This window comes from Kitasatospora sp. NPDC048296 (genome assembly GCF_043201815.1).
Taxonomy (GTDB): domain Bacteria; phylum Actinomycetota; class Actinomycetes; order Streptomycetales; family Streptomycetaceae; genus Kitasatospora.
Map to the genome: position 1 here is coordinate 1 of NZ_JBICZB010000025.1, position 56,592 is coordinate 56,592.

Here is a 56,592-nt window from a genome sequence, read left to right on the forward strand (position 1 = left end):
GGGGGGCGGGCGCGGGCGGGGGGGGGGGCGGCCCCCGGGAAGACGTCCGGGGCGCCCCCCCCCCCCCCCCCCCCCCCCCCCCCCCCCCCCCCCCCCCCCCCCCCCCCCCGTCCGGTGTTCGAGCGGGCCCGCGTGCAAGCACGCGGGCCCGCTCGTCGTTTATGTTGATCACTCACCGGACCTGTTGCGCTATCCGTCCAGCATCCGTTTCGGGCGGCCCGGCCGACTCGGCCGGGCCGCCCGTGAGTTGTTGTGTTTGTGGGCGGGGTAGCCAGCATTTGGGCGGGCCCGTGTTCTGGACACGGGCCCGCCCTCGGAAGATCTCCATCTGCGGTGATTCTGGACATTCATTCGGCCTGCTACGTCTGTCCCTGGGGGACCTGCCATGCGGTCGCTGAGTCCGGGCGAGGTCATCCGAGTACGGGGTGACGCTCTCAGGGAGGGCAGCTTGGGGCGGGCTCGTGTCTTCTGGCACGAGCCCGCCCGTAAGAGGTTCGTTCAGCGGATCTTGCCGCTGAATGTTGCCGCGGAGCGGGCCGCAGGGCCTACCGCGAGGCGGCGCGTTGGAGGGCGCTGGCGAGGAGGGCCAGGTCGGTGGGGCCGTTGCCGAGTTCGCGGACCGGGCGGCGGGCCGGCGGGGCGCCGAGTTGGAGGGGGTCTATCGCGACGACGGTGGGCCGCAGGGTCGCCGTGCGGGGGATGCGGCCGCTGATCCGGGCGGTCTGGAAGGCGGTGACGCCGCCGTCGGGGCGGCGCAGGTAGCCGCGGCCGGGAGTGTCCTCCGGGAGGGCGGCCGCGTCGCCGAGGTGGATCAGCAGGTCGGAGTCGGCCGGGTCGTCGGTGCGCAGGGCGATCCGGAGCAGGGCGGCCTCGTCGACCTCGGTGCCGGCGCTCTCCTCCGGACGGCCGGTGGCGACCGCGAGGTGGATGCCGAGCGGGCCGCCGCGCCGGGCGACGGCGGCGAGCGCGCGGGCCAGCGGGCGGCCGGCCGGGGAGGTGGGGGAGAGCAGGGCCTCGTAGTCGTCGACGACGACGACCAGCCGGGCCGGGGCGGGGTCGGCGGGGGAGGCGGCCGGCCGGGCGTCGGAGGAGCTGCGCGGCTGGATGATCCGCGGGCCGCCGGTCGAGGCGGCGCCGACCGTGGCGGGCACCGGGACCTGCGGGCGGTCCGCGGACAGGCGCTGGCCGTCGAGGCCGTGCCCGTCCAGGCTGTGGCCGTCCAAGATGCGCGCCGCGTGCCAGGAGGCGAAGTCCAGCCCGTCGAACAGCCGCTCCCGCAGGGCGAGTTCGTCCTCCAGGGCCTCGGCCGCGAGCAGTGCGGCGCGCGGGTCGGCGGCGGCGTTGACCCGCCCGATGACGTGCGGCAGCTCGGTGCAGCCGTCCAGGCCGTCCTGCCCGTCCGAGCCGGCCCGGCCCTCGATGAGGGTGACGGTCAGCCGCTCGGGCCGTTCGGAGACGGCGAGCGAGGCGACCAGGGTGCGCAGCAGCTCGGTCTTGCCGGAGCCCCGCGCGCCGCCGATCAGCAGGTGCGGGCCGCCCGGGTCGGGGGAGGGGAGGGCGAGTTCGGGGTCGGCCAGGTCGAGGGTGCACAGCTCGTCCCGGGTGGTGCCGAGCAGCGCGGTGGCCGCGCCGATGCCGCCGGCGTGGGCGGCCCAACGGGCGGACAGCTTGGCCGGGGTGACGGTGTCGAGCTGGAGCAGGTCGAGCAGCCGCAGCGCGTCCGGCAGCGGCCCGCGGGCGGCCGGGGTGGCCTCGCGCAGCGGGGCGAGGACGCGGGCCAGCCGTTCGGCCCAGGCGTCGGAGACGGCGTCCAGCGAGACCTCGTGCAGGGTCTCCCGGCCGCGGGCCACCGGGCGGTCGATGGACAGGTGGGTGCCGACCTCGCCGGTGATCAGCGCGGTGGCACCGAGGCCGCGGGGGAGCAGCTCGGGCTGCTCGGCGAGGCAGATCGGGAAGATGCCGACCGCCGGGCCCTGGCGCAGCAGCAGGTCGAGCGCGTGCCGGGCGTCCTCGGTGGCCGGGCGGCCGTCCACCACGACCACGGTGGCCGGGTGGCCGCCGAGGCCGGTGGGGCCGCTGAGCCGGGCGGTGAGTTCGGTCAGCCGGGCGGTGGCCTGTTCGTCGTCGAGGCCGAGCAGCAGTCGGCAGTCCTGGCCCTCGGCGGGGCGCAGGTGGGGCAGCCACAGGGCCCAGGCCCAGGTGTCGACGCGGTCCTCGGGGCTGCGGGCCGGGTCGGCGTCGACCACGACCAGGCTCAGCCCGGTCGGCGGGTGCAGGGCGGCGAGCTGGGCGACGACGGCGCGGGTGAGCGCGTCCAGGCGTTCGCGCGGGCCGCTGAGGCCGAGGCTGCCGGCGGTCTGCAGGTCGAGGGTGACCGGGACGGCGGGCAGCATGGTGCCGGGCGTGGTGCCGGGGCCGCCGGGGCGGTCGGCGGTGCCCAGCCGCAGGGTGAGCGCGTCGGGGTGGCCGGGGCCGCGCTCCCAGAGCCGGGGGCCGGGGCCGACGGCGTTGAGCAGCACGGTGGCGAGGTCGGGCCAGCGCTCGCGCTGGGCGGCGGCCTGGCGCAGCCGCACCGCGGCGTGGTGGCGCTCGGCGCTCTCCTCGGGCGGTTCGGCGGTGCGGCCGGACAGCAGTGAGAGCAGGCCGAGGCCGCGCCCGTGGGTGGGCTCGGGGGCGGCGGGCGGCTCGATGACGGGCGGCGCGGGCCGGACCGGGCCGGGGGCGGCGAGCTGGAGGTGGCCGTTGCCGTCGGGCAGGGCGGCGCGGGCGGGCTCCCCGGTCGGTTCGAAGACCTGCAGGGTGGATTCGCCGATCCTCAGCAGGGCGCCGCTCTCCAGCGGGACGGCGGCCTCGGCCGGGCCGGGCGGGACGAGTCGGCCGTCCAGGGTGGTGCCGTTGGTGGAGCCGAGGTCGCGGACGGCGATCCGGCCGTCCTCGCCGAGGTGCAGGGCGAGGTGCAGCCGGGAGACGTCCGGGTCGTCGAGCGGGACGTCGACCTCGCCGGAGCGGCCGATCCGGATCTCCCGGCCGTGCAGGCGGTGGACGCCGCCGGCGTCGGGGCCGCCGACGATCCGCAGCTCGGCGGCGGCGGTGGTGTCGCCGGGGTCGTCGGCGGTCGGGTCGGGCTCGTTGAGGCTGAGGACGGCGCCGTCGAGCAGCGGCGGGTGGCCGAGCAGGGTGTGTTCGTCCACCCGGTGCGCCCCGGCGTACAGGTGCACATGGGTCGCGGCGCGTGGCCCGCGCACGCCCACGGCGCCCGCGAGCGCGCCCGCGATGGCGCCGAGTGCGGTGCCGACGGGCGCGGTGACCAGCACGTCCACGTAGGGGATGGCGGCGCCGGCGGCGGTCGGTCCGCTGCGCGGTCGGAGGACGGTCAGCCGGATCTGCATCTCGCCCGCGGGTCCCTTCTGCTGGTGTGATGCCTGGTACCGCTGCCCGGTGTCGTCGCGGTCGCACCGGGCGGTCGCGGCGACCCATTGGGCCACACGAGTGGCGAGTGTCCATCCTGCCATCCGGCGTGGACAGTCCGCGCACCGTACCGGATTTGACGATCTTGCGATCATCGCCATGGTGGAGGCGACGGGGAGTCAGGTCAACCGCCGCCGTGACGGCTCCGCGGCGGGCCCCGGCGAGCGGCTCCGGCCGGTCCCCCGGGATGCGTCGGGGCAGTCCCCTAGGGGATGTCCCCCAACCCTGCTCGGATGGTCCGCCGGTCACCTCAGAAACCTGAACGGACACCGTTAGAGTGGCCGCAAACACGGGCCCGGCAGGCTCACCGCACCGGCGGAGGAGCGCCCCGCGCGGGCGGCACGGCGAGGAGTGCGACAGGTGCGGCCAGTCGGCAGCAAGTATGTGCTTGAGGAGACCCTGGGGCGGGGTGCCACCGGGACCGTCTGGCGCGGCCTGGTGCGACCGGACGTCCAGGTGCCCGGCAGTGAGCCCGGGCAGCAGGTGGCGATCAAGGTGCTGCGCGAGGAGCTGGCGGCCGACCCGGACGTCGTGATGCGCTTCCTGCGCGAGCGCTCGCTGCTGCTGCGGCTGACCCACCCGAACATCGTCCGGGTCCGCGACCTGGTGGTCGAGGGCGATCTGCTGGCCCTGGTGATGGACCTGGTGGAGGGCCCCGACCTGGCCCGCTACCTGCGCGCCAACGGCCCGTTCAGCCCGATCGCGGGTGCCCTGCTGATGGCCCAGGTCGCGGACGCGCTGGCGGCCAGCCACGCGGACGGGATCGTCCACCGCGACCTCAAGCCGGCCAACGTGCTGCTCGCCTCCGTCCTGGTGGACGGCACCGAGCAGATGCACCCGATGCTGACCGACTTCGGCATCGCCCGGCTCGCCGACTCCCCGGGTGTCACCCGTACCCACGAGTTCGTCGGCACCCCCGCGTACGTCGCACCGGAGTCCGCCGAGGGCCGCGCGCAGACCTCCGCGGTGGACGTCTACGGCGCCGGGATCATGCTGTACGAGCTGGTCACCTGCCGCCAGCCGTTCCAGGGCGACAGCGCCCTGGCCGTCCTCCAGGCCCACCTGGCGCAGGAGCCGCAGCGGCCCAGCACCATGCCCGAGCCGCTCTGGACGGTGATCGAGCGCTGCCTGCGCAAGGACCCGGCCCAGCGGCCGAGCGCCACCTCGCTGGCCCGCGCGCTGCGGGTGGTCGCGGCCGGGGTCGGCGTGCACGCCTCCCCGGCGGCGGTGGACGAGGCGCTGGCGGTCGCCGCCCTGCTGCTGCCCGACCCGCAGCCGACCACCGTCCCCGGCACCCTGTCGGCCGTCCCGACCGGACCGGGCGGGACGGGTGCCGAGGACCGCACCCAGGTGCTGCCGCCGCCCCCGGGCGGCCCGCAGTACGACCCGGCCGCGGCGACCCGGGTGATGGGCACCCAGCCGCCGCCCGCGCCCCCGTACGGCGGCCAGGACCGCACCCAGGTGATGCCGCCCACCGCCGTGCCCCCGCCCCCGCCCGGGGCGCCCGCAGGGCCGCAGGAGGAGGCGCCGCACCCGTGGCAGACCCAGCTGCGCGCGGCGCGCGACCGCAACCAGCAGACCCAGGTCGGCTACTTCGGCCCGGAGGACTTCGAGGACCCGCAGGTCGCCCCGCCGCCCTACCAGGCCGGCCAGGGCGCGCCCGGCTACCAGCCGCAGCCGCCGGCCGGCTACCGCCCGGACCAGCGCCGCCAGGGCCCGCCGCCCGGCTACTCCCAGCGCCCGCCGGTCGCCCCGCCGCCCTACCAGGGCGGTCCGGTCGGCCAGGGAGGCCAGGGCGGCCAGCGGGGCCAGGGCGCCCCGGGCGCGCAGGGCGGCTACCGGCAGCCCCCGGCGGGCTACGGCCAGCCGCAGGGCGCCTACCCGCCCCCGCCCGCCCCGGTGCCGCGCCGGGCCGAGCCGCCCGCGCCGCAGCACCGGGAGCCGCCGCAGCGCCGGGAGGAGCCGCCCGCGCCGCCCCGCCGTGAGCCCGCCCCGCCGCGCGAGCGGCGTCCGCGCAGCCGCAACCGGATGTACATCCCGGGGCTCGGCTGCCTCAAGGGCTGCCTGATGGTGCTGCTGGTGCTGGGCCTGGCCGGCCTGGCGTTGTGGAAGTTCACCCCGCTGCCGCACTACTGGGACAACGTCGTGGGCTGGTGGGACTCGGCACGGGACTGGGTGAGCAGCGTCTTCGGCAAATAGGCGCGGATCGCCTCCGGGGCAGCAGGATTGACGCTTTGTCGACAATTCGCGAGATTTCTCGCCCCGGAGTCCCGCCCGGGGGCGGTCAGGCGGCCCGCGCAGGGGGTCGGGGCGCGTAGGTTGGTCGCTGTTGTCCCGCCCCACCGAGCGCGCCCGGACCCCCGGAGCGCTCCCGCGCCGCCCACGGAGCAGCATTGGCACGCAAGATCGGCAGCCGGTACACCGTCCACCAGGTGATCGGCCGGGGTTCGGCCGGGACGGTCTGGCTCGGTGAGGGGCCGGACGGCCCGGTGGCGGTCAAGCTGCTGCGCGAGGACCTCGCCGCGGACCAGGTGCTGGTCGGCCGCTTCGTCCAGGAGCGCACCGCGCTGACCAGCCTCGACCACCCCCGGGTGGTCGGCGTGCGCGACATGGTGGTGGACGGCAGTGACCTCGCCCTGGTGATGGAGCTGGTCCAGGGCACCGACCTGCGCTCCCGGCTGGAGCGCGACGGCGCCCTCCCGCCGCAGACCGCCGCCTCGATCATCGCCGACGTCGCCGACGGCCTGGCCGCCGCGCACGCGGCCGGGATCGTCCACCGCGACGTCAAGCCGGAGAACGTCCTGCTCGACCTCGCGGCCGCCCCCGGCCCCGGCGGCGCCCCGCGCGCCAAGCTCACCGACTTCGGCGTGGCCCGCCTGGTCGACGCCCCGCGCCGCACCCGGGCCACCCGGATCATCGGCACCCCCGACTACCTCGCCCCCGAGATCATCGAGGGCCTGGAGCCGCGCGCCGCCGTCGACATCTACGCCCTCGCCACCGTGCTGTACGAGCTGCTGGCCGGCTCCACCCCGTTCGGCGGCGGCCACACCGGCGCGGTGCTGCGCCGGCACGTCACCGAGCAGGTGCCGCCGATCCCCGGCCTGCCGGACGGCCTGTGGCGGATCATCTCCGAGTGCCTGGCCAAGGCCCCGGCCTCCCGGCTGCGCGCCGCCGAGCTGGCGGCCCGGCTGCGCGAGCAGCTGCCCTCGCTGGCCGGACTGCCGGTGCTGGCGGTGCCCTCCCAGGGCCGCGCCCCGGCCGAGGAGCAGCTGAGCCCCGGCGAGGCCGTCTACGCCGAGGTCGACGCCGGTCCGGGCATCCACAAGCGCCGCCGCGGCCCGGCCGTCCCGCTGGTGCCCGGCGTCGCCCCGGACTCCACCCGGGACACCCACACCAGCCTGCGCCGCCCCTCGGCCGAGGAGCTGGCCGCGTACGCCGCCGAGTCCCGCGCCCAGCGCGCCGCCCCCGGCCACCGCCGGGACCGTCAGGCCCTGCTGCGCCGCCGCCGGCTGCTGGCCGTGCTGCTGGCCACCGTGCTGCTGCTGGCGGGCGCCGCCGCGGCCTGGACGGCCTTCGCGGCCACCGGGCCGGACCGCGGCCACCCGGCCCGACCGGCCGTGCACAGCACCGCCCCGCGGGCGCCGTAGCGCGCCCCTGGACGGGGGTGTCGTCATGACCACTCCCGGAACCATTACCCTGGGGGGCGTGGCAGCCGTCGATCCTTCCGAAGAGCTCAAGAACCTCGATACGACCATGGGGTCGATCGAGGCCGTCCTCGACCTGGACAAGATCCGGGCCGACATCGCGGTCCTGGAGGAGGAGGCAGCCGCCCCCACCCTGTGGGACGACGTCGCGAACGCGCAGAAGGTGACCAGCCGGCTCTCCTTCCTCCAGGGCGAACTGCGCCGGGTCGAGGGCCTGCGCAGCCGAATCGACGACCTGGGCGTGCTGTTCGAGCTGGCCGAGGCCGAGGACGACGCGGACACCCGCGCCGAGGCCGAGGCCGAGCTCGTCTCGCTCCAGAAGGCGGTCGAGGAGCTGGAGGTCCGCACCCTCCTGTCGGGCGAGTACGACGCCCGCGAGGCGCTGATCAACATCCGTGCCGAGGCCGGTGGCGTGGACGCCGCCGACTTCGCCGAGCAGCTGATGCGCATGTACCTGCGCTGGGCCGAGCGGCACGGGTACCCCACCGAGGTGTACGACACCTCGTACGCCGAAGAGGCCGGCATCAAGTCCGCGACCTTCACCGTGAAGGCGCCGTACGCCTACGGCACCCTCTCGGTCGAGCAGGGCACCCACCGCCTGGTCCGCATCTCGCCGTTCGACAACCAGGGGCGCCGGCAGACCTCCTTCGCCGGTGTCGAGGTGCTCCCGGTCGTCGAGCAGTCCGACCACGTGGACATCGACGAGGGCGAGCTGCGGGTGGACGTCTACCGCGCCTCCGGCCCCGGCGGCCAGGGCGTCAACACCACCGACTCGGCGGTGCGCATCACCCACATCCCGACCGGCATCGTGGTCTCCTGTCAGAACGAGCGCTCGCAGATCCAGAACAAGGCGTCCGCGATGAACGTCCTCCAGGCCAAGCTGTTGGAGCGGCGCCGCCAGGAGGAGAAGGCGGCGATGGACGCGCTCAAGGACAGCGGCAGCTCCTGGGGCAACCAGATGCGTTCCTACGTGCTGCACCCGTACCAGATGGTCAAGGACGTCCGCACCGCGTTCGAGGCCGGCAACCCGCAGGCCGTGCTGGACGGCGACATCGACGGCTTCATCGAGGCCGGGATCCGCTGGAGGAAGCAGCGCGAGACCGCCAACGAGGCGTGAGGATTTCGGCCTCGATGAAGATCGAGCACAGCATCGAGGCCGGGATCCGCTGGCGCGAGCAGCGCGAGGCCGGCGCCGAGTAAGCGCCGGACACCACCCGGACACGGAGAAGGCCCCCGACCGCAGCGGTCGGGGGCCTTCTCCGTACGTCGTGCCTCGTCGGTCCTCAGGCCAGCGCCTGCCGCGCGATCAGCGCCACCGCGAGCAGACCGGCCAGCAGGGCCAGCAGCATCGCGGGGGAGAGCGCGGCGAACGGCCCCTGCTGCTCCTGCAGTCGGGCCCGGTTGGCGCGGCACACCGGGCAACGCCCCTCGCTGACGCGGCCGTTGCAGTTGGCGCACACCAGATGGTCGCAGGTCATGCGATCTCCTCCTCGCTGCTACAGCCAACGCGCCGGACGGGGCTTTGGTTCCTTTTCCTGCCCTGTACGGGGGAGCGGCCGAACACGGTCGCCACCTCCACTCTGCCAGGTTCTGGCGGTTCCGGCTCCCGGGCTGTGAGATGGCTCGCAATATTCAGGGCATAACCAGACATTCTCCCCCAGATTTCGACCGCTGCCCTGGGCCGCCCCTGCGGGCCGGCCGCCGATTCGCGTATGGTCCCAGACCGGGAGCGGCTCTCCGCGCTCCCATCGCCCGCCCCAGGACCGGGCCTCCGGGGCGGACCGACCAAGGACTGGCGCCGCCTAGGATGGCCTCCGTGATGCAGCCGTGATCAGATTCGACAACGTCTCCAAGACCTATCCCAAGCAGAACCGTCCCGCCCTGGACAACGTCTCGCTGGAGATCGAGAAGGGTGAGTTCGTCTTCCTGGTCGGCTCGTCCGGCTCGGGGAAGTCCACCTTCCTGCGCCTGTGCCTGCGCGAGGAGCGCCCCAGCACCGGTGCGGTGCACGTGCTGGGCAAGGACCTCGGCAAGCTGTCCAACTGGAAGGTGCCGCACATGCGCCGCCAGCTGGGCACCGTCTTCCAGGACTTCCGTCTGCTGCCGAACAAGACGGTCTCGCAGAACGTCGCCTTCGCCCTGGAGGTGATCGGCAAGCCCAAGAGCGCCATCAACAAGGTGGTGCCCGAGGTGCTCGAGCTGGTCGGCCTCGGCGGCAAGGAGGACCGCATGCCGGGCGAGCTGTCCGGTGGTGAGCAGCAGCGCGTGGCGATCGCCCGTGCCTTCGTGAACCGCCCGATGCTGCTCATCGCGGACGAGCCCACCGGTAACCTCGACCCGCAGAACTCGGTCGGCATCATGAAGCTGCTCGACCGGATCAACCGCACCGGCACCACGGTGCTGATGGCCACCCACGACCAGGCCATCGTCGACCAGATGCGCAAGCGAGTCATCGAACTCGACAAGGGGCTGCTCGTCCGCGACCAGGCCCGCGGCGTCTACGGCTACCAGCACTGACCCACCAGCGCTGACCCGTAGGGCCGCCGGCCCGAACAGCCAGACCGAGCAGTACCGACCCTGGAGTTGTTTCCGCATGCGTGCCCAGTTCGTCCTGTCGGAGATCGGTGTGGGTCTCCGACGCAACCTGACCATGACCATCGCGGTCGTGGTCAGTGTCGCGCTCTCCCTCGCCCTCGCCGGTTCCTCGCTCCTGGTCCGCGACCAGGTGAACTCCATGAAGGGGTACTGGTACGACAAGGTCGAGGTGAGCATCTACTTCTGCACCAAGGCGGACGCCCGCAACTCGCCGCAGTGCGACAAGGGGGCGGCCACCGACCAGCAGGTCCAGGACATCAAGGACCAGCTGGACAAGATGAGTTCGGTGGTGCAGTCCTCCACCTACGAGAGCTCCGCCGACGCGTACAAGCACTGGAAGGAGATGAACCCGGACAACCCGCTCATCTCCGTCCTGGGCGCGGACGCCATGCCGCAGTCCTGGCGGGTCAAGCTCAACGACCCGACCAAGTACGACGTCATCCAGAGCGCCTTCGCCGGCAAGCCCGGCGTCAAGTCGGTCGAGGACCAGCGGAAGATCCTGGAGAACCTCTTCGGCCTGCTCAACGGTCTCCAGACGGCGGCCTTCGTGATCATGGTGCTGATGCTCTTCGTCGCCTTGCTGCTGATCGTCAACACCGTCCGGGTGTCGGCGTTCAGCAGGCGGCGCGAGACCGGCATCATGCGCCTGGTCGGTGCTTCGAACTTCTACGTCCAGATGCCGTTCATCGCCGAGGCCGCGTTCGCGGCGCTGCTCGGTGCGGTGATGGCCTCGGGCCTGCTGCTCGGCGGGCACTTCTTCGTCCAGCACTGGCTGGCCGACCGGGTGCAGTTCATCCACTTCATCGGCCTGAGCTCGGTGCTCGCGGTGATCCCGCTGCTGATCGTGGTGGGTATGGGCATGGCCGGCATCGCGGCGTTCTTCACGCTGCGCAAGTACCTCAAGGTCTGATCCCCACCGGATGCTTCGGCCCCGGACGGCACTGCGCCGTCCGGGGCCGTCGCCGTTCCACGGTCCGCCGTTCCGGCCCGCCGCGCGCGATGCGGTGTCTACACTCCGGTGCCATGCTGCAAACTCCGCGCAGGGCACGTCAGGTGGCCACCCTCAGCCTGGTGTTCGGCGCCGTGCTGATCGCCGGTGCCGCCACCGGCGCCTGGGGCGACCCGAGCGCGCCGCCCCCGCACCGCGCCTCCGCCGACCTCGCCCCGGCCGCCGCCGGGCTCCCGGTGGACCCGGCGGGCGCCGCGCTGTCCGAGCAGCAGGCCGAGCATCTGCTGGCGGCCGGCGGCGACCGCTGGGGCGCGTACTACAGCGCCCAGGAGTACGCCGAGTTCAGCCAGGGCCTGGACGGCCGCTACCTGGGCGTCGGCCTCTCGGTCGGCCGCGGCGAGGACGGCGTCACAGCGGTCTCCCAGGTCACCCCGTCCGGACCGGCCGCCGAGGCCGGGATCGCCCCCGGCGACCGGCTGCTGCGGATCGACCGGGACCAGGCCGACCGCCTGCCGGTCACCGAGGTGGTCGCCCGGCTGCGCGGACAGGGCGGCGAGCGCAGGGTCGGCTCCGAGGTCACCCTGGCCGTCCAGCGCGGCGACGGCCAGGTGCGCGAACTGCGGCTGCGGCGGGTGCTGCTGGACAGCCAGCAGGTCACCGCCGAGCGGCTGGACAAGGGGGACCTGCGGATCACCGTACGGGCCTTCACCAGCGGCGTGGCCGAGCAGGTGCGGGCGGCGCTGCGCGCCCCGCACACCGGCGTGGTGCTCGATCTGCGAGGCAACTCCGGGGGGTTGGTGGACGAGGCGGTCGGCACCGCCGGGATCTTCCTGGACGGCGGGGCGGTCGGCTCGTACCAGGAGCGCGGCGAGAAGCGGGACTTGACCGCCCCGCCGGGCGGAGACCAGCGCACCCCGCTGGTGGTGCTGGTGGACGGCGGCACGATGAGCGCCGCCGAACTGCTCGCCGGCGCCCTGCAGGACCGCAGCCGCGCCGTGGTGGTGGGCTCCCGCACCTTCGGCAAGGGCACCGTCCAGCAGCCCAGCAGGCTCGCCGACGGCGCCGTGCTGGAGATGACCGTCGGCCGCTACTACACCCCGGCCGGCCGCTCGCTGGACGGCACCGGCCTCACCCCGGACGTCCCGGCCGCCGTCGGCCGGGACGCCGACGCGCTCGCCCTGCGCGTCCTCGCCGGGCTCGGCACCCGGGCCCAGGGCGCCGCCACCCCCGTGCCTAAAGCAGCTGCCCGACCGGGCCCCGAAGTGCGAGAATGACCGCGTTATGGCAAAGGAAACCGGACAGAAGCTGATCGCGCAGAACAAGAAGGCGCGACACGAGTACACGATCCTCGACACCTACGAGTGCGGCCTCGTGCTCACCGGCACCGAGGTGAAGTCACTGCGCGAGGGGCGGGCCAACCTGGTCGACGGCTACGCCTACGTCCAGAACCACGAGGCGTGGATCGACAACGTCTTCATCCCCGAGTACACCCAGGGGACGTGGACCAACCACGCGGCCCGGCGCAAGCGCAAGCTGCTGCTGCACAAGCTGGAGATCCGCAAGATCGAGACCAAGGTCCGCGACGCCGGCCACACCCTGGTCCCGCTGTCGCTGTACTTCAAGGACGGCCGGGTCAAGCTGGAACTCGCGCTCGCGGTCGGCAAGAAGTTGTACGACAAGCGCCAGACGCTCCGCGAGAAGCAGGACACCCGCGAGACGGCCCGCGCGGTGGCGGCGGCCCGGCGGCGCCAGCGTTAATCAGCTGGACCCTCGCCCGTCGCCTCGCGTACTATGGCGCAAGCAACACGGACGGTCACCGTCCGAGCTGTTTCTCAAAAAAACATGGGGATGATCGGTTTCGACAGGGGATGTTGAAACAGGGGAAGCGAGCCGAGGAACGCGGCAATGATCTCGTTAACCACGTGTCGCAAAAAAATAATCGCCAACTCTAAGCGCGATTCCCAGCAGTTCGCTCTCGCTGCCTAATAAGCACCGATAGCGCTTGGGTGTCAGACCGGGGAGTTCCCGACCCGGACCCTGGCATAATCTAGGGAACTCAACCGTCCGCCCGGGCTGCGAGGGCGGATGGGAAATCAAACAGCAGCTGGGCCTGTTGGCGGCTTGTCCGTGTGACCGCCAGGGCCGAGAAAAGCACAGCGGACTGCGCTCGGAGAAGCCCTGAATTAACTCCACTGGACCCGGGTTCGATTCCCGGCATCTCCACCACCCCATGTTCACATCGAAGGCCGTCCACCGCTCCGCGCGGGGGGCGGCCTTCGAAATTTTTGGCGTTCCGGTGCGGCGCGGCCGCCCGTCCCGGCGTAGGATCATCCGTCCGCTCGTTTTCCGGAGCCGGATTCCGTCGTAACCCCCGAGGCCATGCAGAGCAACACGGACACCACCCCCGCCACCGACCACGAGACCGTCCGCGAGCGCGAGATCGCCGGTGAGCAGCAGCACCTCGACACCGTCTACCACCGGCTGGAGGAGAAGCTCGCCGAGGCCGAGTACATCCTCGAGGACGCCGCCAAGCGGGTCCAGGTCGGCACCCCCGGCGCTCTCGCCGAGCGCGACGCCCAGGTCTACCGGGCCGGCGCCCACCTCCAGCGGCTCAACAACGAGTTCGAGGACTTCCTGTTCGGCCGGATCGACCTCCAGCGGGCGGACGCCCCGGAGGAGCACGGCATCCCGTCCGACACCCCGCTCGACCCGGCCGACCCGGCCGTCGCCGAGACCCTCCACATCGGGCGCCTGGGCGTGCTGGACGCCGAGTACGGCCCGCTGGTGATCGACTGGCGGGCCCCCGCCGCCGCGCCGTTCTACCGGGCCACCCCGGTCGAGCCGGGTCGGGTGATCCGGCGCCGGGTGATCCGTTCCAAGGGCCGCAAGGTGATCGGCGTCGAGGACGACCTGCTGCGCCCCGACCTCACCCCCACCCTGAACGGCCGGGAGCTGGCCGTGGTCGGCGACGGTGCGCTGATGGCCTCGCTCGGCCGTGCCCGCAGCCACTCGATGCGCGACATCGTCTCCTCGATCCAGAAGGAGCAGGACGAGGTGATCCGCGCCGCCGCGGCCGGCGCCACCCTCGTCACCGGCGGCCCCGGCACCGGCAAGACCGCCGTCGCCCTGCACCGCGCCGCCTACCTGCTCTACCAGGACCGCCGCCGCTACGCCGGGGGCATCCTGGTGGTCTCGCCGACCCCGCTGCTGGTCTCCTACACCGAGGGCGTGCTGCCCTCGCTCGGCGAGGAGGGGCAGGTCGCGATCCGCGCGGTCGGCTCACTGGTGGACGGCATCGAGGCGGGCACCTACGACACCCCGGAGGCGGCCCGGATCAAGGGTTCGGCCCGGATGACGCAGCTGCTGCGCCGGGCCGCCCGGGCGGCGCTGGAGCTGGGTGCCCCGCAGGAGCTCAAGGTGGTCGCCCGCGGCGAGGTGCTGAAGCTGGACGCGGGCCGGCTGAAGGCCGTCCGCGGCAACGTCGTGGGCTCCGGCGGCACCCCGCTGAACCTGCTGCGCCCGCGCGCCCGCCGGCTGCTGCTGGACGCGCTGTGGCAGGAGGCGACCAGGCACCTGCCCAAGCCCGCCGACCACTACGCCCGGGAGCAGCGCCAGGAGGAGAAGGAGTCCTTCGACGAGTACGTCTCGGACGAGGCGCCGTTCCTGGATTTCCTGGACGCCTGGTGGCCGGCCCTGACCCCGCGCGGGGTGCTCGGCACCCTCAAGCAGAGCCGGCACACCAACCGGATCGCCCGCCGCGCCGTCACCCCGGACGAGGCGAAGCTGCTGGCCGCCTCCTGGCGCCACCTGTCCCCGGCGGGCGAGGGCGGGCTGTCCGCGCACGACGTGGCGCTGGTGGACGAGCTGCAGGTGCTGCTCGGCGAGGCGGCCCGGCCCAAGGTCCGCGAGGTGGACGCGGTGGACCTGCTGAGCGGCCTGGAGGAGGTCACCACCTTCGCCGACCGCAGCGCCCGTCAGCGCGACCGCCAGCCGGTCGAGCGCAAGGAGTACGCGCACGTCATCGTGGACGAGGCGCAGGACCTCACCCCGATGCAGTGGCGGATGATCGGCCGCCGGTCCCGGATGGCCACCTGGACGATCGTCGGCGACCCGGCGCAGTCCTCCTGGCCGTTCCCGCAGGAGGCCCAGGCGGCGCTGGACGAGGTGCTCTCCGGCAAGCCGCGCCGCCGCTTCACGCTGACCGTCAACTACCGCAACCCGGCCGAGATCGCCGAGGTCGCGGCCAAGGTGCTGGCGCTGGCCGCGCCGGGCACGCCCTCGCCGAGCGCGGTGCGCCACGTCGGCGTGGAGCCGCGTTTCGCGGCCGTCACCGACCCCGCGCCGGAGGCCTTCGGCAAGGGCGCCCGGGCCGAGCTGGAGCGGCTGCTGGGGGAGGTGGACGGCACCGTGGCGATCGTGGTGCCGATGGACCGCCGGGCCGAGGCTGCGGGCTGGACCGAGGGCCTGGGCGAGCGCGTGGTGGCGCTGGGCAGCCTGGAGGCCAAGGGCCTGGAGTACGACGCGACGGTGGTCGCCGACCCGACCGGCATCGCCGGCGAGTCGGAGGCCGGGCTGCGGGTGCTGTACGTGGCGCTGACCCGGGCGACCCAGCGGCTGACCGTGCTGTCCGGCCCGGACGACCTGTCGGACGCGGCCGGCGTGCCCGCGCTGCTGCGCGACTGACCCGGACCAGCACGAAGGCCCCTCACCGACGGTGAGGGGCCTTCAGACGTTAACGACACCGACCCGCCATGCTCGCCTCGCGGCAAGTGGTCCCTCTAAGGGACGAAGGTTGGGCCCGGGGGCTTGGATCGAGCCGGTGTCCCGTCCAATGTAACGCATCGCCCCGGAGAGGCAAGGAGCCGGCGGCGGGAGACCTCGGACGGCGGGCCCGGGTTGTCGGATCCGCACACTCAATGAACGTTATTTCTGGGTACCCCTTGGAAGGTGCGACGATCGAGGTCTAGCATGCGCAGGCGATGCCTTCAACAAAATGTTGAGCCTGCGGGACAGACGGAAGAAGGATGCGTCGATGGCGACGGTGCCCAGTGTCTCCAACTCGATCACGGTGCGACTGGAGGTCCCGGCTCGCGGCAACGCGGTCAGCGCGATCACCACGGCCGTGGAGTCCTCCGGCGGATCGGTGACCGGCCTCGACGTCACCGCGTCCGGCCTGGAGGCGCTGCGGATCGACGTGACCGTGGCGGCCAGCTCGGTCGCGCACGGCGAGGAGATCGTCGAGAAGCTGCGGGCGATCGACGGCGTGTCGATCGGCAAGGTCTCGGACCGCACCTTCCTGATGCACCTCGGCGGCAAGATCGAGATGTCCTCGAAGCTGCCGATCCGCAACCGTGACGACCTCTCCATGATCTACACTCCGGGTGTCGCCCGGGTCTGCATGGCGATCGCCGAGAACCCCGAGGATGCCCGCCGCCTCACCATCAAGCGCAACAGCGTCGCGGTGGTCACCGACGGCTCGGCGGTGCTGGGCCTGGGCAACATCGGCCCGGCGGCCGCGCTGCCCGTCATGGAGGGCAAGGCGGCCCTGTTCAAGCGCTTCGCCGGGATCGACGCCTGGCCGATCTGCCTGGACACCCAGGACAGCGACGAGATCGTCGCCATCGTCAAGGCGATCGCCCCCGGCTTCGCCGGCATCAACCTGGAGGACATCTCCGCGCCGCGCTGCTTCGAGATCGAGGCCCGGCTGCGCGAGGCCCTGGACATCCCGGTCTTCCACGACGACCAGCACGGCACCGCGATCGTGGTGCTGGCCGCCCTCACCAACGCGCTGAAGGTGGTCGGCAAGGAGATCGGCGACATCCGCGTGGTGATGTCGGGCGCCGGCGCCGCCGGTACCGCGATCCTCAAGCTGCTGCTGTCGGCCGGTGTCGAGCACGCCACCGTGGCGGACGTGCACGGTGTGGTCCACCAGGGCCGTGAGGACCTCAACGACAGCCTGCGCTGGATCGCCGAGCACACCAACCGCTCGGGCCGCACCGGCAGCCTCAAGGGGGCCGTGGCGGGCGCCGACGTGTTCATCGGTGTCTCGGCCCCGAACGTGCTGGACGGCGACGACCTGGCCACCATGGCCGAGGACGCGATCGTCTTCGCGCTGGCCAACCCGGACCCGGAGGTCGAGCCGAACGTCGCCCGCCAGACCGCCGCCGTCGTCGCCACCGGCCGCAGCGACTTCCCGAACCAGATCAACAACGTGCTGGTCTTCCCGGGCGTCTTCCGCGGCCTGCTGGACGCCCAGAGCCGCACGGTCAACACCGAGATGATGATCGCCGCCGCCCGGGCGCTGGCCACCACCGTCGCCGACGACCAGCTGAACGCCAACTACATCATCCCGAGCGTCTTCAACAAGGACGTCGCCAAGACCGTCGCCGCCGCCGTGCGCGAGGCGGCCCTGGCCGGCGGCCAGGAGGCCCCCGCCCCGGCCCGTCCGACCCCGGGCATCGTCGGCACCCTCGACACCGCCGCCTTCCCCACCGTCAAGCTCTGAGGGTCGCCGTCAAGCTCTGACGGTCCGCCCGGCGACGTGTTGCCGATCGGTCAAATGTCCGATTAGCGGCCATACTCGCCCAAGCCCGCCCCGAACCCTTGCGACACAAGGGCGAGGGGCGTGTTTGGGCTTGTCGTGCCTAGGGCGTACGGTAGCCCTGCACGGGGCAGGCGTGTCCGACAAGTACGGAACGTCCCCCTGGTCTTCCGGCGAGTCGTCCCGACCGCCGCCCGCGCCCGGTCCGCCGGAGCCGACGGAGCGTCACACCTCCAACGGGCGGGCGATGTTCGGGTGGCCCGGCCGGGGCCCGATTGGCTTTCTCGGGGCCGGTCGGGGCAGGATTCGTTCCCAGGCGGGCGGGCGGGCCTTCGACGGCTCCGGCGCGCGGCATCGGGTACGGACCCGGCCTGCGACCACGCATTGCCTGCATGAGCACAGTGTGCGGACCTGCGGCCCATCCGGGTGCCCCCCGGTGGGAGCACCGATGGGCCCCCGCACACCGCAAGCGAACAGACCACAGGAGTACACATGAACCGCAGTGAGCTGGTGGCCGCGCTGTCCGAGCGCGCCGAGGTGACCCGCAAGGACGCCGACGCCGTTCTGGCCGCCTTCGCCGAGATCGTCGGCGAGGTCGTCGCCAAGGGCGACGAGAAGGTCACCATCCCCGGTTTCCTGACCTTCGAGCGCACCCACCGCGCTGCCCGCACCGCCCGCAACCCGCAGACCGGCGAGCCGATCCAGATCGCGGCCGGCTACAGCGCCAAGGTGAGCGCCGGCTCCAAGCTGAAGGAAGCCGCCAAGGGCTGAGTCACCCCTTGAACGCCCGAGAGGCCGGGCTCCCCGCTGGGGAGCCCGGCCTCTCGCCGTAGACCCGCTCGTCAGGCGTCGACCAGCTGCTCGCTCGGCAGCTCCACGTGGGCGCCCAGGTCGCGCAGCTTCTCCATGAAGTTCTCGTAGCCGCGGTTGATCAGGTCGATGCCGTGCACGGTCGAGGTGCCCTCGGCCGCCAGCGCCGCGATCAGGTACGAGAAGCCGCCGCGCAGGTCCGGGATGACCAGCTCGGCGCCCATCAGCTTGGACGGGCCGGAGACCACCGCGGAGTGCAGGAAGTTGCGCGCGCCGAAGCGGCACGGGGTGGCGCCCAGGCACTCGCGGTAGAGCTGGATGTGCGCGCCCATCTGGTTGAGCGCGCCGGTGAAGCCGAGGCGCGACTCGTACACCGTCTCGTGCACGATGGACAGCCCGGTGGCCTGGGTCAGCGCGACCACCAGCGGCTGCTGCCAGTCGGTCTGGAAACCCGGGTGCACGTCGGTCTCCAGGGCGATGGCCTTGAGCTCGCCGCCCGGGTGCCAGAAGCGGATGCCCTCGTCGTCGACCTCGAAGGCGCCGCCGACCTTCCGGAAGGTGTTGAGGAAGGTCATCATCTCCAGCTGGCGGGCGCCGCGGACGTAGATGTCGCCCTTGGTGGCGAGCGCCGCGCAGGCCCAGGAGGCGGCCTCCAGGCGGTCCGGCAGGGCGCGGTGGGTGTAGCCGCCCAGCTCGTCCACGCCGGTGATCAGGATGGTGCGGTCGGTGCCCAGCGTGATGATCGCGCCCATCTTCTGCAGCACGCAGATCAGGTCGACGATCTCCGGCTCGATGGCCGCGTTGCGCAGCTCGGTGACGCCCTCGGCGAGGACGGCGGTGAGCAGCACCTGCTCGGTCGCACCGACCGAGGGGTAGGGCAGCTCGATCTTGGTGCCGCGCAGCCGCTGCGGGGCGACCAGGTAGGTGCCCTGCGGGTGCTTCTCGATGGTGGCGCCGAACTGGCGCAGAACCTCGAAGTGGAAGTCGACCGGGCGGCCGCCGATGTCGCAGCCGCCGAGGCCGGGGATGAAGGCGTGGCCGAGGCGGTGCAGCAGCGGGCCGCAGAACAGGATCGGAATCCGCGAGGAGCCGGCGTGCGCGTCGATGTCGGCCACATTGGCACTCTCGACGTGCGAGGGGTCGAGGATCAGCTCGCCGTCCTCGTCACCGGTGCGCACGGTCACGCCGTGCAGCTGCAGCAGGCCGCGGACCACCTTGACGTCGCGGATGTCCGGGACGTTGCGCAGTCTGCTGGGGCCCTGGCCGAGAAGGGCGGCGACCATGGCCTTGGGGACCAGGTTCTTCGCACCGCGGACGCGGATCTCGCCTTCGAGCGGGTTTCCGCCGTGGACCAGCAGGACGTCGTCGGTCATCGTTCTCGCAATCCGGGGTGCCAGAGGGGTGGGACGGGCTCCGGTCCGGAGCCGCCGGTGGACCGGTGGTACGGCGTACGGGCGCGTTCGGGCCCCCGGAGAATCCGAGTCGGCACCGTAGAAGGGCGTCCACCATCCGTAGATGGTAGTGGGCGTCCCGATGGTTCCCGTTTGCCTCTCCCGTGATGGTGCTCTCCCCGGGGCCGCCCCCGCCCGCCGGTGCGGCCGTACGGGTGGTTTTTCGGCGTGGCGGGGTTTCGAGTGTTGCGGTGTCCGACCGGTGCCGTTCTGCGGGATCATGTGTGGCATGACGGCGGCCCATTCGCACGGAGGCCGGTCCCACACCGGCCGTCTGCTCGTCGCGACGCCCCTGCTCACCGATCCGAACTTCGCGCGGGCGGTGGTGCTCCTCCTCGACCACGACGCCGAGGGGGCGCTCGGTGTGGTCCTCAACCGGCCGACGCCGGTCGAGGTGGGCAGTGTGCTGGACGGCTGGGGCAGACTCGTCGGGCAGCCGGCGGTGGTGTTCCAGGGCGGGCCGGTGGCACTGGACTCGGCGCTGGGCCTGGCCGTCGCGCCGGGGGAGCCGGGCACCGGCGACCCGCTGGGCTGGCGGCGGGTGCACGGCGCGATCGGCCTGGTCGACCTGGAGGCGCCGCCGGAGGTGCTGGCCGGCGAGCTGGGGAGCCTGCGGATCTTCGCCGGGTACGCCGGCTGGTCGCCGGGCCAGCTGGAGGCCGAGCTGGAGAGCGGCGCCTGGTACCTGGTGGACTGCGAGCCCGGGGACATCTCCAGCCCCGAGCCGGAGCGGCTGTGGCGCTCGGTGCTGCGCCGCCAGCGCGGGCCGCTGGCGCTGCTGGCGACCTATCCGGACGACCCGACGCTGAACTGAACCCCGCCCGGTTGTCCGGTCAGCCCGCGCGACACTGGCCCGGTTTCCGGGGGCGCCCATAGACTTGTCACCTATGAGCACTCTTGAGCCCGAGCGCGGCCTCGGCACCGGCACCCTGGTCGAGCCCGTCCCGCAGGTGTCCCACGGGGACGGCGACCACGAGCGCTTCGCGCACTACGTCCAGAAGGACAAGATCATGGAGAGCGCGCTCTCCGGATCCCCGGTGGTCGCGCTGTGCGGCAAGGTGTGGGTGCCCGGTCGCGACCCGAAGAAGTACCCGGTCTGCCCGATGTGCAAGGAGATCTACGACGGCATCGGCAAGCCGCAGGGCGGCGACGGCGACGACAAGTAGTCCCCGGCGGCCCCCGCTTCCGACGAACGCCGGGGAACGCCGTTCCGCATAGCACCGGGTTTCCGCGGTGGTCTATGCCAATCGTTCCGGGCGCGGGCAGGATGTCGGAATGGACCTCATTCCCGCGCCTTCGAGTGCCGTCCGCCGCCCGGACGAGGACTTCCCGCTGGACGCCGCCACCACGCTGACCGCGCCGCCCGGGCTGGCCGACGCCGAGCGCTGGCTGCGCGGCACGCTGTCCGCCGCGACCGGACTGGCGTTCGGCCCGGGCCGGCCGGGCGCGGGCATCGAACTGGTCCAGGACGACGCGCTGGCAGCCGAGGCGTACCGGATCACGGTGCGCCCCGGCCACGCCCTGCTCGCCGTCGGCGGCCCGACCGGCGCGCTGTGGGCCGCCCAGACCCTGCGGCAGCTGCTCGGGCCGGACGCCTACCGGCGCTCCCCGCTGCGCCGCGAGGGCTGGGTGCTGCCCGGAGCCGACATCGCGGACGCCCCCCGGTTCGGCTGGCGCGGCGTGCTGCTGGACGTCGCCCGGCACTTCCTGCCCAAGTCCGACGTGCTGCGCTTCGTCGACCTGCTGGCGGCGCACAAGCTCAACGTGCTCCACCTGCACCTGACCGACGACCAGGGCTGGCGGGTGGAGATCAAGCGCTACCCGAGGCTGACCGAACGCGGCGCCTGGCGGGAGCGCTCGATGGTCGGCCACCGGGCCGGCCGGCGCCGCGACGACCGCCCGCACGGCGGCTACTACACCCAGGACGACCTGCGCGAGATCGTCGCCTACGCGGCCGCGCGCGGGATCACCGTCGTCCCGGAGATCGACCTGCCCGGCCACACCCAGGCCGCCGTCGCCGCCTACCCCGAACTGGGCAACACCGACGTGGTGGACACCGCCGCGCTCGGGGTGTGGACGGACTGGGGGGTGAGCCACCACGTGCTCAACGCCTCCGAGGAGACCCTGCGCTTCTTCGAGGGCGTGCTGGAGGAGGTCCTGGAGCTGTTCCCGTCCGAGTTCATCCACCTCGGCGGCGACGAGTGCCCCAAGGAGCAGTGGAAGGACAGCGCCGCCGCGCAGGCCCGGATCCGCGAGCTGGGCCTGGCCAACGAGGACGAGCTGCAGAGCCACCTGATCCGGCACTTCGACCGCTGGCTGGCCGGGCGCGGCCGCCGGCTGATCGGCTGGGACGAGATCCTGGAGGGCGGGCTGGCGCCCCGTTCGGCGGTCTCGTCCTGGCGCGGCTTCGGCGGCGGGATCGCGGCCGCGAAGGCCGGGCACGACGTGGTGATGTGCCCCGAGCAGCACGTCTACTTCGACCACCGGCAGGCCGACGGGCCGGACGAGCCGATCCCGGTCGGCTTCGTGCGCACCCTGGAGGACGTCTACCGCTTCGAGCCGGTCCCGGAGCAGCTGGACGGGGCCGCCGCCCGGCACGTCATCGGGACCCAGGCCAACCTGTGGAGCGAGTTCGCGGACAGCGCCCGGGACCTCGACTACCGGGCCTTCCCCCGGCTGGTCGCCTTCGCCGAGGTCGCCTGGTCCGACCTGCCCGCCGCGCCGGCCGAGCGCGACTTCGCGGGCTTCGAACAGCGGCTGGCCGGGCACCTGAGGGTGCTGGACGCGCTCGGCGTCGAGTACCGCCCGGCCGACGGCCCGCACCCCTGGCAGCGCCGGCCCGGGGTGGTCGGCCGGCCGATCGACGGACCGCCGCCGGTGCGGTGATCGCCGCCCCGCTGCGAAATGGGGGCGCGGGAACTTATGGGTGGTCATCTGACGTCAAGAACAGATGAACATCTGCCCTGGCCCGGCCCGGGTCGGGGCAGATACCGCCCGGTATCCGTCCCAATCGGGCAGTCCCGTTCACCGGTCCCGAAATGATCATCGAGCATTGTGTGCCAGAGTTGCCCAACCCGGCCCGATCGCCCGTACCCTACGGGCCAGGCCGGGCTGCTGACGCGGACAGGACGGCCACGGCCGCGGGCGGCAGGCGATCGATGAGCAAGTGGAGCACGGTGGGACCCAGGTGAACCGGACGATCATGCTGCCGGCCTCGCTCGACGAGGCCGTCGACGCGCTGGCCGCCGCCCCGGCCGCGGTACCGGTGGCCGGAGCCACCGACCTCATGGAAGCCGTCAACGCCGGCCGGCTGCGCCCCGCCGCCCTGGTCGGCCTCGGCCGGATCACCGAACTGCGCGGCTGGCGCTACGAGGACGGCGGCACCGCCGTCCTGGGCGCCGGACTCACCCACGCCCGGATGGACCGCCCCGACTTCGCCGCGCTCATCCCCGCGCTCGCCGACGCCGCCCGCACCGCCGGCCCGCCGCAGGTCCGCAACGTCGGCACCCTCGGCGGCAACATCGTCACCGCCGCCCCGGCCGGCGACACCCTCCCGGTGCTCGCCGCGCTGGAGGCCAGCGTCACCCTGGCCCGGGCCGGCGGCAGCCGCGAGGTGCCGGTCAGTCACCTGCTCACCGGCCTCGACCCGGTGCGCCCCGGCGAACTGCTCACCTGGGTACGGGTCCCGCTGCTGCACGCGCCGCAGGTCTTCCTCAAGGCCACCGGCCGCAGCGGCCCGGCCCGCGCCACCGCCTCCGTCGCGCTGGTCCTCGACCCGGCCCGGCGCGCCGTGCGCTGCGCCGTCGGGGCCGTCGCCCCGGTGCCGCTGCGCCCGCTGGAGGCCGAGGCCTGGGTGGCCGGGTGCATCGACTGGGACGGCAGCCGGGAGATCGACCCGGCCGCCACCGCCGCCTTCGGCGAGTACGTGGCCGCCGCCTGCGTCCCCGACAACTACGGCGCCGAGGGCGCCTGGGAGGCCGTGACCGAGGGGCCGACCGCGGCCGCCGTTCGGCTGCGGCGTACCGTATCGGTGCTGGCCCGACGGGCACTGGGAAGGGCGCTGAAGTGACCACAGACCCCATCGAGACCCTCGATGCCGAGCCGCTCGGCCTCACCCCGCAGGTCACCCGCGAGCTGCGCCCGTGCGCCTCCTACACGCTGCGGGTCAACGGTTTCGAACGGCCCGTCACCGACGCCTGGATCGGCGAGAGCCTGCTCTACGTGCTGCGCGAGCGGCTCGGCCTGGCCGGCGCCAAGGACGGCTGCGAGCAGGGCGAGTGCGGCGCCTGCTCGGTGCAGGTGGACGGCCAGCTGGTGGCCGGCTGCCTGGTGCCCGCCGCGCTGGCCGCCGACAGCGAGATCAACACCGTCGAGGGCCTGTCGGCCGGCGGCGGCGCGAGCGACGTCCAGCAGGCGCTGGCCACCTCCGGCGCCGTCCAGTGCGGCTACTGCACCCCCGGCATGGCGATGGCCGTGCACGACCTGCTCCAGCGCAACCACCGGCCCACCGATGTCGAGGCCCGGCAGGCGCTGTGCGGCAACCTCTGCCGCTGCACCGGCTACCGCGGGGTGCTGGCCGCCGTCCAGACCGTCGCGGACGCCCGCGCGCTGGAGGCCGAGGAAGCGGAGGAGGTCGCGGCGGCCGCCGCCGAGCAACCGGTGGGCGAGGCCCCGGCCGAGGCGCCGGTCGGGCAGCCCGCCGCCGTCGAGCCGGAGCCGGCCGTCGAGCCGCCGGTCTACGCCGACGCCGAGGCCTGGATCGAGCACGTCCCGCAGCCGACCGCCGAGCCGGCCCCCGTCCCGGCCCAGGCCGACCCCGGGTACGGCGAGGGCGGCTACGACACCGGCGTGTACGACACCGGCGTCTACGACACCTCCGCGCTGGCCGCGATGCCGCCCGGCATCCCCGCCCAGGCCGCCGACGACCACGTCTACTACCCGCCGCAGGGCTACCCCGAGCAGGCCTACCAGGCCACCCCCGCGCACGGCACCTACGTGCCGGCCGGCTTCCCGGACGGCCACCAGCCGCAGCACGGCTACGACACCGGCTACGACGCCCCGGTCTACGAGCCGACCCCCGCGCACGGCACCCCGTACGCGGACCCGCACGGTGCCCCGGCCGAGGGCGGCGCCCCGGCCGGCGCCCCGTACACCGCCACCCCCGCCCACGGCATCCGCCTCCCCGAGGACGACCACGCATCATGACGTCGCCTACCGACATCGGCGCAGCAATCCAGCAGGACGGCGGCGAGGGCGGCGCGCCGGAGCCGTTCGGCCTGGGCAGCTCCCCGCTGCGCAGCGACGCGCTGCCCAAGGCGCTCGGCATCTACCCGTACGCGGCCGACCTGTGGGCCGAGGGGCTGCTGTGGGGCGCGGTGCTGCGCTCGCCGCACCCGCACGCCCGGATCCGCGGCATCGACACCTCGGCCGCGCTCGCCCTGCCCGGCGTGCACGCCGTGGTCACCGCCGCCGACCTGCCGCCGGGCCCGGACGGCACCTCCGACGGCGCCCCGGCCGGCCCGATCGTCGCCGACCGGCCGGTGCTGGCCTCCGGCGTGGTGCGCCACCACGGCGAGCCGATCGCCGCGGTGGCCGCCGACCACCCGGACACCGCCCGGCTGGCGGTCGGCCTGATCACGGTCGACTACGAGCCGATGGAGGCCGTGACCGACCCCGAGCAGGCCTTCACCGCGCCGCCGCTGCACCCGGACGGCAACCTGTTCCGCCACCTGCCGCTGCGCACCGGGGACCCGGAGGCGGTCGGCGAGATCGTCGTCGAGGGCCTCTACCAGGTCGGCCGGCAGGACCCGGCCCCGCTCGGCGCCGAGGCCGGCCTGGCCGTACCGCGCCCGGACGGCGGCGTCGAACTGCACCTGTCCTCCACCGACCCGCACGGCGACCGCGACCGCACCGCCGCCTGCCTGGGCCTGGAGCCGGACCGGGTCCGGCTGGTGGTCACCGGCGTGCCCGGCGCCACCACCGACCGCGAGGACCTCGCCTTCCAGGTCACCCTGGCGCTGCTGGCGCTGCGCACCGGCCGCCCGGTGAAGATGACGCTGACCCGCGAGGAGTCCTTCCACACCCACACCTCGCGCCACCCCGCGCTCCTGCGCTACCGCCACCACGCCGACGCCGAGGGCACGTTGGTCAAGGTCGAGGCGCAGATCCTGCTGGACGGCGGCGCCTACGCGGACGTCTCCGCCGAGGCGCTGGCCGCCGCGACGGCCTTCTCGGTCGGCCCGTACGTCTGCCCGAACGTGTTCGTGGACGCCTGGGCGGTGCGCACCAACAACCCGCCGGCCGGGCGGATGCGCGGCGAGGGCGCGCTGCAGGCCTGCTTCGCGTACGAGGCGCAGATGGACCAGCTGGCCGCCCGGGTGGGCGTGGACCCGGTGGAGATCCGCCGTCGCAACGCGATGTCCACCGGCGACCCGATGCCCACCGGGCAGGCCGTCACCTGCCCGGCGCCGGTGAAGGCGCTGCTGGACGCGGTGGCGGCCGAGCCGCTGCCGGCCCTGCCGGTGGACGACCCGGACGCCGAGTGGCTGCTGCCGGGCGGGCCCGGCGGCGCCGGGGACCCGGCGGCGGTGCGCCGCGGCATCGGCTACGCCGTCGGCATGGTGCACATGCTGGGCGCGGAGGGCGAGGACGAGGTCTCCACCGCCACCGTGCGGGTCAGCGGCGACCACGCCACGGTGATCTGCGCGGCCGTCGACGCCGGGCAGGGCTTCGCCACGCTGGCCCGGCAGATCGTGCAGACCGTGCTGGGCGTCAGCGAGGTCTACATCGCGCCGGCCGACAGCGACCAGTCGATCGCCGGGCCCTCCGCCCGCGGTCGGCACACCTGGGTCTCCGGCGGCGCGGTGGAGCGGGCCGCGCTGATGGTCCGCCACCAGCTGCTGCAGCCGATCGCGGCCAACTTCGGGATGTCGGCGGAGCTGCTGCAGATCGCCGACGGCAAGATCACCTCCTACGACGGGGTGCTCGGCATGCCGGTCGCCGAGGCGCTGGAGGGCAAGGAGCTCTGGGCCACCGCGCAGTGCCGCCCGCACCCGACCGAGCCGCTGGACGAGTCCGGGCAGGGCGACGCCTTCGTCTCCATCTCCTTCTGCGCGATGCGCGCGGTGGTGGACGTGGACATCGAGCTGGGCACCGTCCGGGTGGTCGAGATGACCGTCGCCCAGGACGTCGGGCGGGCGCTGAACCCGCGGCAGATCGAGGACCGGATCGAGGCCGGCGTGGCCCAGGGCGTGGGCCTGGCGCTGATGGAGGACCTGCAGACCTCGGACGGGGTGCTGCTCAACCCCTCGCTGACCGGCTACCGGCTGCCCACCTCGCTGGACACCCCGGAGGTGCGGATCGCCGCCCTGCTGGAGGAGCGGGACGTGGTCGCCACCTTCGGCGCCAAGGCGGTCAGCGCCGTGCCCGCGGTGGTCGCTCCGTCGGCCGTCGCCGCCGCCGTCCGGGCCGCCACCGGCCTGCCGGTCGGCCGGCTGCCGATCCGGGCGGAGGACGCGGTCACGGCCTGACCCGAAAAGGCTGGCCCGAAAGGCTGATCCGAAAGACTCACCGGAAAAGCTTGGCCCGAAAAGCGCGAAGGGAATTGCCGGTCGACGTTCCGAGTCGACCGGCAATTCCCTTTTCCGAGGCCGTGGCGGGAATTGAACCCGCGTTCACCGCTTTGCAGACGGTCCCCTGAACCACTCGGGCACACGGCCAGTGAATTCAGGATGGCGGAGCCGGCGAATGGGGTCAACGAAGTTTTGTAAATTCTGTATGGCAATGTGTGCTACCGTCGAAGGCGGTGGCTGTTTTCCCGCCACCCCGGACGAGCGCGTCGTACCCGGTGACGACAAGACGACGCAGTTCAGCGGCAATCCGGCCGCTGTGGACTGCGGAGGTACGGCCGTCATGGCTTGGCTCGTTCTGATCGTCTCGGGTCTCCTGGAGACCGTGTGGGCGGTGGCCCTGGAATCGTCCAAGGGTTTCTCCCGCCTCGTTCCCAGCCTCGTGTTCGGCGTCGCCCTGCTGCTCAGCATGGGCGGGCTGGCGTACGCGATGCGCACCATCCCGATCGGCACCGGGTACGCGGTCTGGGTCGGCATCGGCGCGGTCGGCGCCGCGCTCTACGGCATGGCCGCCCTGGGGGACCCGGTGACCGTGGCCCGGATCGGCTGTCTGCTGCTGATCGTCTCCGGCGCGGTGGGGCTCAAGGTGCTGCACTGAGCCCCGGTCCGCCGCACCGGTCCTACGCCTGCGGACCGAGCCGATCACCGACTCGGGTCAGGGGTCATCGAGGCGGACGGCTCTTACGATGTTACGTATGACCACTGCCTCCCCCACCTCGGTCGACTCCACCCCGATACCCGACGGCACCGACCCCGGCGGCGGGGTCCTCAGCGGCCGCTACCGGGCGCTGACGCTGGGAATCGTGTCGGTGGTCCTGGTGATCGCCTTCGAGGCGACCGCGGTCAACACCGCGATGCCGACCGCGGCCCGCCAGCTGAACGGCCTCGGACTGTACGCCTTCGCCTTCTCCGGCTACTTCACCACCACGCTGTTCGCGCTCGTCGTCTCCGGGCAGTGGTGCGACCGACGCGGACCGCTGCGGCCGCTGTTCACCGGCATCGCGGTGTTCGGCGCCGGCCTGGTGGTGGCCGGCACGGCGCCCGGCATGTGGGTGTTCGTGGCCGGGCGGGCGATCCAGGGCCTGGGCGGCGGGCTGGTGATCGTCGCGCTGTACGTGGTGGTCGGCCGGGCCTACCCGGAGCGGCTGCGCCCGGCGGTGTTCGCGGCCTTCTCCTCGGCCTGGGTGCTGCCCTCGATCGTCGGGCCGCTGGTCTCCGGGGCCGTCACCCAGCACCTCGGCTGGCGCTGGGTGTTCCTGGCGGTGCCGGTGCTGATCCTGCTGCCGCTGGCCGTGATGGGTCCGGCGCTGGCCCGCTCGGAGCGGGAGCATCCGGTGCTCAAGGGCGCGGACTTCGACCGCCGGCGCACCCTGCTGGCCGCGATGGCCGCGGTCGGCGCCGGCCTGCTCCAGTACGCGGGCCAGCGCCGCGATCTGATCGGGCTGGTCCCCGGGATCGCCGGGGCGGCGCTGCTGGTGCCGGCGGTCCTCGGGCTGCTGCCGAAGCGGACCCTGCGGGCCGGGCGCGGGCTGCCGACGGTGATCCTGCTGCGAGGGGTGGCGGCCGGGGCGTTCTTCGCGGCCGAGGCCTTCATCCCGCTGATGATGACCACCCAGCGTGGCCTCTCGCCGACGCTGGCCGGGCTGACCCTGACCAGCGGCGGGCTCTCCTGGGCGCTGGGTTCCTGGTTGCAGGGGCGGCCCGGGGCCGAGCGTTACCGCGAGGCGATGATCCGGTGCGGCTTCGTGCTGACCGCGGTGGCGATCGCGGGCGCCGCGCTGGTGCTGGTTCCGGGGGTGCCGGCCTGGGCGGCCTCGGTGGCCTGGGGCGTCGGCGGCATCGGGATGGGCCTGGCGGTCGCGAGCGTCAGCGTGCTGATGATGAAGCTCTCCGCGCCGGAGGACGCCGGGGCCAACTCGGCCGCCCTGCAGATGAGCGATGCGCTGGGCAACGTGCTGCTGACGGGCCTGGCCGGGGTGCTGTTCGCGGCGCTGGGCGGCGGCTCGCTCGCCGTCGCCCACGAGTGCGCCGCGGCCGCCGGCTCGCCCGGCGCCTTCGCGGTGATCCTGCTGGTGATGGCCGGGGTGGCGCTGCTGGGGGCGCTGCTCGCCGGCCGGGTCCGCGCCCGGTCCTGACGCTCAGTCCGCGGTGGCGACGGCGGTGGGGGAGGGGGCCGGCGGCGGCGCCGCCGGGATGCCGAGGAGGCCCTCCCAGCCGCCGGCCGGGGACTGGCCCGGGCCGAGGCTCTGCAGCTTGCGCAGCACCGCCGGGTCCTGGGCGTCCAGCCAGTCCACCAGCTGGCGGAAGGAGACCAGCCGGACCTCCGGCTTGCCCGCGATGGTCCTTAGCACGTCCTCGACGGCGTTCATGTAGATGCCGCCGTTCCACTCCTCGAAGTGGTTGCCGATGATGTACGGCGCCCGGTTGCTGTTGTAGGTGCGGTCGAAGCCCATCAGGTAGGAGTCCCGGGCCTGGGCCTGGAAGCCCTGGTAGAGCGCCGGGTCGGCCTTGGTGTTGGGGCCGCACTGGTTGTACATGATGTTGTAGTCCATCGACAGCACCTGGAAGGTGTGTCCGGGGAAGGGGATGGACTGCAGCGGGATGTCCCACAGCGCGCCGCCCTGGATCTTCTGCGGCCACACCTGGCTGCCGTTGCCGCTGCTGTCGTAGCGCCAGCCGCGCTTGACCGCGGTGGGCAGCAGGTTGCGCTGGCCCTCCAGGCAGGGGGTGCGGCTGCCGATCAGCTCCTTGCGGTAGTCGAAGGGCAGCGCCGGCAGGTCGGTGAAGCCGGTGTTGGTGCGCCAGTTCGTCACGAAGTCCATCGCCTGCTGGATCTCGCTGTCCCACTCCTCCGGGGACCACTGGCCGACGCCGGTGGAGCCGCAGAAGTGGCCGTTGAAGTGGGTGCCGATCTCGTGGCCCTCCAGCCAGGCGGCATGCACGTTCTCCAGGGTGTCGCGGATGTGCCGGTCGCTCAGGTAGCCGATCTCGGAGGCGCCGGCCTGGTGCTGCGGCGGGAGGTACTGGTCCTTCTTGGACTCCGGCAGCAGGTAGAGGCCGCTGAGGAAGAAGGTCATCGAGGCGTTGTGCTCCTGGGCCAGCCGGCGGAAGCGGCCGAACAGGCCGTTGTCGAGCTCGCCGGCGCCGTCCCAGGAGAAGACCACGAACTGCGGCGGGCGCTGGCCGGGCCGGAGCCTCTCGGGGACGGGCTGGTGCGGCTGGGTGCCGGTGTCGGAGGTGGAGCCGTCGCCGATCAGGACGACCTGCGGCTTCTGCGGGACCGGGGCCGGGACGGCGCTCTGCCCGCCGTTCGGCGGGGCGGCCGGGGCCGCGCCGCCCGTCGCGCGCTCCCCGTCGCCGGCGGCCCGGTCGCTGCCGCAGCCGGCCGCGAGAGTGGCGGCGGTGGCCGCCCCGGCGGCCAGCAGGGTGCGGCGGGAGAGAGCGTCCATGGTCACTCCGTTCATGAGGCGTTCGGCAGGCGTTCGGCGTGCGGAAGTCCGCTCGGGCCGTGAGGAGCGATAGAACCCGTGATCGGGTCAGCATGGCATGAGGGCAAGAACGGTCGAAGAGGCACAGCGGACGGTCGTAATCGATCGCTCGATTGACGCAACCGAACCGGTGGGCCAGGTCGTCGGAGCTGTTCGACGGGTGTTTCCGCCGCGCTCGGGCGCGGAACGGATTCGTCACGTTCGGTGTCCAGGCCTTCGCTCGCCGTACGGGCGGGGCCCGCATCCCTGCCGATCGGCGGGTGCGGATACGACCGTCGTGGGGACGTGCCCCAGGGTTTCGATCCGGTTGAATGAGTTCCCAGGAAACTCCCAGGAAACGGGATTCCGTCGGCAGAGGGGAGCGTCCGTGGGTGACCGGCAGAGCAGGAGCCCCTGGCCGGGCACCCTGGCGGCGGGCTCCGCGCTGGTGCTCGGCACCTGCCAGCTGTACGCCATCGAAATGCACGACCGAAAGGACTTCCCGGACGACCGGGTCTACCGCCAGGCCGCCGACGCTCAGCTGCGGGTCATCACCTGCGGCGGCGCGTACAGCGCGGACCACGGCTACGAGGGCAACGTCGTGGCTCACGGATTCCTGGCCGACACCACCTCGCCGGGGAAAGCCGCATGACCACGCTCACCCTCTCCGCCCGCTGGAACCCGATCGACTGGCCGCTCACCCACGGCCCGATCCCGTACACCGTGCTCGCCGCCGGCTGGGCGGCGCTCGCCCTGCTGGCCGTCCGCCGCGACCGGGACTGGTGGCGGTTCCGCCTGCCCGCCGCCCTGGTCACCGCGGGCGCGCTCAGCCTGCTGCTCGACGTCCTGGTGGACGGCTGGTGGCACCCGTTCCCCGAGGGCACGCCCCGGTACGTCACCTGGTGGATAGCCGTCGCCCTGCTGGGCTTCTGCCTGGCGGGCTACCGGATACGACGAGGGCCCTGGCGGCGCCGGGCGCTCACGTTCGGCCTGAGTCTGCTGGTGCTGCTGATGGCCTCCTCCCAGGTCAACATCGGCTTCGGACAGTTCCCGAGCGGCCGGGTGATGCTCGCGCCGTGGCTGACCAGGACCGACTCGCTGGTCTCCGACAAGACCGCTCAGACCGTCGCAGCCCCGCCGGACAAGGTGCTCGACGAGGTCTGGCACGCCCCGGCGAACCTGCCGGAGAAGGGCAGCGTCTCGGTGGTACCGATCCCGGGCACCAAATCGGGCTTCAAGGCCCGCGACGCGTACGTCTACCTCCCGCCCGCCTACCGGGCCACCCCGCGGCCGCTGCTGCCGGTGGTCGTCATGATCAGTGGTCAGCCGGGGGTCCCGGGGGACTGGGTGCTCTCCGGGCAGATCAACGAGGCGCTGGACGCGTTCGCCGCCGAGCACGGCGGCCTCGCGCCGATCGTGGTGATGCCCGACCAGCTCGGCTCGACCTGGGCCAACACGCTCTGCCTGGACTCGAAGATCGCCAAGGTGCAGACCTACCTGGCCGCGGACGTCCCCGACTGGATCCACCGGAACCTGCAGACCGCCACCGGCCGCAAGGCCTGGGCGATCGGCGGCGCCTCGATGGGCGGCACCTGCGCGCTCCAGCTCGGGGTCAACGCGCCCGACGTGTACGGCACCGTCCTCGACATGTCGGGGCAGACGGAACCGACCCTGGGCACCCGGGAGGAGACCGTCATGGCCGCCTTCGGCGGTGACGAGAAGAAGTTCGACGCGGTCGATCCGCTCCAGGTGATGGCCCGCCGGAAGTTTCCGGACACCACCGTCGCCCTGGTGGTCGGCGAGACCGACGGGGAGTTCCGGCCACAGATGGAGAACGTCTACCAGGCCGCACAGGCCGCCGGGATGAAGGCCAGGTTCGAGCTCATGCCGGGCGGCCACGGCTGGGTCGTGTTCCGCCCCGGCATCGTCCGGCAGATCCCGTGGCTGGCCCAACAGACCGGACTGACCAGGTGATCGGGGTCGGATTCGCGCCCACCGTCGAGCGCGAGCGGGGAACGGGGCCGGGCAGGGGGCGCGCGGCCGACCAGGACGTCGATCTCGCCCCGGTCACCCGGACGGCGGAACCGCGCCCGCAGCGGGTGCGGCGGGCGGCCCGGATGCTCGGTGGTCGGCTGCGCGCGGCGCCGCTGACCCTCGCGCTGCTGGCCGGGCTCTGGACGCTCGGCGCGGCCACCGGGAGCCTGGCCGACGGGCCGCACCCACGGCTGCTCGCCCGCGCGGGCGTCGGCCTGCCCACGCTCGCCGAGGGCCGCTGGTGGACGCCGGTCACCTCGATGCTGTGGTGCTCGGGCATCGGCGCGTACGTCTTCACCAGCCTGCTGCTGCTCCTGGTCGGCCCGGCCGCCGAACGGCGGCTCGGCCGGCTGCGCACCCTCGTGGTGCTCGTCGGCGGGCAGGTGGTCGGCACCCTGCTGGGCGCCGGACTGGTCGAGTTCGGCTCCTCGGCGGGGGAGCAGTGGACCGGTGCGGTGGCCGACCAGATCTCGGTCGGGCCCGGCGTCGGCCTGTTCGCCCTGGCCGGGGTGCTCGGCTACCGGCTCACCGTGCTCTGGCGCCGCCGACTGCACCTGCTGGTGCTGCTCGTCCCGCTGGTCATGACGCTGTACGTCGGCCACCTGCAGAGCGTCCAGCGGTGCGCCGCCGCGCTGGTCGGGCTGGGCGTCGGCGCGCTGCTCAGCCGGGGCCGGCCGTACCTGCGCACCCACCGCTCCTCGCACGCCGAGACCCGGGTGCTGGTCGCGCTCTGCCTGGTCGCCGCCGCCCTCGGGCCGCTGATCGCCTCGCTGTACGACAACGCCAGCGGGCCGTTCAACACCTTCTCCGAGCTGTACTTCTCGCACCCGCTCAGCCCGGAGGAGGTGGCCGACTTCTGCGCGATGTCGGCGCACGACTGCGCCCGGGCGCACGCCGTCGAGCGGATCTTCGACACCCCGGGGTGGCTGATGGCCGCGCTGTTCCCGGGGCTGCTGCTGGTGCTCGCCGAGGGGCTGCGCCGGGGCCTGCGGTTCGCCTGGCGGATCACCGTGGCCGCCCAACTGCTCTGGGGGGCCCTGCTGGCCTGGCTGTACCTGGACGCCGGGCCGGTCAGCGGGGACGTGGTGCAGTACTTCGTCGAGGCGATGGCGCTGCCGCTGCTGACCACCGGCCTGCTGCTGGCCACCCGGCAGCGGTTCCGGGTGCGACTGGCCGGCCGGGCGGTGCGCCGACTGGCCTGGGTGGTCGGCGGGGCCGCGGTGCTCTCCTCGGCCGCGTACGTGGGGCTGGGGCGGCTGGTGGCCGACCAGTTCGAGCCGGGGGCGACCGTCCGCCGGCTGATGCACGGACTGCCGGCCCAGTTCCTGCCGCCCGCCTACAACGACCTGACGCCGGACTACCCGATCGCGGTCGGCCCGGTGGCGCTGTTCCTGGAGACGTACTGCGGGCTGGCGTTCTGGGTGGTCACGCTGGGCGCGCTGCTGTCCGTCTTCCGCCGCCCGGTGCTGCACACCGACGCGACGGCGGCGGCCCGGGCCCGGGCGCTGCTCAGCGCGCACGGCGGCGGGACGCTGTCCTTCATCACCACCTGGGACGGCAACCACTACTGGTTCGACGAGCACGGCCGCGCCGCCGTCGCCTACCGGCTGGTCGGCACCGTGGCGCTGACCACCGGCGACCCGTTCGGCGCCCCGGAAGCGCGGGCGCGCGCGGTGGCCGGCTTCGCCCGGTACTGCGACGCCCGCGGCTGGATGCCCTGCTTCTACAGCGTCTCCGCCGAGACCAGGGCCGCCGCCGCCCAGCTGGGCTGGCGCTCGGTGCAGGTCGCCGAGGACACCGTGGTGCCGCTGCCCGAACTGGCCTTCACCGGCCGCAAGTGGCAGGACATCCGCACCGCCCTCAACAAGGCCGGCAAGCAGGGCATCACCGCGGAGTGGTGGGCGTACCACGAGGCGCCGATCGAGCTGCGCGAGCAGATCCGGGCGATCTCCGAGGAGTGGGTCTCCGAGAAGGGCCTGCCCGAGATGGGCTTCACGCTCGGCGGGCTGGAGGAACTGGACGACCCGGACGTGCGGGTGCTGATCGCGGTGGACGAGGAGCGGACGGTGCACGGGCTGACCAGCTGGATGCCGGTGTACGAGAACGGCGTGCCGGTCGGCTGGACGCTGGACTTCATGCGCCGGCGCTCCGACGGCTTCCGCGGCGTCAACGAGTTCCTGATCGCCTCGGCCGCGCTCGGCTTCAAGGGCGAGGGCGCGCGCTTCCTGTCGCTGTCGGGCGCGCCGCTGGCCCGCACCGGGCAGGACGAGGAGCCCAACGGGCTGCAGCGGATGCTGGACTGGATGGGCAAGGTGCTGGAGCCGGTGTACGGCTTCCGCTCGCTGCTCGCGTTCAAGGCGAAGTTCCAGCCGGAGTACCGGCCGATGTACATGGCCTACCCGGACCCGGCCGCGCTGCCCGGCATCACCCGGGCGATCGGCAAGGCCTACCTGCCGCACCTGACGGCGGCTCAGGGTGTGCGGCTGATGCGCAAGCTGTCGGGCTGACCCCCCTCCCCGAGCCGGCCGGTGACCGGCACCGACGGCCGGAAGCGCGGGGGCGCTCCCGGACGGCGCCCGGCGCTCAGCCGAGCAGCTGGGCGAGCGCGCGGTCGGCGTCCAGGTGCAGGTGCTCCTCGCCCTCGGGGACGAGCAGCCGGCTGCGCCACAGGAAGCGCCGCAGGTCGGTGGTGTCGAACTGGAGCAGCGCGGTGCCCTCCGGGGCCCGCAGCTCGACCATGGTGCGCCGGCCGGGCGCGGGCCGGACGTGGACGTCGCCGACGCCGGTCGGCAGCTCCAGGCCGGCCGAGAGCAGCTGGCGGGCGAAGACCCAGACGATGTCCTCGGTGCCCTCGCCGTCCGGGAGGTCGTCCAGCGAGAACTCGGCGGGGAAGGCCATCCGGACCGCGAACGGGTCCTCCGGCAGGTAGGACAGCACCACGCGCAGCCGGGCGGAGCGGTGCGGGGAGAGGATCAGGCGGGCCTGGACGGCCTCTTCGACGCCGTTGTGCTGCATGGCGGGGTCCCTTCGGGCTGTGGGGGGTGGGGCGGCCTTACACCAGTGAGAGTGGTGGGACGGCCTCCGATTACGCGCTTTCGACAGAGTTTCCAATGTGACCCGCATCACGTCGAATTCCGGCCGTCCCGCCCGCCCGCGGGCTCGGGTCGAAGCGGCCGAACGGCGGCGGGGCCGGTAGGCTGGGCGGGTTGTCCGATCGCCGCCCGACCGCGGGACGGGGCCGCAAAACCGCCTCTGACCTGCGATGATCCCCCTCGGAGACCGTGAGTACTGCCGCCGCCTCCTCGATGCCGCTGTTCTCCGACGTACCGGAGACGCAGGCGCCCGTCCGGGCCGTCGGCCATGCCGCGCCCGCCACCTCGCACCACCTCTCCCCGGCCTTCCCCGGCCGCGCCCCCTGGGGCACCGCCGGCAGGCTGCGGGCCTGGCAGCAGGGTGCGCTGGACAAGTACATCGAGACCCAGCCGCGTGACTTCCTCGCGGTCGCCACCCCCGGCGCAGGCAAGACCACCTTCGCGCTCACCCTGGCCTCGTACCTGCTGCACAACCACCTGGTGCAGCAGGTGACGGTCGTCGCGCCGACCGAGCACCTGAAGAAGCAGTGGGCCGAGGCCGCCGCACGGATAGGCATCAAGCTGGACCCGGCGTACTCCTCCGGGCCGCTGTCCCGCGATTACCACGGCATCGTGGTCACCTACGCGGGCGTCGGGGTCAACCCGATGCTGCACCGCAACCGGACCGAGGCCCGCAAGACCCTCGTGATCATGGACGAGATCCACCACGCCGGTGACTCCAAGTCCTGGGGCGAGGCCTGCTTCGAGGCCTTCGAGCCGGCCACCCGCCGGCTGGCGCTGACCGGGACGCCGTTCCGCTCGGACACCAACCCGATCCCGTTCGTCTCGTACGAGGCGGGCGGCGACGGCATCCGCAAGTCCGTCGCCGACTACACCTACGGCTACGGGCACGCGCTCGCCGACCACGTCGTCCGCCCGGTGATCTTCCTCAGCTACAGCGGCAACATGCGCTGGCGCACCAAGTCCGGCGACGAGCTGGAGGCCCGGCTCGGCGAGCCGATGACCAAGGACCTGATCGCCCAGGCCTGGCGCACCGCGCTGTCCCCGCAGGGCGAGTGGATCCCGGCCGTGCTGCAGGCCGCCGACCGCCGGCTGACCGAGGTCCGCAAGGCGATCCCGGACGCCGGCGGGCTGGTGATCGCCACCGACCAGACGGTGGCCCGGGCCTACGCCAAGATGCTGCGCGAGATCAGCGGCGAGAAGGTCACCCTGGTGCTCTCCGACGAGACCGAGGCCTCGAAGCGGATCTCCGACTACTCGGCCGGGACCTCGCGCTGGATGGTCGCGGTCCGCATGGTGTCCGAGGGCGTCGACGTGCCCCGGCTGTGCGTCGGGGTGTACGCGACCTCGATCTCCACCCCGCTGTTCTTCGCCCAGGCCGTCGGCCGCTTCGTGCGCGCCCGCAAGCGCGGCGAGACGGCCTCGGTGTTCCTGCCGACCATCCCGATGCTGCTGGGCTTCGCCAACGAGATGGAGCTCCAGCGCGACCACGTGCTGGACCGGCCCAAGAAGGAGGGCGACGGCCTCTTCGACGAGGAGGACCGGCTGCTCGCCGAGGCCGAGCGGGCCAACGACGGGCCGGACGGCGCGGGCGGCGAGGAGTTCTCCTACGAGGCGCTCGGCTCCGACGCGGTCTTCGACCGGGTGCTGTACAACGCCATGGAATTCGGCATGCAGGCCCACCCGGGCAGCGAGGAGGAGGACGACTACCTCGGCATCCCGGGCCTGCTGGAGCCGGACCAGGTGCAGATGCTGCTGCAGAAGCGCCAGCACCGCCAGATCCAGCGCAGCAAGACCAAGCCCGCCGAGGAGGCCGACCTGCTGGAGCTGCCGGCCGAGCAGCGGCCGGTCGTCACCCACCAGGAACTGCGCGAGCTGCGCAAGGAGCTGAACGCGCTGGTGGCCGCCTGGCACCACCGCACCAGCCAGCCGCACGGCACCATCCACAATGAGCTGCGCCGCGAATGCGGCGGGCCGCTCACCGCGCAGGCCACCGCCAACCAGCTGAAGGCGCGGATCGCCCGCATCCGGGAGTGGGCGAAGTAACGGTCCGGCGGGTGCGGACGGGCGTGTCCTGGACGGGCCCGTCTGCCCCGGTGTGTCCGGACATCGGACCGGGGGCGGACGCGCGCCCTGTCGCGCCGGTTGATTCAAGGGTGTTTGTCCGGAATTCCCGACGGTGTTGGTGACGATCACGCCCGAATTTTGGACAACCACTTCCGCCGCGACATTTCCTTCACTACCTTTCCCCCACGCTCTTCCGCCGGGCAACCCCCCGCGGGACGGGCTCCGCAGGACCGCGCGGCCGTCAAGGACGACGCCCGCGCGGCCCGAGCGCGGCCACCCCCACCTGCGCGCGACACCGACCTTTGGACCGGCGCCGCCCGCCCCGCGAGCGCCGCGGAAAGGATTGTCCGTCGTGACTGCCGAGACCTCCCAGACGCTGGACCGCGGCGTCCGCGTCCTCAAGCTCCTCGCCGACTCCGAGCGCGGGCTCACCGTCACCGAGCTGGCCGCCCGGCTGGCCGTCAACCGCACCGTGGTCTACCGGCTGCTCGCCACCCTGGAACAGCACGGCCTGGTCCGCCGCGACATCGGCGGCCGCGCCCGGGTGGGCCTGGGCGTGCTGCGGCTGGCGCACCGGGTGCACCCGCTGCTGCGGGAGGCCGCGCTGCCGGCCCTGCGCAGCCTCGCCGAGGACCTCGGCGCCACCGCCCACCTGACCCTGGTGGACGGCAACGAGGCGCTGGCCGTCGCCGTGGTCGAGCCGAGCTGGACCGACTTCCACGTCGCCTACCGGACCGGGCTGCGTCACCCGCTCACCGAGAGCGCGGCCGGCCGGGCGATCCTGGAGGCCCGCGGCTTCCCCAGCCAGCGCCGGCCCGAGCAGGGGTTCGTCATCACCCGTGCGGAGGAACAGTCCGGCGCCAGCGGGGCCGCCGCCGCGCTGCTGGGGCTGAGCGGCATCGAGGGCAGCGTCGGCGTGGTGATGCTGAACGGGCTGGTGCCCGAGCGGGTCGGGCCCCGGGTGGTGGAGGCGGCCACCGAGGTGGCCGACGCCCTGAGGTAGCGCCCTTCCACTCTGGGTGTGTTTGGATTCCCCTTGTGTCCGACACCAAGCTGCCCAAGGCCCTCTCCGCCCCGCGGACCCGCGTGCTCGCGCTCTGCGGGGTGCTGGTCGCCGCCCTGTTCGGCGTCGCCGCCTTCGTCCCGCTGCCGTACACCCTCACCTGGCCGGGCCTGACCGCGGACACCCTGGGCGCCTACCAGGACCGCCCGGTGCTCACCATCACCGGGGCGCCGCTGCGCACCACCGAGGGCGAGCTGCGGATGGTCACCATCTCGGCCACCAACCCGGGGCAGAAGACCAGGTTCTGGCGCGCGCTGCAGGCCTGGTTCAACCCCGACGAGGCGGTCCGCCCGACCGAGACGGTGTACCCGCAGAGCAACCCGACCAAGGCCGAGGAGGTGACGGCCCAGCAGATGGTCGAGTCGCAGGACAGCGCCACCGCGGCCGCGCTCGACTACCTCCACCTCTCGCCGGACCAGGTGAAGGTCAAGGTCGACCTGGGCGACGTGGGCGGCCCGAGCGCCGGCCAGATGCTGGCGCTGGGCATCGTCGACAAGCTGGCCGGCGACGGCAAGGGCGGCGACCTGACCGGCGGGCTCAAGATCGCGGGCACCGGCACCATCGAGAAGGACGGCACCGTCGGCCCGGTCGGCGGCGTGCCGCTGAAGACCCAGGCGGCCGCCCGGGACGGTGCGACGGTGTTCCTGCTGCCCCGGGACGAGTGCGCGGACGCCAAGGTGCACACGCCCAAGACGCTGCGGCTGGTGCCGGTCGGCACGCTCGCCGAGTCGGTCTCGGCGCTGGAGGCGCTCAGGAGCGGCGGCACCGTCCCCAGCTGCTGACCGGTCCCCGTGGCGGCTCGGGCCGCCTACTCGGCGGCTGCCTGGTCCACCAGCGGCAGGATCCGGTACGGCACCGGGTTCTCCAGCACGATCGCGGTGGAGGAGCGGACGATCCCGTCGAAGCCCACCACCCGGTCGATCACCCGCTGCAGATCGGCGTTGGAGCGGGCCACGATCCGCACCAGCATGTCCCCGATGCCGGTGATGGTGTGCAGCTCCAGCACCTCGGGCACACCCGCCAGGTGCGCCCGCACGTCCGCGCCCTGGCCCTGGGAGATCTCCAGGGTCGCGAAGGCCGTCACCGGGTAGCCGATCGCCGCCGGGTCCACCTCCGGGCCGAACCCGCTGATCACGCCCTTGGCCTGCAGCCGGTCCAGCCGGGCCTGCACGGTGCCCCGGGCGACCTGCAGCCGGCGCGAGCACTCCAGCACGCCGATCCGCGGCTCCTCCGCCAGCAGCCGGATCAGCCGGCCGTCCAGGGCGTCGATGGCGTCGTTCCCGCCGCCCGACGGGGGAGCCGAAACACCCTGCGGGGTGGGGGAGTCGGGCGAGCCGGGGGAGCTCGGGGAGTGGGCGGGGGGCATCGCGGCACCGTCCTCCGGTGGGCATTCTGTACAGCGGCGCCGCCGATTCTCCCGCCCCGGGGCACAGCTTGACCAGAAGGAAACGGAACAGTTGCGCGCCGGTCGGCTCGGCGCCACCCTCCAGCCACGACCCCGTGCCTCGGGCCCCACCCCGGACGCGGGGCGGTCCGTACGCCTACCGGGAGGGCCGTCATGACCGACACCGCCGCCGAACCCGTCCTGCTCGCCGCAGGCCCGGCCGAGGGGACGGGAGAGCCGGATCCGCTGTCGATGGGCCGCGCCGACGCGGTGGTCTTCGCGGTCGCCGACGCGCAGCGGGCGGCCCGCCGCTACTGCGCCGCGCTCGGGCTGCGCTGCACCGCGTACGCCGGGCCGGAGACCGGCGAGTCGGAGACGGTCTCGTACGTGCTCGCCGCGCCGGGGACGCGGATCGTACTCACCTCGCCGGTGCGGCCCATCGGCGGCGGAGTCGGCCCGCGCGGCCGGGAGCTGGCGGCGCACCTGGCCCGGCACGGGGACGGGGTGCTGGACCTCGCGGTGAGCGTGCCGGACGTCTACTACGCGTACGACTACGCGGTGGACCGGGGCGCGCTGTCGCTGGCCGAGCCGCACGAGGTGCGGGACCGGTTCGGCTCGGTCGTGCTGGCCACCATCGGGGTGCCGGGCGGCACCAGGCACACCTTGGTCGACCGGGCCGGGTACGCGGGGCCCTACCTGCCGGGGTACGTGCCCTTCGAGAGCTGGTGAGGCCGGTGACGCCGGCTCAGCGGATGGCCGTCTCGACGACCGGCGGGTGGCCGTTCCAGTAGACGAACACCGAGTTGGCCTGGTCGCCCTTGGTGAAGTCCACCCGCATCCACTGGTCGCCGTTCCACACCTGCATCTGCCAGCCCGGGTCCGGGGTGGCGGAGACCAACGAGGCCTTGTCGGCGCGGATGTCCAGGGCCACCCGGCCGCCGGGGATCGGGTAGCTCTTCACCGTGGACGTCGCGGTCGCGGTCGCCGTGGGCCGCCGGGTGGGCGGCGGGGTGGCCGCGGTGACGGCCGCCGGGCGGGTGGCGGTGGCCGTCGGGGAGGCCGACGGGGTCTCGTCCTGGGCGGCCGGGCGCGGCTGGTCGGGGGTGACGGTCGCGGTGTACGGCGTGCCGTCGGCCTTCGGGGACGGCAGCGGCAGCGCCGCGGGCCGCTCGAACGCGGCGCCGGTGAGCACCGCGTGCACGCCGAACCAGGACAGCGCCACCGCCGCCCCGGTGGCCGCCGCCCAGGCGCCGAGCTGTACCAGTCCGTTCCGCATCGTCCGCACATCCTGCCGTATTTCCGGGCAGCCGAGAGCGCACCCCCGGTATTCCGCAGGGCAGTTGCACAATGTCCGGACCGGGCTCGGGCTCACCCCCGAGGTACAGACCACTGCCCGTCGATGGCGTACCGTGCAGGCCCATGGCAACAGTGCTCGTGGTCGAGGACGACCCCTTCGTACGCTCCGCCCTGATCCGCCACCTGACCGACACCGGTCACGCGGTGCGCAGTGTGGGTACGGCCCTGGAGGCGCTGCGGGAGGTCGCCCAGGTCGGCTGCGACCTGGTGATCCTGGACCTGGGACTGCCCGATCTGGACGGCGGCGAGGCGCTCAAGATGATCCGGGGGCTGACCGACGTCCCGGTGATCATCTCCACCGCCCGGGACGACGAGGCCGAGATCGTCCGGCTGCTCAACGACGGGGCCGACGACTACCTGGTGAAACCTTTCTCCGGAGAGCACCTGAGTGCCCGGATGGCCGCCGTACTGCGCCGGCTCGGCAGCGGCGCCGCGCCCGTCGCCCAGGTGCTGCGGGTCGGCGGACTCGCCATCGACCTGCAGCGGCGCGAGGCCGTCCTGGACGGGCGGGCGCTCGACCTGACCCGGCGCGAGTTCGACCTGCTGGCCTTCCTGGCCGCCCGGCCCGGGGTGGTGGTGCCCCGCAAGGAGATCCTCGCCGAGGTCTGGCAGCAGACCTACGGCGGCGACCAGACCATCGACGTCCACCTCTCCTGGCTGCGCCGCAAACTCGGCGAGACCGCCGCCAACCCCCGCTACCTGCACACCGTCCGGGGCGTCGGGGTCCGGCTGGAAGCCGTCGGGGACCCCGGGGGGCACCGGACGTGAAGCGGTTCGCGCACTCGCTGCGCTGGGCCCTGATCAAGGCCGCGGTCGCCGGGACCACCATGGTCGCGCTGGCCTTCCTCATCCCGCTCGGCCTGATGGTCCAGCAGACCGCCCGGGACCGGGCCTTCACCGCCGCCGAGCGGCAGGCCGCCGCGCTCGGTCCGGCGCTCGCCATCACCATCGACCAGGACGCCGTCGACCGGGCGCTGGCCAGCACCGACGCGGGCGCGCAGGGGCGGATGGCGGTGCACCTGCCGGCCCCCACCGGGGCGCCGACCGGCGGCGGACCGGACGGCCCCACCATCGGCGAGGGGCGCGCGGCCCTCGGCGACGTGGCCACCGCCGGCGGGCAGGGCCGCTCCTTCACCGTCGCGGTGCCCGGCGGGTACGCCCTGCTCCAGCCGGTCGCGGTGGACACCGGACGGACCGCCGTGGTCGAGGTGTTCGTGGCCGAGAGCGACCTCACCCGGGGCGTCCCCACCGCCTGGCTGGTGCTCTCCGCGGTCGCGCTCGGCCTGGTCGCCATCTCGGTGCTGGTCGCCGACCGGATGGGCGGCCGGATCGTCGCCTCCGCCCGTCGGCTCGCCGCCGCCGCCCGCTCGCTCGGCGCCGGGAACCTCGCGGTCCGGCTCCCGGTGACGGGCAAGCAGGTCGACGGCAGCCCCGAGGAACTGCGCGAGGCCGCCCAGGCGTTCAACACCATGGCCGACCGGGTGGTCAAGCTCGTCGCCGCCGAACGCGAGCTGGCCGCCGACCTGTCGCACCGGCTGCGCACCCCGCTGACCGTGCTGCGGCTCAACGCCGCCTCGCTCGGCGACGGCGACGCGGCCGACGCCACCCGGCACGCGGTGGCCCAACTGGAGCGCGAGGTCGACCAGATCATCCGCTCCGCCCGTCGCGCCCCCGAGGACGCGCCCGCCGTCGCGGTCGGCTGCGACGCCGCCGAGGTGATCCGCGAGCGGGTCGGCTTCTGGTCCGCGCTGGCCGAGGACGAGGGCCGCCGCTGGCAGCTGGCCGGCGCCGAGCGGGCCGTGCCGGTGCCCGTCCAGCGCGCGGACCTGGCCGCCGCCGTCGACGCGCTGCTCGGCAACGTCTTCCGGCACACCGCCGTGGGCACCGCCTTCTCGGTGGACGTGCTGGCCACCGACTGCTCGGTGATCGTGCTGGTCGGCGATGCCGGGCCGGGCTACAGCGACCCGGCCGCCGCCCTCAGGCGCGGCGAGGGCCACGGCGGCGAGGGCTCCACCGGCCTCGGCCTGGACATCGTCCGCAAGCTCGCCGAATCCACCGGCGGGGACCTGGCGCTCGGCCGCTCCGCCGTCCTCGGCGGCGCGGAGACCCGGCTGCGGCTGCGCACCCGGGCGGAGGACGACGCACCCCCCGCGCGGTCCGGACGGCGGCGGTCGCGGGGCGCGTCGTTCCAGAAGTGAGGGTGCCGAAAGCGAGGGCGCCGGAAGTGGGCGGGATGCCGGGTGGTGTCCTGCTGCTCAACCCGTCGGCCGTTCCGCAGCTCGGGCCGCGTTTGTGACGCTGGGTAGTCGATCGTGGCCAGGCCGGGTTCGGCGCCATCCGGTATCGTCGCTGGTTGGCCGAGCGGTGGACGGAGTGGACAGTGACAGCGGTGCAAGACGAGCGCAGCCCGGTGCGGACCGTACCCGACCCCTCGCCCGCCCCCCTGTCCAACCGGCTGCGGCTCGCGCTCGACGCCCCCGTGCGCGCGCTGCGCGAGGCGCCCCGCCGCCCGCTGCTGGCTGCCTCGGCCGTGGCCCTGCTGTCGCTGGTCGTGTACACGGTGGTCCGCCACTTCGTCCACACCTCGATGGTGGACATGATCGTCTACCGGGCCGAGGGTGCCGCCGTAGCCAACGGCACCGACCTGTACGCGCTGCGCGTCACCGAGTGGAACCTGCCCGCGACGTACCCGCCGTTCGCGGCGATGCTGTTCGTCCCGACCACCTGGTTCCCGGTCCCCTTCCTCCGGATCGCGATCACTCTCGGCAACCTCGGGCTGCTCGCCCTGCTGGCCCACCTGTCCTTCAAACTGGTCGGCTGGCCGCGCCGCGAGCTGCGGCCGGTCGGCGTGGTCCTGGTGACCGGAATCGGCGTCTGGCTCGAACCCGTCTTCACCACGCTCCGGTACGGCCAGATCAACCTCGCGCTCGCCTGTCTGATCCTCTGGGACCTCACCCGTTCGGACGGGCACCGCAGCAAGGGCGTGGCGATCGGAATCGCGGCCGGCATCAAGCTCACCCCCGGCCTGTTCGCCGTCTACCTGCTGATCACCGGCCGGGTCCGGGCCGCCTTCACGGCGGGCCTCACCTTCCTCGGTACCTTCCTGATCGGCGCGCTCTTCCTGCCCGACGCCACCTGGGGTTTCTGGACCAAGTACCTCTACGACTCCTCCCGGGTCGGCAAGACCGAGATCGTCGACAACCAGTCGCTGCGCGGCGCCTTCGCCCGCCTGCTGCACACCGCCGACCCCGGCATCCTGGCCACCCTCGGCGCAGGTGTGGTCGCGTTGGCCGGCCTCGCCGTCGCCGCCTGGGCCGCCCGCAGTGGCCGCTGGCTGCCCCGGTCCGAGGCCTGGGGCGTCTGCTGCGCCGCCGTCACGGCCGTGCTGATCTCGCCGATCAGCTGGACCCACCACTGGATCTGGTGCGTGCCGATGCTCGTCCTGCTCGCCGCCGAGGCCTCCGTGGAGCGCGCCCGCCCGGCCGGGGTGCGCAGGCTGCGCTGGCGGGCCGCGTTCTGGGCCACCGCGCTCGCCTTCGTGTCCTTCGCGATGTGGGCCGCCAAGCCGATCGGCCTGGCCGTCCTCCACATGTCACCGCTGCGCCAGGTACCCACCTCGATCTATCCGTGGGTCGGACTCTGCTTCCTGCTCGCTGCCGCGATCCGGATAAGGGCTCGGCGGCGGTCCGCCGGCGCGCCGCTCGTCCGGCTGCCCGGACAGCGCAGCGGCGACGGCGGCCCGGACGCCACCCGCGGTCGTCAGCAGGCCCCCGCGGCCCGCTGAGCCGGCGGGGGCGCCGCTCCCGTTCTCCTGTTCCCGTCGCACCTGGACGTGCCGGTGTGCGTCGTGGACGTGCCGGTGCACGCTGCGGCGCACGCCTACGCGAGCAGCTCGGCGAGCGAGCCGTCCATGTCCAGCGCGGCCAGCTCGCTGCCCGGCGGGACCAGCCGGTGCGCCCGCTCCAGCCAGGCCGCGACGGCCGGCAGCGGCGCCTCCAGCAGCGCGTCCCCGGCCGGCGAGCTGAGCGCCAGGCAGAGCACGCTGCGCCGGCCCGAGCGGGTCGGCCAGATCCGCACGTCGCCCTGGCCGCACGGGCGGAAGGTGCCCTCCACCAGCAGCTCGCGGGCGAACACCCAGGTGACCGGGGAACCGGTGTCCAGGTGGAAGGTGATGTACACCGCGTACGGGTCATGGCTGCCGTAGGTCAGCCGGGCCGGGACGGGGACGCTGTGCTCGGGGGAGAGCACCAGGTTGAGCTCCAGCTCGTGCTCCACGACGCTGACGGGGCGGTCCATGATCGTCTGCCTCTCTGTCTTCGGTTCGTGCCCGGTTCCGGGCCCTGTGACCTTTGAGAGGGCGGTCCACACCGGCTCTTACACACGTTTCCGGGTTTTCTCCGGGAAATTTCGTCAGGGGTGGTGAACGACCTGGGTCGCGGCGCGGGGCACCTGTCGCGCGCCGGTTTCTTTACCTCGGGCGGCCCTCCGCTGTCCGGGGATTCGCCAACTTCCCGTCGGCACTCCGGCGAGGCACTACCCTTTGTGACGACTCGGCGACTGTCCGCCCATCGGTGGGCGCCTCCACGTGCGCGCCGAGCGCCCCAGGGCGTGCGCGGGCGCGCCGCAGTGGCATGCGCTGAGACCCGTGTTGAGACCTGTTCCGACCCGTTCCGACCGTGCCGACCCCCATCGGCCCTCGTCGGGACCTGGCAGGAGAGAAGACCCCCATGGCGGACCGTCCCTTCGCCGCCGACGGCGACCCGGCCGTCGCACCCGGGCCGGGCTACTACCCCGACCCCTCCATCCCCGGCTTCGTCCGGTACTGGGGCGGCTCGGCCTGGGTGCCGGGCACCACCCGCCCCTCGCCGGCCGAGGGCGAGGTGCTGGAGCCGCCCCGGTTCGCCGCCCGGCGGCCCGCCCCCGACGTGGCCGCGGCGCGGGCGGTGCCGCCCCCGGCGGTGCCGCAGGTGCGGTCGCACTCGCCCTCGCCGCTGCCCTCGGACCTGCCCGCGCCTTCGTCCTCGCCCTCGCCCGCGCCTTCGCCCGCGTCCTCGCGTTCGTACGCGACCTCCGGTGACACCGGGCCGGTCTACCTCGACCAGACCACCGGCGGGGCGTCCTTCGTGGTCGGACCGCGGGTGGCGGAGGTGATCGGCGGGCCGGTGTTCCGGACCGTCGAGCCCGCCGCGCAGGAGGCGCCCGGGGCATCCGGCTGGCAGGCCGATCCGCAGGCGCAGCGGGGTCTGATGGAGACGGGTGGAGCGCCGCGCTGGGTCTCCTGGGGGGTGCTTCCGGGGGCGCCCGAGGCGGAGGAGGGGCACGCGGAGGCTGAGCTCGCTCCGGTTGCCGTGGAGGTGGCCGCCGCGGTCGCAGCCGCCATGGCGACGGTGGTGCGCGAGGCGCCGACGCCGGTCGCGGCCGCCGGGGCGGTGCCGGTGGTCGAGGCGGAGACGGTGGCGGAGACGGGGGTGGGGGTCGAGTCGGCGGTTGAGGCGGCGGGTGGGGCGTCGGCGGCTGAGGCGCCGGGGGCTGGGCCGAAGGCCGCGACCGCGACCGCTCCCGTGCGGTCCGGGCCCGCCTCGGCGCCCGCTTCCGCCGCTGCGCTGCCCGCCGTGCGGCCGGCCCGGGAGGCCGCCGTGCGTCGTCGGCCCGCCCCCGCCGTACCCGCCGGGCTGGGGCGGCGGCTGGCGGCGAGGGCGGTGGACACCGGGGTGCTGCTGGTGGTCGCCGTCGCCGCCGGGATCCCGCTCGGGCGCTCGGTGGCCGATCACCTGCAGCAGAAGCTCGACCAGGCCAAGATGGCCAGCTTCCTCACCCGCCGCCAGGTCCAGGTCTGGCTGGTGGACGACGTGGTGGTGGGCAAGCTGGCCGTGCTGCTCGGCATCCTGGTGTTCGTCAGCCTGCTCTACGAGGTGCTGCCGACCGCCCGGACCGGCCAGACCTTCGGCAAGCGGCTGGCCCGGATCCGGGTGGTGGACGCCACCGAGCCCGGCCGCACCCGGCTGAGCCTCGGCCGCTCGCTGCTGCGATGGGTCGTCAGACAGCTCGGGCTGGTGCTGCTGCTCGGCCTGGTGTGGCCGGTGTTCGACCGTCCGGCGCGGCGTGGCTGGCAGGATCGGGCGGCCCGTACCCGGGTGGTTCGCAGCTCAGGCCGCGGGGGCCATTGCTGAGGGTCATCGCGTCGGCCTTCCGGCCCCCGAGCAGCAAAACGGACAAAATGTCCCAAATGTCGAGAATGTGCGATGTTCTACTCGGGGAATGAGCACCCACGACCCCTCAGGCCCCCAGCCGGAGGGGGGCGGTAAGCCCTCCTTCGACAAGCAGCCCCCGTACCCCGGCGGCGGCACGCCGGAAGGCGAACCGCCGCGCCCGACCCCGTCCGAGGCCCCGTCCGACGCCCCGCGCGGCACCCCGACCGAGGGCCCCGGCGCCTACCAGGGCACCTACGGCGGGTCCGACCACGGTCAGCCCCCGTACGGTCGGCCCCCGTACGACCAGCCCCCGCCCGGCTACGGCACCGGCCCCGGCATGTACGGCACCCCCGGACCCGTCCCCGGGATGCCGCCGATCGGCACCTGGCCCAAGCGGATCGTCGCCCGGCTCATCGACTACGTCATCATGCAGGCCGTCGGCGTGGTCATCGTGGGGCCCTTCGTCGACCTCAGCACGCGCGGAGGCTCCACCAGCGCGTTCTGGCTCGGCTGCGCCGCCTACCTCATCTACGAGGGCCTGATGCTCAGCCGGGACGGCCAGACCCTCGGCAAGAAGGCGATGAAGGTCCGCGTCGCCATGCTGATCGACGGGAACCCGCCCACCCAGGCCGCCGCCTGGACCCGGGCCGCCGTCTACATCCTCCCGGCCGTGGTCTGCTGCGCCGCCCTGTGGTGGCTCATCGACGGGATGTTCGGCGTCTTCGACCAGCCCTTCCGGCAGTGCATCCACGACAAGGCCGCGAAGACCGTGGTGGTCACCACCCAGGTCTGAGCGCGGCGGCGGACGGCGCCCGGCGGCGGATCAGCGCTGCCGGGCGTACTCGCGTCCGGCCGCGACGGGGGAGGCCCCGGCCTCCTCGGTGCGGGCGGCCCGGGCGGAGACGGACAGCGAGAGCACCGTCACCACGGTGCCGAGCGCCAGCGCGAAGGCCACCAGCACCGCGACCTCCAGGACGCCCGAGGCGCCCGAGACGGCCAGCAGTGCCACCGTGGTGGCGACGACGGTGAACGAGCCGAGGCAGAACTGGGCAGCGGACGGACGCGGCATGGCGGGGGTCCTTCGCACGTCGGGGGAAACGGGCGGGAATGGTGCCGGTCCAAGGGTCTTACCCGGCAGGGGAGTTCGGTAAGTCCAGGCTAACCCGCAGGGTCGGGGGCACAGGGGGCGCACGGGCTCACCCCGGGGTCGTCCGAGCCCCTCGGTACGGTGGAACACGTCCACACCACGCAGACCGGGGGAACCGACCGTGCCCATCCCCGCCGACTGGCCGACCACCGAGGCCCAGGCGCTCGCCGAACAGGAACGGCTCCGGCCGCTCGTCCGGGCCGTCGACGACGACGGATCCGAGGACCGGCTCATCGCCGGGGTCGACGTCGCGTACGACGACGACCGCGACCTCGTCGTCGCCGCGGCCGTCCTGCTCGACCGGGACACCCTGGACGTCGTCGAAGAGGCCACCGCCGTCGGCCGGATCGCCTTCCCCTACGTCCCCGGACTGCTCGCCTTCCGCGAACTCCCCGCCGTCCTCGACGCCTTGGCCGCCCTCACCCGCACCCCCGACACCGTCGTCTGCGACGGCTACGGCCTCGCCCACCCCCGACGCCTCGGCCTCGCCAGCCACCTCGGCGTCCTCACCGGGCTGCGCACCCTCGGCGTCGCCAAGACCCCCTTCACCTTCGACCACCGCGAACCCGACGCCGAACGCGGCTCCTGGACCCCGCTCACCGACCCCGCCACCGGCGAGGAGGTCGGCCGCGCCGTCCGCACCCGCCCCGGCGTGAAACCCGTCTACGTCTCGGTCGGCCACCGCATCGGCCTCGACACCGCCGTCACCACCACCCTCGACCTCGCCCGCCGCTACCGGCTGCCCGAGACCACCCGGCACGCCGACTCCCTCTGCCGCCGCGCCCTGGCCGAGGCCCAGCGCGCCCGGACGCCCTCGAACTGACCCCACCCCGGGCGGAATTCGGACCCGGTGTGTTAGACATGACACGCCGGGGCCCGGGCCCCGACCGCAGGGGACGGACGCAACGGGGGAGGCGCCGAAGTGGGATCAGGGACCGGCTCGACCGGCGGGAACGGACAGGGCTACCGCGTCGAGATCGAGCAGCTCCGCACCTTCGCGGGCCAAGTGCGGCTGCTGCTCAAGGCGTTCGAGAAGGACGCCAACGGCACCAACACCCACGGGCTCAGCGGAATCGGCAAGGACGCCTTCGGTACCTTCGCCGAGGCCACCGAGATCCACGACCGCTACGGCACCATGCGGGACGCGCTGCGCGACGTGCTCAACCAGCTTCAGAAAGCCATCGACGAGGCCCAGAAGAGCGCCGAACTCACCGCGACCAACTACGAGGAACACGACCAGCACGTGGCCAAGAAGCTCAACCTCGCCGACGACGGCTGGTCGGTCGCCGACCCCTCCGCCACCAGCAAAGCCGCCTACGAGGCGAACCAAGTCCCGTCCGTCCGCGGCAACGCCACCCGCTAGCCACCGCCCGCGACCCGAACGGAGGGGAACCACCCGTGGTCTACACGGACTTCACCAAGTACAGCCACGCCCAGCTCCGCAAGATGGCGCAGGCCCTGGACCCCGGTGCCGTGATGGCCGCCGGCGACCCCTGGCGCAAGGCGGCGACCACCCTCAAGGAGATCCGCAAGACCCTCACCAAGGTCAGCACCGAGGCGGCCACCTCCTGGGAAGGAACGACCAGCGACTCCTTCCACTCCTCCATGCTCACCCTCGCCGCCAACATCAACGAGGCCGCCGCCTACGCCAACGACGCGGCCAACACCCTCCACAACATGTCCGAGGCGATGGCCAAGGCCAAGCGCGACATGCCGGAGGAACCCGGCAACTGGGACAAGTTCAAGGACACCGTCGGAGACGTCTTCAGCACCGAGGACGACCACATCCAGGTCGCCGACCGGAAGAAGGCCGAAGCGGCGGCGATCATGCAGACGCTGGCGATGCACTACCGGATCGCTACGCCGGCATTGAAGGCTCCGCCGTTGCCTTCGCAGAAGGGCTTTGAGAAGAAACCCGGTGATTCGGGATCGCAGGATGACCCGAGCAACGCGGCGGCAGCCGTGACGGCCGCAGTGTTCTCGGGGACATCGTTCGGTGTCGGTGGAACGTCGGCGCGGTCGGCGGCTGTCACTGCGCCGCAGCGGCCCAGGTCCGCGCAGACGTCGACGGTGACTGGTTCCACCTCCAGGAGTGTGGCCGCCCCGACCGACGCCGGGATCAAGGGAGGTACGGCGCAGGCCCCGCCGAAGCCGTCGACCACAGCGAGCCGTGTTTCTGATTCGGGTGTCTCGGGCACTCCGGTGTCCCGTCCGAGCGGAAGCGTGCCGAGCCCCGTCACTTCCGGGACCCAGACGTCCGGCCTCACCACGACCTCGCCCACAGGTCCCACGAGCGGACCGATCGCCGGTGGGGATGGGCAGGCGACGGTCAATCCCTCGGGGCCGACCATGCAGAGCACCCCGGTCGGGCCAGGTCTCGGGCAGGGCAAGACCGGATTCGGCGGCAAAGAACTCCCCGGCAGCGCGACACCGGTGGAGGGCACGGGTCCCCGTAGTGGCCGGGCCGTCGGTACCGGGGGTGGCGGTGAGGTCTATCCAGGCATCGGAGCCGGGGGCCGTGGGGCATCGGGCACCAAACAGGTGGGCGGTTCTGTGGCCCGGCCCGGGGGCGCTGTCCGTGAGACGCCGTCGCCCGGCGCCGGAGCACGTGGCAAGCAGGCCTTCACGGAGGGCGGATCGGGACTGGGGGCTCGGAACCGGATGGCTGCTGAAGCCGAGGCCCGTGGCACGGGCGCTATGGCGCACGGCGTCCCGATGAGTGAGGCACAGCGCCGCAAGAAGGACCGTGGGAAGGACGGTAGGCGACCGGACTACCTCGTCGAGGACGAGGAGACCTGGGCGTCGGACAAGCCGACCAACCCGAACGTGGTGGAATGAGGCCGGTCCGTAGACGGACGGGTGATCTGATCGCATCCCGCAGGTCGGTGATCTGCGGGATGCCTCGTTGAGTGGGGTGACCGGGTTTGACGAGCCGCCTGTTGGCGCGTGGTACGGCGGTCCTTGCCGCTGGGGCATTGGTCTGGGCCGTCGCCGCACCGGCGGCATCCGCCGATCAGATCAGGGACAAGCAATGGGCCCTGAAGACCTTCGAGGCCGATACGAAGATCTGGCCGATCAGCCAAGGTGAGGGTGTCACTGTTGCGGTGATCGACAGCGGGGTGAACTCGGAGCATCAGGACTTGACCGGGCAGGTCCTTCCTGGGGCTGACTTCTCCGGTACCAAATCGGATGGTCGCATCGACACCGACGGCCATGGCACGGCCATGGCGAGCCTGATTGCAGGGCACGGGCACGGTACGCAGGCCGGAGTCATGGGCCTGGCCCCGAAGGTGAAGATCCTTCCGGTGAAGGTGAGGACGAGCGATGGCGGTCCTATCCCTGAGCAGAACGACCTGGCGGCGGCCATCCGCTATGCAGCGGACAACGGTGCGAAGGTCATCAACATGTCCCTCGGGGGCTCGCAGTTCGATTCGCAGTCGCGCAAGGCTGTGGCGTACGCGGTGTCGAAGGACGTTGTGCTGGTCGCGGCCACGGGCAACGACGGTAAGAGCGACGGCGTCGGATATCCGGCCGCTTTCCCGGGGGTGGTGGCCGTAGGAGCGGCGGACTCCAAGGGAGTCGTCTGGGAGGACTCCACATCGGGTTCCGAGACCACGCTCATCGCGCCCGGCGTGGGGATCTATCACGCATCGGCGAAGTCCCCGACGAGCTACGCGGTTGGGGATGGTACTTCCGACGCCACCGCCTACGTCTCCGCCACCGCCGCGCTCATCCGTTCCAAGTACCCCGACCTGTCCGCCGGTCAGGTGGTCAACCGGATGATCAAGACGGCCACCCCGCCCGCCAACGGGACGGTGGTCCCCAACAACCACTACGGCTACGGGACCGTCGCCCCCGCGAAGGCGCTGGAGGCGAACCCGGCCGTGGACAACGGGCCGAAGGAGAACCCGCTCGTGAAGCGGCCCGAGTCGAAGGGGTCCCCGCCGGTCGACGACGACAGCGACGCGACGGACCAGCCCTCCGTGCAGCCCGTCGTCCCCGAAGGGGACAGCGGCGGCAGCAGCGACAACACCGGCCTGGTGATCGGCGCCGCGGCCGCCGGTGCCGTGGTGCTCGGGGCGTCGGTGGCCGCGGTGCTGATGGCGCGGCGGCGGAAGCGGGCGGCTGCCGCTACCTCCTGGCCGCAGCAGCAGCCGCCGCAGTGGCCCCCGTACGGTGGCCCCGGTCAGTGAGCGGCGAGCCAGTCGTCGCGTAGGGCGGCCATGTGGAGGACGTCCCAGTAGCGGTCGTCCCAGTGGTGGGCCTGGCGGGCGCGGCCTTCGAGGGTGAAGCCGGCCTTCCGGTAGGCGTGGACGGCGCGTTCGTTGTACTCGTATACGTCGAGGTGAACGCGGTGGAGGCGGACGGTCTCGAAGGCGTGGCGCAGGACCAGGAGGGTGGTTTCGGTGCCGATGCCGCGGCCGGTGCTGTCGGGGGTGAGGGCGATCCGGAAGCCGGCGGAGGAGTTGTCGGGGTCGACGTCGTTGAGGGCGGTCTCGCCGAGGAAGCGGCCGGTGGCGGGGTCTTCGACGGCGAGGTCGATCCGGTCGGGCTGGTCGGGGCGGGTGGCGCACCAGTTCTCGATCCGGTCGCGGGTGAAGACCGTTCGGGTGCCGGTGAGTCGGTTGGTCTCCCGGTCGGTGCAGAGCTTCCACATCGGCTCGGTGTGCCGGGCGTCCAGGGGGACGAGCCGGATGGTGGGGCCGTGCAGGGTGGGTTTCACCGCGAGGGCGGAGAGGTCGGCGGGCATGGTGCCCAGGATGCCCGCCGATACCCGTTCGTGCAGGGAATTGTTCGTGCGGGGGAGCTATTCGGCGACGGCGATCTGCTGCCGGTGGTGGGCCGGGGTGGTGAGTTCGTCGACGACGGCGACGGCGAGGTCGGCCTGGGCGATGCGGGGGCCGAGGACCTGGGGACCGCCGACGCGGTAGCGGCCGGTGCCGGGGGCGGTGCGGTCGAGGTCCATCGGCGGGGTGACGACGACCCAGTCGAGGGTGGCGGGGGAGTCGTGCAGCAGGTCGAGGGCGGCGGAGTGGCCGAGGGAGAAGGTGCGGTACGCCTCGGGGAATTCGGGGTCGTCGTGGACGGCGACGCCGGGGGCGGTCTCCAGGGTGGTGGCGATGCCGACGCTGATGAGTCGTCGGACGTCGGCCCGGTCGAGACCGGTGACGAGTGCGGTGGTGGCGGCGCGGTAGAACTCGGCGGAGGGGGTGTCGGGGGTGTAGACGGAGCTGACGGCGGCCGGGTGTCCGGGGGCGGTGGCGGCGACGGCGGCCGGGTCGGTGACGTCGCAGCGCAGCAGGGTGACGCCCTCCCCGGCGAGGTCGGCGTGGCGTTCGGGGTCGCGGACGGCGGCGGTGACGGTGAGGCCGCGCCGGCGGGCCTCGGTGACGACGGCTCGGCCGACCTGCCCGCCCGCGCCGTAGACGATGACGTCCGCGCGGTGCTGCCGGCCGGTGGTGGTGCTGGTCATGGCGGTCTCCTGTCCGGTGGGGCGGGCTGGTTCGCCCGCCGTTGCCGGGACGGTAGACCGGAGGGTGCCGGTTACTTCAACGGTACCGGCCCCCAGCGGGTACCGTCGGGGGTATGACGCAGACCGGTGTCGCGCCGTTGCCGGCGGACTTCTTCCCGGCCGACTGCCCGGTGCAGTCGGTGCCGGTGCTGGGCAGCCGCAAGTGGGCCTGGAAGATCATCCGTTGTCTGGAGGACGGCCCGCGCCGCTTCTCCGAGCTGCGGGTCCCGTTGAGCGGCATCACCGCCAAGGTGCTGGCGGAGTCGCTGCGTTCGATGGAGCAGGACGGCGTGGTGGCCCGGACCGAGTACGCCGAGAACCCGCCGCGGGTGGAGTACGCGCTGACGTCGCTGGGCCGCACGCTGCTCGGGCCGATGGACGCGGTGTGCGAGTGGAGCCGTGAGAACCTGGGCGCCCTGCTGGCGGCCCGGCTGGAGTACGAGCGCCAAGGGCACTGACCTGCGGGCCCGGTGGCGCGGGGCGCCCTGGCAGTAATTCGGCGGTCGCTGGCGCCCAGGCCGCTGGTGGGGTGGTCCGGGCGGGCGCCATGCTGGGCGGCATGAGCACTTCCGAGAACGCCCTGAGCCCCGCCGACGCGATCGTCCCCGACACCAAGGACTGGACCTGGGTGCTGGAACGCCCGTGCCCCGACTGCGGGTTGGACACCACGGCAGTGGCCGCCACGGACGTCGCCGCGATGGTCCGGGCGAACGCGCACGGCTGGCTGACGGTGCTGGCCGGCGACGGGGAGGGGCTGCGGCGCCGTCCGTCCCCGGAGATCTGGTCGGACCTGGAGTACGCCTGCCACGTCCGGGACGTCTTCCGGCTGTTCCTCGTCCGGCTGAACCTGATGCTGGACCAGGACGGCCCGCTGTTCCCCAACTGGAACCAGGACGAGACGGCGGCGGCCGAGCGCTACTGGGAGCAGCAACCGCAGGTGGTGGCAGGGGAACTGGCGGAGGCCGCCGAGGCTCTGTCGGCGGCGTTCGACGCGGTGGCGGGGGAGCAGTGGCGGCGGACCGGGGACCGCAGCGACGGGGCGCGGTTCACGGTCGAGTCCTTCGCCCGCTACCTGATCCACGACCCGGTGCACCACCTGTACGACGTGACGGGCGAGCGGGTCTGAGGCCCCCGGGGGCGGGCGGGGTCACCAACCGGAGGCCTCGTGCAGCATGGTGCGCCGCAGCCGCCCGGCCACGCTGGCGGTGTCGGTGCCGATGACGTCGGCGATCTCGGGTGCGGCGAGGCCGACGACGTAGTGGAGGATCGCCAGGTCGTCGTCGGCGGGGTGGCGGTCCGGGGCGACGGGCACCTGCCGGGTGTGCTCCGCGACGGTGCCGCGCAGGATCTGCCAGGCCAGCGCGGTCGGGTTGTGGCTGGTCAGTAACTCCCGCCACTGGACGGCGATTTCCGCGAAGGCCTGCTGCACGGCGGTGGTCGCGTCGCCGTGCTCGGCCAGCCATACCCGGGCGTAGCTGAGGTACCGGGGGCGGTGGAGTTCGCAGAAGGCCGCGAATTCCAGTGGTACGTCCTCCGGTTCGCCGGGCTCGGGGGGAGGCCCGGCGGCGCTCGCGTGACGGTTGGTCATCTCGTCTTCTCGGAAAGGGAGATGGGTTTCTGACGGTCGATCATCTGTGCTCACTCTACGGTAGGCCCTCGGTGCGCTGGGTGACCAATCTGATGGAATGCCCGGAACCCGCCGCCGCTCGGCCGGTTCCGGCGACAGCCGGTGCGGCGCGGCGGCGGTACTGCCGGTCGAGGTCGGGCGAGGGCCGGTCGCGGCCGGTCCTGGGAGTGCTGCGCAATGGTGCGGGGGGACGTAGGTGCGAGCGTGTCGCAGCTGGTCAGAGGGTGTATGAGGAGAGGTGCTGCAGAGCAGCTGAGGTGCCACCGTAGGGCCTGCCGGGTCCGGCGTCCACGCCCACGGCGCGAAGTCGCGGCCGCACAACCATCCGCGCAACCGCACTCACGGTGGGTGTTGCGTCGGGGCGGGTACCGGTGGGCGGGGGCGGGTTGCGGCGATCGCGCGCCCCGGCGGCCTGCGGCAACCGGGGCGCGGGGCGGGGCGGCGCGGGGCCACCCGGTCAGGAGCTCGTACGGGCCTCCGAGGGGGCGATCCGGTCATCGGCGGTC

Annotated in this window: 49 protein-coding genes, 1 tRNA gene, 1 other RNA gene and 1 riboswitch (1 of these 52 only partly in view); of the genes, 37 read left to right on the forward strand and 14 right to left on the reverse strand. The window is 73.4% G+C overall.

All coding sequences use genetic code 11. From position 1 onward, the window contains the following. Positions 1 to 545 precede the first annotated feature (545 nt). On the reverse strand, positions 546 to 3,485 hold the full coding sequence (locus ACGF12_RS17005) for an FtsK/SpoIIIE domain-containing protein (RefSeq protein ID WP_393029936.1): 2,940 nt from the start codon (positions 3,483 to 3,485) through the stop codon (positions 546 to 548). Positions 3,486 to 3,828: 343 nt separating this feature from the next. Between ACGF12_RS17005 and ACGF12_RS17010 the strand changes: the two genes are divergently transcribed. From ACGF12_RS17010 to prfB, 3 genes are all read left to right on the forward strand, one after another. Then, entirely contained in the window at positions 3,829 to 5,667 is a 1,839-nt protein-coding gene (locus tag ACGF12_RS17010; protein ID WP_393029938.1) for a protein kinase, read from the forward strand. A 194-nt stretch (positions 5,668 to 5,861) separates the two neighbouring features. Beyond that, a complete protein-coding gene (locus ACGF12_RS17015) occupies positions 5,862 to 7,115 on the forward strand; it encodes a serine/threonine-protein kinase (RefSeq protein ID WP_393029941.1) in 1,254 nt (417 codons plus the stop codon). Positions 7,116 to 7,173: 58 nt separating this feature from the next. Continuing rightward, positions 7,174 to 8,289, forward strand: a complete 1,116-nt coding sequence (gene prfB, locus ACGF12_RS17020) for a peptide chain release factor 2 (protein WP_393029944.1) — start codon at positions 7,174 to 7,176, stop codon at positions 8,287 to 8,289. Between the two features lie 166 nt (positions 8,290 to 8,455). On the opposite strand, the gene ACGF12_RS17025 is transcribed toward prfB, so the two are convergent. After that, positions 8,456 to 8,650, reverse strand: coding sequence for a hypothetical protein (locus tag ACGF12_RS17025; RefSeq protein WP_329929192.1), 195 nt, complete (start codon positions 8,648 to 8,650; stop codon positions 8,456 to 8,458). A gap of 349 nt (positions 8,651 to 8,999) precedes the next feature. On the opposite strand from ACGF12_RS17025, the gene ftsE reads away from it, so the two are divergent. The 8 genes from ftsE (at position 9,000) to ACGF12_RS17065 (ending at position 18,028) form a co-directional block, all read left to right on the forward strand. Continuing rightward, on the forward strand, positions 9,000 to 9,689 hold the full coding sequence (ftsE, locus tag ACGF12_RS17030; RefSeq protein ID WP_380611500.1) for a cell division ATP-binding protein FtsE: 690 nt from the start codon (positions 9,000 to 9,002) through the stop codon (positions 9,687 to 9,689). Positions 9,690 to 9,765: 76 nt separating this feature from the next. Continuing rightward, entirely contained in the window at positions 9,766 to 10,677 is a 912-nt protein-coding gene (ftsX, locus tag ACGF12_RS17035) for a permease-like cell division protein FtsX (protein WP_350741098.1), read from the forward strand. A 113-nt stretch (positions 10,678 to 10,790) separates the two neighbouring features. Continuing rightward, positions 10,791 to 11,990 (forward strand): S41 family peptidase, encoded by a 1,200-nt coding sequence (locus ACGF12_RS17040; protein WP_393029949.1) that lies wholly within the window; start codon positions 10,791 to 10,793, stop codon positions 11,988 to 11,990. Between the two features lie 7 nt (positions 11,991 to 11,997). After that, on the forward strand, positions 11,998 to 12,474 hold the full coding sequence (gene smpB, locus ACGF12_RS17045) for an SsrA-binding protein SmpB (protein WP_393029952.1): 477 nt from the start codon (positions 11,998 to 12,000) through the stop codon (positions 12,472 to 12,474). Between the two features lie 86 nt (positions 12,475 to 12,560). Further along, positions 12,561 to 12,942: a transfer-messenger RNA gene (gene ssrA / locus ACGF12_RS17050) on the forward strand. Between the two features lie 153 nt (positions 12,943 to 13,095). After that, the gene (locus ACGF12_RS17055; protein WP_393029955.1) at positions 13,096 to 15,399 is read left to right on the forward strand and encodes a HelD family protein; all 2,304 of its coding nucleotides are present in this window, start codon (positions 13,096 to 13,098) and stop codon (positions 15,397 to 15,399) included. 349 nt (positions 15,400 to 15,748) lie between these two features. Next, positions 15,749 to 17,221, forward strand: coding sequence for an NAD-dependent malic enzyme (locus tag ACGF12_RS17060; RefSeq protein ID WP_393029958.1), 1,473 nt, complete (start codon positions 15,749 to 15,751; stop codon positions 17,219 to 17,221). A gap of 528 nt (positions 17,222 to 17,749) precedes the next feature. After that, a complete protein-coding gene (locus ACGF12_RS17065; protein ID WP_280680124.1) occupies positions 17,750 to 18,028 on the forward strand; it encodes an HU family DNA-binding protein in 279 nt (92 codons plus the stop codon). A 71-nt stretch (positions 18,029 to 18,099) separates the two neighbouring features. On the opposite strand, the gene murA is transcribed toward ACGF12_RS17065, so the two are convergent. Continuing rightward, complete coding sequence (gene murA / locus ACGF12_RS17070; RefSeq protein ID WP_380611496.1) at positions 18,100 to 19,440, reverse strand: UDP-N-acetylglucosamine 1-carboxyvinyltransferase; 1,341 nt, start codon at positions 19,438 to 19,440, stop codon at positions 18,100 to 18,102. 298 nt (positions 19,441 to 19,738) lie between these two features. Between murA and ACGF12_RS17075 the strand changes: the two genes are divergently transcribed. From ACGF12_RS17075 to ACGF12_RS17100, 6 genes are all read left to right on the forward strand, one after another. After that, on the forward strand, positions 19,739 to 20,332 hold the full coding sequence (locus ACGF12_RS17075) for a YqgE/AlgH family protein (RefSeq protein ID WP_387613768.1): 594 nt from the start codon (positions 19,739 to 19,741) through the stop codon (positions 20,330 to 20,332). Positions 20,333 to 20,405: 73 nt separating this feature from the next. After that, positions 20,406 to 20,684, forward strand: coding sequence for a DUF3039 domain-containing protein (locus ACGF12_RS17080; RefSeq protein ID WP_196947467.1), 279 nt, complete (start codon positions 20,406 to 20,408; stop codon positions 20,682 to 20,684). 109 nt (positions 20,685 to 20,793) lie between these two features. Next, a complete protein-coding gene (locus ACGF12_RS17085) occupies positions 20,794 to 22,404 on the forward strand; it encodes a beta-N-acetylhexosaminidase (RefSeq protein ID WP_393029963.1) in 1,611 nt (536 codons plus the stop codon). Between the two features lie 316 nt (positions 22,405 to 22,720). Beyond that, positions 22,721 to 23,587, forward strand: coding sequence for an FAD binding domain-containing protein (locus ACGF12_RS17090; RefSeq protein WP_387614099.1), 867 nt, complete (start codon positions 22,721 to 22,723; stop codon positions 23,585 to 23,587). Continuing rightward, positions 23,584 to 24,723: a 2Fe-2S iron-sulfur cluster-binding protein gene (locus ACGF12_RS17095; protein ID WP_393029966.1), complete on the forward strand. Its 1,140-nt coding sequence runs from the start codon at positions 23,584 to 23,586 to the stop codon at positions 24,721 to 24,723. Before ACGF12_RS17090 ends, ACGF12_RS17095 begins: the two co-directional genes overlap by 4 nt. Beyond that, on the forward strand, positions 24,720 to 27,047 hold the full coding sequence (locus ACGF12_RS17100) for a xanthine dehydrogenase family protein molybdopterin-binding subunit (RefSeq protein ID WP_393029969.1): 2,328 nt from the start codon (positions 24,720 to 24,722) through the stop codon (positions 27,045 to 27,047). Before ACGF12_RS17095 ends, ACGF12_RS17100 begins: the two co-directional genes overlap by 4 nt. Before the next feature lie 117 nt (positions 27,048 to 27,164). On the opposite strand, the gene ACGF12_RS17105 is transcribed toward ACGF12_RS17100, so the two are convergent. Then, positions 27,165 to 27,236 (reverse strand) — tRNA-Cys (locus tag ACGF12_RS17105). A gap of 83 nt (positions 27,237 to 27,319) precedes the next feature. Beyond that, positions 27,320 to 27,385: riboswitch (guanidine-III (ykkC-III) riboswitch) on the forward strand. Between the two features lie 44 nt (positions 27,386 to 27,429). Between ACGF12_RS17105 and ACGF12_RS17110 the strand changes: the two genes are divergently transcribed. Next, complete coding sequence (locus tag ACGF12_RS17110; protein WP_393029972.1) at positions 27,430 to 27,744, forward strand: DMT family transporter; 315 nt, start codon at positions 27,430 to 27,432, stop codon at positions 27,742 to 27,744. A gap of 97 nt (positions 27,745 to 27,841) precedes the next feature. Further along, positions 27,842 to 29,281, forward strand: a complete 1,440-nt coding sequence (locus ACGF12_RS17115) for an MFS transporter (protein ID WP_393029975.1) — start codon at positions 27,842 to 27,844, stop codon at positions 29,279 to 29,281. A gap of 3 nt (positions 29,282 to 29,284) precedes the next feature. Here ACGF12_RS17115 and ACGF12_RS17120 read toward each other — a convergent pair whose 3' ends face one another. Further along, on the reverse strand, positions 29,285 to 30,595 hold the full coding sequence (locus ACGF12_RS17120; protein WP_393029978.1) for a hypothetical protein: 1,311 nt from the start codon (positions 30,593 to 30,595) through the stop codon (positions 29,285 to 29,287). 406 nt (positions 30,596 to 31,001) lie between these two features. Between ACGF12_RS17120 and ACGF12_RS17125 the strand changes: the two genes are divergently transcribed. The 3 genes from ACGF12_RS17125 to ACGF12_RS17135 are packed head-to-tail and all read left to right on the forward strand — an operon-like array spanning position 31,002 to position 35,154. Then, positions 31,002 to 31,265 carry a hypothetical protein gene (locus ACGF12_RS17125; protein ID WP_393029981.1) on the forward strand — a complete coding sequence of 88 codons (264 nt, stop codon included), beginning with the start codon at positions 31,002 to 31,004 and terminating at the stop codon, positions 31,263 to 31,265. Next, the gene (locus tag ACGF12_RS17130; protein WP_393029984.1) at positions 31,262 to 32,587 is read left to right on the forward strand and encodes an alpha/beta hydrolase; all 1,326 of its coding nucleotides are present in this window, start codon (positions 31,262 to 31,264) and stop codon (positions 32,585 to 32,587) included. Before ACGF12_RS17125 ends, ACGF12_RS17130 begins: the two co-directional genes overlap by 4 nt. Continuing rightward, entirely contained in the window at positions 32,584 to 35,154 is a 2,571-nt protein-coding gene (locus tag ACGF12_RS17135) for a bifunctional lysylphosphatidylglycerol flippase/synthetase MprF (protein ID WP_393029987.1), read from the forward strand. The genes ACGF12_RS17130 and ACGF12_RS17135 overlap by 4 nt, the downstream gene beginning before the upstream one ends. Before the next feature lie 76 nt (positions 35,155 to 35,230). Here the strand turns inward: ACGF12_RS17135 and ACGF12_RS17140 are convergent, their stop codons facing one another. Beyond that, positions 35,231 to 35,662, reverse strand: a complete 432-nt coding sequence (locus tag ACGF12_RS17140; RefSeq protein ID WP_393029990.1) for an SsgA family sporulation/cell division regulator — start codon at positions 35,660 to 35,662, stop codon at positions 35,231 to 35,233. A 290-nt stretch (positions 35,663 to 35,952) separates the two neighbouring features. On the opposite strand from ACGF12_RS17140, the gene ACGF12_RS17145 reads away from it, so the two are divergent. From ACGF12_RS17145 to ACGF12_RS17155, 3 genes are all read left to right on the forward strand, one after another. Next, positions 35,953 to 37,785: a DEAD/DEAH box helicase gene (locus ACGF12_RS17145; protein WP_393030173.1), complete on the forward strand. Its 1,833-nt coding sequence runs from the start codon at positions 35,953 to 35,955 to the stop codon at positions 37,783 to 37,785. A gap of 373 nt (positions 37,786 to 38,158) precedes the next feature. Beyond that, the gene (locus ACGF12_RS17150) at positions 38,159 to 38,809 is read left to right on the forward strand and encodes a helix-turn-helix domain-containing protein (protein ID WP_350739323.1); all 651 of its coding nucleotides are present in this window, start codon (positions 38,159 to 38,161) and stop codon (positions 38,807 to 38,809) included. Between the two features lie 35 nt (positions 38,810 to 38,844). Beyond that, entirely contained in the window at positions 38,845 to 39,651 is an 807-nt protein-coding gene (locus tag ACGF12_RS17155) for a S16 family serine protease (RefSeq protein ID WP_393029993.1), read from the forward strand. 26 nt (positions 39,652 to 39,677) lie between these two features. On the opposite strand, the gene ACGF12_RS17160 is transcribed toward ACGF12_RS17155, so the two are convergent. Beyond that, the gene (locus ACGF12_RS17160) at positions 39,678 to 40,235 is read right to left on the reverse strand and encodes an Lrp/AsnC family transcriptional regulator (RefSeq protein WP_393029996.1); all 558 of its coding nucleotides are present in this window, start codon (positions 40,233 to 40,235) and stop codon (positions 39,678 to 39,680) included. 192 nt (positions 40,236 to 40,427) lie between these two features. Here ACGF12_RS17160 and ACGF12_RS17165 point away from each other — a divergent pair, with 192 nt between their 5' ends. Beyond that, positions 40,428 to 40,982, forward strand: a complete 555-nt coding sequence (locus ACGF12_RS17165; protein WP_393029999.1) for a VOC family protein — start codon at positions 40,428 to 40,430, stop codon at positions 40,980 to 40,982. Between the two features lie 16 nt (positions 40,983 to 40,998). Here ACGF12_RS17165 and ACGF12_RS17170 read toward each other — a convergent pair whose 3' ends face one another. Further along, positions 40,999 to 41,529: a hypothetical protein gene (locus ACGF12_RS17170; protein ID WP_393030002.1), complete on the reverse strand. Its 531-nt coding sequence runs from the start codon at positions 41,527 to 41,529 to the stop codon at positions 40,999 to 41,001. 143 nt (positions 41,530 to 41,672) lie between these two features. Between ACGF12_RS17170 and ACGF12_RS17175 the strand changes: the two genes are divergently transcribed. From ACGF12_RS17175 to ACGF12_RS17185, 3 genes are all read left to right on the forward strand, one after another. Further along, on the forward strand, positions 41,673 to 42,377 hold the full coding sequence (locus tag ACGF12_RS17175) for a response regulator transcription factor (protein ID WP_393030005.1): 705 nt from the start codon (positions 41,673 to 41,675) through the stop codon (positions 42,375 to 42,377). Positions 42,378 to 42,394: 17 nt separating this feature from the next. After that, a complete protein-coding gene (locus tag ACGF12_RS17180; RefSeq protein ID WP_393030176.1) occupies positions 42,395 to 43,807 on the forward strand; it encodes a sensor histidine kinase in 1,413 nt (470 codons plus the stop codon). A gap of 182 nt (positions 43,808 to 43,989) precedes the next feature. Then, positions 43,990 to 45,393: a glycosyltransferase 87 family protein gene (locus tag ACGF12_RS17185; RefSeq protein WP_393030008.1), complete on the forward strand. Its 1,404-nt coding sequence runs from the start codon at positions 43,990 to 43,992 to the stop codon at positions 45,391 to 45,393. 95 nt (positions 45,394 to 45,488) lie between these two features. Here ACGF12_RS17185 and ACGF12_RS17190 read toward each other — a convergent pair whose 3' ends face one another. Beyond that, positions 45,489 to 45,905, reverse strand: coding sequence for an SsgA family sporulation/cell division regulator (locus ACGF12_RS17190; protein ID WP_355671848.1), 417 nt, complete (start codon positions 45,903 to 45,905; stop codon positions 45,489 to 45,491). A 431-nt stretch (positions 45,906 to 46,336) separates the two neighbouring features. Here ACGF12_RS17190 and ACGF12_RS17195 point away from each other — a divergent pair, with 431 nt between their 5' ends. Continuing rightward, on the forward strand, positions 46,337 to 47,779 hold the full coding sequence (locus tag ACGF12_RS17195; RefSeq protein WP_393030011.1) for an RDD family protein: 1,443 nt from the start codon (positions 46,337 to 46,339) through the stop codon (positions 47,777 to 47,779). Positions 47,780 to 47,867: 88 nt separating this feature from the next. Continuing rightward, positions 47,868 to 48,593, forward strand: a complete 726-nt coding sequence (locus ACGF12_RS17200; protein WP_393030014.1) for an RDD family protein — start codon at positions 47,868 to 47,870, stop codon at positions 48,591 to 48,593. 30 nt (positions 48,594 to 48,623) lie between these two features. Here the strand turns inward: ACGF12_RS17200 and ACGF12_RS17205 are convergent, their stop codons facing one another. Then, positions 48,624 to 48,869, reverse strand: a complete 246-nt coding sequence (locus tag ACGF12_RS17205) for a hypothetical protein (protein WP_393030017.1) — start codon at positions 48,867 to 48,869, stop codon at positions 48,624 to 48,626. A 199-nt stretch (positions 48,870 to 49,068) separates the two neighbouring features. On the opposite strand from ACGF12_RS17205, the gene ACGF12_RS17210 reads away from it, so the two are divergent. The 4 genes from ACGF12_RS17210 (at position 49,069) to mycP (ending at position 53,140) form a co-directional block, all read left to right on the forward strand. Then, the gene (locus tag ACGF12_RS17210; protein WP_393030020.1) at positions 49,069 to 49,770 is read left to right on the forward strand and encodes an endonuclease V; all 702 of its coding nucleotides are present in this window, start codon (positions 49,069 to 49,071) and stop codon (positions 49,768 to 49,770) included. 99 nt (positions 49,771 to 49,869) lie between these two features. After that, on the forward strand, positions 49,870 to 50,310 hold the full coding sequence (locus ACGF12_RS17215; RefSeq protein WP_393030022.1) for a hypothetical protein: 441 nt from the start codon (positions 49,870 to 49,872) through the stop codon (positions 50,308 to 50,310). 35 nt (positions 50,311 to 50,345) lie between these two features. Next, positions 50,346 to 51,785: a hypothetical protein gene (locus tag ACGF12_RS17220; protein ID WP_393030025.1), complete on the forward strand. Its 1,440-nt coding sequence runs from the start codon at positions 50,346 to 50,348 to the stop codon at positions 51,783 to 51,785. 86 nt (positions 51,786 to 51,871) lie between these two features. Continuing rightward, the gene (mycP, locus tag ACGF12_RS17225; RefSeq protein ID WP_393030028.1) at positions 51,872 to 53,140 is read left to right on the forward strand and encodes a type VII secretion-associated serine protease mycosin; all 1,269 of its coding nucleotides are present in this window, start codon (positions 51,872 to 51,874) and stop codon (positions 53,138 to 53,140) included. Here the strand turns inward: mycP and ACGF12_RS17230 are convergent. Further along, on the reverse strand, positions 53,134 to 53,697 hold the full coding sequence (locus tag ACGF12_RS17230; RefSeq protein WP_393030030.1) for a GNAT family N-acetyltransferase: 564 nt from the start codon (positions 53,695 to 53,697) through the stop codon (positions 53,134 to 53,136). The genes mycP and ACGF12_RS17230 overlap by 7 nt on opposite strands. 57 nt (positions 53,698 to 53,754) lie before the next feature. Next, positions 53,755 to 54,420, reverse strand: a complete 666-nt coding sequence (locus tag ACGF12_RS17235) for an NAD(P)-dependent oxidoreductase (protein ID WP_393030032.1) — start codon at positions 54,418 to 54,420, stop codon at positions 53,755 to 53,757. Positions 54,421 to 54,533: 113 nt separating this feature from the next. Between ACGF12_RS17235 and ACGF12_RS17240 the strand changes: the two genes are divergently transcribed. Beyond that, a complete protein-coding gene (locus ACGF12_RS17240; protein WP_393030035.1) occupies positions 54,534 to 54,917 on the forward strand; it encodes a winged helix-turn-helix transcriptional regulator in 384 nt (127 codons plus the stop codon). A gap of 101 nt (positions 54,918 to 55,018) precedes the next feature. Continuing rightward, positions 55,019 to 55,585 (forward strand): DinB family protein, encoded by a 567-nt coding sequence (locus ACGF12_RS17245; RefSeq protein ID WP_393030038.1) that lies wholly within the window; start codon positions 55,019 to 55,021, stop codon positions 55,583 to 55,585. A gap of 21 nt (positions 55,586 to 55,606) precedes the next feature. On the opposite strand, the gene ACGF12_RS17250 is transcribed toward ACGF12_RS17245, so the two are convergent. Continuing rightward, complete coding sequence (locus tag ACGF12_RS17250; protein ID WP_393030041.1) at positions 55,607 to 56,047, reverse strand: hypothetical protein; 441 nt, start codon at positions 56,045 to 56,047, stop codon at positions 55,607 to 55,609. Positions 56,048 to 56,543: 496 nt separating this feature from the next. After that, a protein-coding gene (locus ACGF12_RS17255; protein WP_393030044.1) for a hypothetical protein crosses the window boundary here: on the reverse strand, positions 56,544 to 56,592 show its 3' portion. It continues 488 nt past the right edge of the window; the window shows 49 of its 537 coding nt (coding positions 489-537); its start codon lies beyond the right edge, outside the window — the gene reads right to left on this strand; the stop codon is at positions 56,544 to 56,546.

Coding starts and splice junctions, on each gene's coding strand:
- ACGF12_RS17025 (WP_329929192.1), bottom strand. CDS start 8,650: ATGACCTGCGACCATCTGGTGTGCGCCAACTGCAACGGCCGCGTCAGC.
- ftsX (WP_350741098.1), top strand. CDS start 9,766: ATGCGTGCCCAGTTCGTCCTGTCGGAGATCGGTGTGGGTCTCCGACGC.
- ACGF12_RS17040 (WP_393029949.1), top strand. CDS start 10,791: ATGCTGCAAACTCCGCGCAGGGCACGTCAGGTGGCCACCCTCAGCCTG.
- smpB (WP_393029952.1), top strand. CDS start 11,998: ATGGCAAAGGAAACCGGACAGAAGCTGATCGCGCAGAACAAGAAGGCG.
- ACGF12_RS17055 (WP_393029955.1), top strand. CDS start 13,096: ATGCAGAGCAACACGGACACCACCCCCGCCACCGACCACGAGACCGTC.
- ACGF12_RS17060 (WP_393029958.1), top strand. CDS start 15,749: ATGGCGACGGTGCCCAGTGTCTCCAACTCGATCACGGTGCGACTGGAG.
- ACGF12_RS17065 (WP_280680124.1), top strand. CDS start 17,750: ATGAACCGCAGTGAGCTGGTGGCCGCGCTGTCCGAGCGCGCCGAGGTG.
- murA (WP_380611496.1), bottom strand. CDS start 19,440: ATGACCGACGACGTCCTGCTGGTCCACGGCGGAAACCCGCTCGAAGGC.
- ACGF12_RS17075 (WP_387613768.1), top strand. CDS start 19,739: ATGTGTGGCATGACGGCGGCCCATTCGCACGGAGGCCGGTCCCACACC.
- ACGF12_RS17080 (WP_196947467.1), top strand. CDS start 20,406: ATGAGCACTCTTGAGCCCGAGCGCGGCCTCGGCACCGGCACCCTGGTC.
- ACGF12_RS17085 (WP_393029963.1), top strand. CDS start 20,794: ATGGACCTCATTCCCGCGCCTTCGAGTGCCGTCCGCCGCCCGGACGAG.
- ACGF12_RS17090 (WP_387614099.1), top strand. CDS start 22,721: ATGCTGCCGGCCTCGCTCGACGAGGCCGTCGACGCGCTGGCCGCCGCC.
- ACGF12_RS17100 (WP_393029969.1), top strand. CDS start 24,720: ATGACGTCGCCTACCGACATCGGCGCAGCAATCCAGCAGGACGGCGGC.
- ACGF12_RS17110 (WP_393029972.1), top strand. CDS start 27,430: ATGGCTTGGCTCGTTCTGATCGTCTCGGGTCTCCTGGAGACCGTGTGG.
- ACGF12_RS17115 (WP_393029975.1), top strand. CDS start 27,842: ATGACCACTGCCTCCCCCACCTCGGTCGACTCCACCCCGATACCCGAC.
- ACGF12_RS17120 (WP_393029978.1), bottom strand. CDS start 30,595: ATGGACGCTCTCTCCCGCCGCACCCTGCTGGCCGCCGGGGCGGCCACC.
- ACGF12_RS17130 (WP_393029984.1), top strand. CDS start 31,262: ATGACCACGCTCACCCTCTCCGCCCGCTGGAACCCGATCGACTGGCCG.
- ACGF12_RS17140 (WP_393029990.1), bottom strand. CDS start 35,662: ATGCAGCACAACGGCGTCGAAGAGGCCGTCCAGGCCCGCCTGATCCTC.
- ACGF12_RS17145 (WP_393030173.1), top strand. CDS start 35,953: ATGCCGCTGTTCTCCGACGTACCGGAGACGCAGGCGCCCGTCCGGGCC.
- ACGF12_RS17160 (WP_393029996.1), bottom strand. CDS start 40,235: ATGCCCCCCGCCCACTCCCCGAGCTCCCCCGGCTCGCCCGACTCCCCC.
- ACGF12_RS17165 (WP_393029999.1), top strand. CDS start 40,428: ATGACCGACACCGCCGCCGAACCCGTCCTGCTCGCCGCAGGCCCGGCC.
- ACGF12_RS17170 (WP_393030002.1), bottom strand. CDS start 41,529: ATGCGGAACGGACTGGTACAGCTCGGCGCCTGGGCGGCGGCCACCGGG.
- ACGF12_RS17175 (WP_393030005.1), top strand. CDS start 41,673: ATGGCAACAGTGCTCGTGGTCGAGGACGACCCCTTCGTACGCTCCGCC.
- ACGF12_RS17190 (WP_355671848.1), bottom strand. CDS start 45,905: ATGGACCGCCCCGTCAGCGTCGTGGAGCACGAGCTGGAGCTCAACCTG.
- ACGF12_RS17195 (WP_393030011.1), top strand. CDS start 46,337: ATGGCGGACCGTCCCTTCGCCGCCGACGGCGACCCGGCCGTCGCACCC.
- ACGF12_RS17200 (WP_393030014.1), top strand. CDS start 47,868: ATGAGCACCCACGACCCCTCAGGCCCCCAGCCGGAGGGGGGCGGTAAG.
- ACGF12_RS17205 (WP_393030017.1), bottom strand. CDS start 48,869: ATGCCGCGTCCGTCCGCTGCCCAGTTCTGCCTCGGCTCGTTCACCGTC.
- ACGF12_RS17230 (WP_393030030.1), bottom strand. CDS start 53,697: ATGCCCGCCGACCTCTCCGCCCTCGCGGTGAAACCCACCCTGCACGGC.
- ACGF12_RS17235 (WP_393030032.1), bottom strand. CDS start 54,420: ATGACCAGCACCACCACCGGCCGGCAGCACCGCGCGGACGTCATCGTC.
- ACGF12_RS17240 (WP_393030035.1), top strand. CDS start 54,534: ATGACGCAGACCGGTGTCGCGCCGTTGCCGGCGGACTTCTTCCCGGCC.
- ACGF12_RS17245 (WP_393030038.1), top strand. CDS start 55,019: ATGAGCACTTCCGAGAACGCCCTGAGCCCCGCCGACGCGATCGTCCCC.
- ACGF12_RS17250 (WP_393030041.1), bottom strand. CDS start 56,047: ATGACCAACCGTCACGCGAGCGCCGCCGGGCCTCCCCCCGAGCCCGGC.